We start from the raw sequence: 45,784 nt of genomic DNA on the forward strand, positions 1-45,784 counted from the left end.
ACATGCCTAGGCGTGAGCTTTTTTGTATCTGCAACATGAGTAACTCGAATATAAAGCCGCTAAGTCAGTGTTTTTCAGCGTCACTTACCCACCCTAAATAAATCCCCTGCTTACCTGTGATTAAAGACTAAAGTTTGCCGACTCTATGCCGTTAAAGGTGTATCAAATGAGAGGTATCATGCAAGTACATAATTTAGATAAAGCAGGAATCATCAACGAACTGAAGTTCGGCATCGGGATCAGCCAAGCGGTTGAGCAAGGTCGCCGTGCAGATTTCGCGTTGCTGTTATCTATGTTTTCTAATGATGTTCGAGACTGTACGCCCATCGACAGCATTGAAGTTACAGAGACAACGGAAGTTCGCCTACGTAAACAGTTTGGGGTAGCCGAACCACAACAACTGCGCTCAAACCAATCGTCTTATGAAATTTCAGCACAGCAATCTAACCACTTTCACCAATCAAGCTTGGTGAGCGCTAAACTCTGTCATTACTTAAAACCTGAAGCACTGGCGTTTATGCCTGAGGACACTGGTGACTTACCTGAAGAGGTTTATCAAAACCTTTCTGGTCATGATCGTCGTAAGCTATCCAACAAAAACCATCCCGACCTTCCATCAGCGACACTTTATAATGAGTTATCTACTGCTCAGCGCAAATATCAAATTCAGGCTCAGGTATAGCTTCAGTCTCACTTTATTTCTGTATCTCTATCTGCTTTGCTTAATTCGCGCCATTCGAATGATTCACGAGAATTATGTGAACCACCAACCTTAGGCGCACTTCCATCAACACATGTCGATTACTGCTTGAAGTTACTACAAAATGTGACGCGACACTAAGTTCAAAAAAAGTTATCAATTAACATACCTTAGTTTGAACCAATTCACACCAACTGTATAAAATTCAACCCATATTTACCCAACATGGACGATTTGCTTAGGTACTGGGATGGAAATAAAAAGCTCAATCATATTGGTAACATCTGCTGGCTCGCGCCTAGGAGGGACGATAGCGAACCACTTTGTAAACCTTGGAGCCACCGTCATCCTCTGTGATAACGACACGCAAGCCCTTCAAGCAGCCTATTCACAATGCGCACGATTCTCTGATTCTGTTTACCATTACCCGCTTGAGAGCAATGACAGCCAAGCGATTCTAAACGTATTCAATTTCATCCAAACCACCTTCAATACCACACCCGACGTATTAGTGAATAATTGGGTGAGTTCCCCAATGCCCAGTCTAATCGGCGACCAGCCGGTTGGTAGCTTTATCAACGACCTATCCAATATGGCATCTACCCTATTCGCCTTCGGTCAAATCAGTGCTGAAAGGTTACGAGCAGAAGACAAAGAAGGAGTGATAGTGAATGTCATATCGCACGATGACTTTCATGACGTGTCAGGCTTAGAGAGTGCCAGCTCTATGATTACCGGTTTTACCCACAGTTGGGCCAAAGAGTTAACCCCATTTAACATCCGTGTTGGGGGGGTCGTTCCTGCTATTCACAATGCCGATGGAAAGTTAAACCGTTGCCATTGGGCCCAGCTTCAAGACGAACTCACCAGAACTGCCGAGTACATCATATCTAATGATTACTTTAGCGGTCGCGTGGTTGCGGCCGAAGTTTAAATCCCTAAACAGTCACTAACAGTTAAAACAAAGATCAAATAAAAGCCCCAGTCTCTCGACTGGGGCTTTGAGTTTCCCGATAGTAGGTTTCGAGCTAGCGAAAACTTATCTCATAACTCACGTCTTACTTATGCGTTAGCTTTTTCTTTCTTAGCTTTTGGTGCTGCTTCTTTCGCTACTTGGTCTGCTTTCTTTTTGATAACAGTTGTACCTTCGAAAGTTTCACCTTCAACAAATACTTTACCGTAGTAAGACGCTAGTAGCACTTCTTTCAGCTCAGTGATTAGAGGGTAACGTGGGTTAGCACCTGTACACTGGTCATCGAACGCTTCCACAGCTAGCTCTTCTAGCTTAGCGATGAAGTCTGCTTCAGATACACCAGCCGCTTGGATAGACGTTGGGATATCTAGGTTCAGTTTCAACTCTTCTAGCCATGCTAGTAGACGTTCAATCTTCTGAGCAGTACGGTCACCTTCTTGGCTTAGGCCTAAGTGGTCAGCAACCTCAGCGTAACGACGACGTGCTTGTGGACGGTCGTATTGAGAGAATGCAGTCTGCTTAGTCGGGTTGTCATTCGCGTTGTAACGTACCACGTTAGAGATTAGTAGTGCGTTCGCCAGACCGTGTGGTAGGTGAAACTCAGCACCAATCTTGTGCGCCATAGAGTGACAAACACCTAGGAATGCGTTCGCGAATGCTACACCAGCGATAGTTGCTGCGTTGTGTACTTTCTCACGAGCGATTGGGTCGTTTGCACCGTTCGCGTAGCTTGATGGTAGGTACTCTTTAAGCATCTTAAGTGCTTGTAGAGCTTGACCATCAGAGTATTCATTAGCAAGAACAGATACGTAAGCTTCTAGAGCGTGAGTTACTGCATCGTAACCACCGAATGCTGTTAGAGACTTAGGCATGTTCATTACTAGGTTAGCATCAACGATGGCCATGTTTGGCGTGATTTCGTAGTCAGCTAGGGGGTACTTAGCACCAGTCTTGTCGTCAGTAACAACCGCGAATGGGGTAACTTCTGACCCCGTGCCTGAAGTTGTAGTGATACATACAAGCTCGGCTTTCTTACCCATTTTAGGGAACTTGTAGATACGTTTACGGATATCCATAAAGCGCATTGCTAGTTCTTCGAAGTGAGTTTCTGGGTGCTCGTACATAACCCACATTATCTTCGCAGCATCCATTGGTGAACCACCACCTAGAGCTAGGATTACGTCAGGTTGGAAGCTCTTCATTGCTTCAGCGCCTTTCTCAACAACAGATAGTGTTGGATCCGCTTCTACGTCGAAGAAAGTTTGAACTTCAATGCCTTGTGCTTTAAGCAGGCTAACTACATCATCAGCGTAACCGTTGTTGAATAGGAAACGGTCAGTTACTAGGAATGCGCGTTTCTTACCTTCTAGGTCGCTCATTGCGATTGGAAGGCTACCTCGACGGAAGTAGATAGACTTAGGTAGTTTGTGCCACAACATGTTTTCAGCTCGCTTCGCTACAGTTTTCTTGTTGATAAGGTGCTTAGGACCTACGTTCTCAGAGATAGAGTTACCCCCCCATGAACCACAACCTAGAGTTAGAGAAGGTGCAACGTTGAAGTTGTACAGGTCACCGATACCACCGTGAGTAGTCGGGATGTTAATTAGGATACGAGCAGTCTTCATCTTATCACCGAAGTAACGGATACGGTCTGCGTTTGTATCTTGGTTAGTGTAGAGACCAGATGTGTGGCCGATACCACCGATTTCAACCATAGTTTCTGCTTGAGCAACAGCGTCTTCGAAGTCGTCTGCACGAAATAGACCTAGAGTTGGAGATAGTTTCTCGTGAGCGAACTCATCATCGTAAGAAACTTTACCAAGACCTTCACCAACAAGTACTTTTGTATCAGCAGGAACTTTAACACCGGCCATTTCAGCGATTGCTGGAGCAGGTTGACCTACGATTTTCGCGTTTAGGTTGCCGTCGATGAGGAGTACTTTACGTACTTTGTCAGCGTCAGCTTTAGATAGAACGTGCGCTTTGTGAGAAGCGAAACGCTCTTTAACTTCTTCATATACATTGCTAACAACGATTGCAGCTTGCTCAGAAGCACATACAACGCCATTATCGAATGTTTTAGACATTAGGATAGATGCTACAGCACGTTTGATGTCAGCTGTTTCATCGATAACTATCGGCACGTTACCAGCACCAACACCGATTGCAGGCTTACCAGAAGAGTACGCTGCTTTAACCATACCTGGACCACCAGTTGCAAGGATAAGTGCGATACCGTCATGCTTCATAAGCGCGTTAGAAAGCTCTACAGATGGTTGGTCGATCCAACCGATGATGTCTTTTGGAGCACCCGCTGCTACCGCTGCGTCTAGAACCAGTTTAGCTGCGTCGTTAGTAGAGTTCTTTGCACGTGGGTGTGGCGAGAAGATGATGCCGTTACGTGTTTTAAGAGAGATTAGAGATTTGAAGATTGCTGTAGAAGTTGGGTTCGTTGTTGGAACGATACCACAGATGATACCTACAGGCTCAGCGATAGTCATTGTGCCTAGGTTGTCATCTTCTTCTAGGACGCCACATGTTTTTTCGTCTTTGTATTTGTTGTAGATAAATTCAGAAGCAAAATGGTTCTTGATAACTTTATCTTCAACAATACCCATTCCAGATTCAGCAACTGCTTGTTGTGCTAATGGGATACGAGCGTGGTTCGCTGCAAGAGAAGCTGCGCGGAAGATTGCATCAACTTTCTCTTGAGAGAATGTAGCAAACTCTTCTTGTGCTGCTTTAACGCGAGCTACTAGAGCATCAAGTTCCGCTAAGTTATTTACAGGCATGGTGGATCTCCTAAAATAATAAATATTAAAAACTTTTTATTAAATTCGCTGTTTGCCCTAAACTCTTTAAAACAGCGTTCTTAGTAAATTGCTTTCAGGGCTGAGTATATTATTTCAGTGTGTGAAAAAAATTGACCCAGATCAGTTACTCCAAAAGAATTACCCACCCTGTGGTAAGGCAATCGAAAAGAAACCATAAAATTATGATTTATATGAATTTAAATCACACTTTGCTACAGGACAAAAAACAAGAAATCATATAATTATTTTTTACTTTGTATCATAAACTGTAAAAAATTTTCATTTTCAACCAATTCACTTATATGTATACGGCTAAAAATGTGCCACTGAGAGTATATACATACCGTTGCAACGAGCTAGAAGCTGTCATAATTTTTATTAAAAGCGTGCGTGATATAACATTCCGTTCAAATTAAGTTGCAACTATAAACACAAGAAAACCCCTTGTAACAATAATATTACAGATACGACACTCAATTAGTTTTTCTAAAAAATAGCCCCCTGTTCAGGTTAGTTTTTTTCATTCGCTCTCATTGAATTTGTCCCTTACATTACGCACTCTGACCGAGGTCAGATCAGACCCACTATCCTACTTTACGTTACTTGGAGATCGCTCCCATGCAAGGTTTAGAACTCGCAATCTTTATGCAATTCTTCCTTGGGCTTGTTGCAGCCGTAAACCCAATCGGCATCATGCCTGTGTTTGTTTCTCTTACTGCTCATATGCCGCCAGAAGATAGAAACAGGACCGCCTTTCAGGCCAATATTGCCGTTGCTGTTATCTTGATTGTGTCGCTAGTTGCGGGTCAGTTGCTCCTCGACATGTTTAGCATTTCATTAGACTCATTCCGTGTTGCGGGTGGACTGCTGTTACTGAGCATCGCGTTTTCGATGATGAGCGGTAAGTTAGGTGAAGATAAGCAGAATAAGCAGGAAAAGTCTGAGTACATCAGTAAAGAACAAATAGGTGTTGTTCCTTTAGCTATGCCTTTGATGGCTGGCCCAGGTGCGATCAGTTCGACCATTGTCTATGGATCACGTTACCCAGCGGCAATCGATACTATCGGTATTGGTATCAGCATTATTGCGTTCGCTACTTGCTCTTGGCTTCTGTTCCGTTCAGCGCCTGTTATCGTGCGCTTTTTAGGTCAAACTGGGATTAACGTTATCACCCGTATTATGGGCTTGATTCTTGGTGCACTTGGCATCGAGTTCATTGCGAACGGCTTGCGTAACCTATTCCCAGGATTAGCATAACCACAAACAGCATATAATCGCTTAACTGCGGCTATTTAATGTGGAACACATCTGAGGCGAGTAAAGCAATTTGGCTTTCACTCGCCTCGTTATTATGAAGCTTGTATAATGACGGTTAACGCATTCAATAGAAGACGAACTTCCCCTTATGTCACGCAAGCCACTCAAGCATCACTTGTACGTTATCATTTTTGGTACCCATACACCTGCCGGACGTGCGTTTGATATTTCACTGATCATTGCAATCTTGGCTTCGCTTCTGGTTCTTATTCTTGAGTCCATTCCAAATGTGATGACAGAGTGGTCTCAAGAACTTCGTTACATCGAGTACACTTTCACCGCCCTATTCACTATCGAGTATCTATTCAGGCTCTATTGTTCTCCAAAACCGAAATCTTACGCCACCAGCTTTTATGGCATTATTGATCTGTTAGCGATCCTACCTACTTACCTCGCGATCTTCTTCCCAGGCGCTTCGTTTATGGGCGTTGTGAGATTGCTGCGTGTCATGCGTATCTTCCGAATTCTGAAGTTAGTTCGCTATCTACAAGATTCAAATATTCTGTTGCGTTCGCTATTGATGGCAAGACGAAAGATTCTGATCTTCTTTAGCACAGTCGGCATCTTGGTCGTTATCTTTGGCGCTTTGATATTCGTGATCGAAGGGCCAAGAAACGGATTCACCAGTATTCCTCACAGTATCTACTGGGCAATTGTCACCATCACCACCGTTGGCTACGGGGATATGGTGCCGCAAACAGCGATTGGTAAAGCTATCGCATCCCTCACTATGTTACTGGGTTACTCTATCCTTGCTGTACCTACAGGGATAATTACCGCTGAGCTAAGTAGTGAAATGAACTCTCACAAGGAGTTAGTCAAATGTCCGAACTGCAACCGTTCAGGACACGACCCTGACGCCATCTATTGTAAGCACTGTGCCAGTGAATTAGCCGACCCTGACAAACGTGTTGTGACTGAAGAGAGATAAAAGCAGGTACGGAATTCGAGTAACGGGATACGAAGGGATTTAAGAGCAGGTTCGAGAGCCGGATAACGAGATATCTAGGGACTAGAAAGGGTGACATTTATCGTCACCCTTTTTTTTGGTTCACTGAGCTAAAACAAGACTCCCTGCTACGCTCCTTCGCCGCTATCGGGAATGACACAATTTAAGTTAGGAGAAAAACGTCATCCTCAAGAGTGAGGAACGAATTGGGGATCTCTTCCTTGTCCCATTCCAACGAGAAGAGTTAAGTGAAGTTGCGAGTGAAATTAATCAACCCTCTGTGATCAAAAAAACCGATGTATTAACACCGGCTTTTGTCTCTCACGAAGCTAAGCATTCACAATGAGTGGCACCTGCTTTCACTTTTGAATAGAAAGAGCTTTCAATTACGCCTTCTCAGCTAGGATGATACGTAAAGTACGACGTAAAGGTTCTGCTGCACCCCATAGCAGTTGGTCACCAACCGTGAAGGCATTTAGGAAGTCGTTACCCATAGACATCTTACGTAGACGGCCTACTGGTACTGACATAGTGCCTGTTACTTTAGCTGGAGTCAGTTCTTGCGCCGTAATGTCACGGTCGTTAGGAATAACTTTAACCCAATCGTTGTGAGTTGCGATGATCTCTTCAATCTCATCCATTGGGACGTCTTGCTTAAGTTTGATCGTTAGTGCTTGAGCGTGACAACGCATTGCGCCGATACGTACACAAGTACCATCAATTGGAATAGGCTGACCATCTAGGCCAAGAATCTTGTTCGCTTCAACGCCCGCTTTCCACTCTTCTTTGCTCTGACCGTTTTCACGCTTCACATCGATCCAAGGAATCAATGAACCCGCTAGCGGAGCACCAAATTGGTCTGTTGGGAATGACGATGAACGAATGGTATCAGCAACTTTCTTATCAATATCAAGAATCGAACTTGCAGGCTTTGCTAACTCAGAGCTCACGCTATCGTTAATCACACCCATTTGCGAGATAAGCTCACGCATGTTCTTAGCACCCGCGCCAGAAGCCGCTTGGTAAGTCATGGCACTCATCCACTCAACCATGCCCTTCTCGTATAGGCCGCCCAGTGCCATAAGCATTAAGCTCACAGTACAGTTACCACCAACAAAAGTATTAGTACCGCGATGAATGCCCTGCTGGATTTGAGCCAAGTTAACAGGATCAAGAGTGATGATTGAATCAGCGTCCATACGTAGAGTTGAAGCGGCGTCAATCCAGTAACCTTTCCAACCCGCTTGACGTAGCGCTGGGTAAACTTTTGATGTGTAATCGCCACCTTGACAAGTAATAACTGCATCAAGCTGCTTTAAGCTATCAATATCAAAAGCGTCTTGAAGCAGACCCGAATCTTTACCACCTAGAACAGGGGCAGGAATACCAATCTGAGATGTACTGTAATAAACAGGCTCAATCAGGTCGAAGTCTTTCTCTTCAACCATACGTTGCATCAGTACAGAACCCACCATACCGCGCCAACCAACTAGACCTACTCTCATCTCTCACTCTCCATGTATAAATTAAAAATTGCTCTCACCCATCTATAAGTTGTTCAGAAACAGAACTCAAGCGCTTTTTGTCAAAAAGTGTAACTTTTTCGTTTCTTTAAGTGAACGCGATGAATCTCAAAGTTATCTCAATACAGAGATTCGGCCCACCCTATTGATAGAAACATCAACCCCTTTAAATTCAACCATTTATCGCGCTTAGTCTAACAATCAAACCCCTGATCACAAACAGTAATTCCCTCTATTAAACCATGGTTAATCAGAATCCTATTTTACAAACTGGAAACAATGCTCGACAGAATTAAACATGTAACAATCATGAATTTAACAAACATTTAGATTATGAAACCATAATACACCCAATATACAGTCAAATATCACAACTTAAGCGTATTTTTTCGATATAATAATCTAATTACTGTAGTGTCCATTTCGTACCCCACAATATAATGAAGCACTATAAATGCTCGAAATCACAAGAGGCTTTTATGAAGCAGAGTAAAACTCGCCTACCGAACCTGATGCAGGTATTCATCGCGTTAGGACTATTTCTATCCCTTGCTTTTTCCTTTACAGCAAAGCTTGACCTCCCAATCCAACTTGCCTTGTATATTGGTTGGTTCATTATCATGGTGCTTGGTCTTCGTCTTGGGCACCAATACAAAGACTTAGAAAAAGCAGCACTCAAAGGAATATCTAACGGTTTAGGCGCAGTTTTAATACTTTTGGCCGTTGGCGCTCTTGTTGGTACTTGGATCTCTGGCGGGATCGTACCGACCATCATTTACTATGGTCTAAAAGCTATCCACCCTTCTATCTTCCTTTTGGCGACCATGATCATCTGTTCTCTAACAGCGTTGGCTACTGGTACTTCTTGGGGTGCTGCTGGTACAGCGGGTATTGCGATGATGGGTATTGGCCAAGGTCTAGGTGTTCCTGCACCAATTACGGCAGGTGCAGTACTTTCAGGTTGCTACTTCGGTGACAAAATGTCTCCACTTTCTGATTCCGTAATTTTGGCTTCTTCTATGTCTAACGTAGAAGTGGTTGAACACATCAAAGGCATGCTGCCTGTAGCATTAATCAGCTACGTTATTACTGGCATCATGTTTACCGCGTTTGGCTTCCACTACGCCGGTAACGTTGACATGAGCCAGGTAGAATCTGTGATCAAAGCGATGGAAGTTCAATTCTACATCACGCCATACTCATTTGTTCCAGTACTGATAGTATTAGGTCTACTGGCTTTCCGTATGCCTTCATTCCCGGTAATCAGCTTTGGTTCTCTGCTAGGTATTATTTGGGCAGTGATGATTCAAGAAATCGACTTCCTAACAGCATTCAACACTGCATGGGCACCATTCTCTATCTCATCTGGCGTGGACTTCATTGACTCAATCCTAAACCGCGGTGGCATGTCTTCAATGCTGGGTTCGGTTGCGGTTATCGTATTTGGTTTAGGCTTTGGTGGCTTGCTAGATAAAGTCGGCGTGCTAGAGACAATTGCGAAGGTATTCGAACGCCGCGTAAACAGCGCAGGTTCGCTAGCAACAAGCACAATCGGTACGGCTTTCATGGGTAACGTATTTGGCTCTGCGATGTACGTATCACTAATCCTTACGCCAAAAATCTGTGCTAAGAACTACGACCGTCTAGGTTACAAGCGTAAGAACTTATCTCGTAACGCTGAGTTCGGCGGTACGTTGACATCAGGTATGGTGCCTTGGAGTGACAACGGTATCTACATGGCAAGTATCCTAGGCGTTGCAACGCTGTCGTACGCACCATTCATGTGGCTAAGCTTCATCTGTATCATCGTGACTATCGTAACGTCTTACATGGGTTGGTTCGTTGATAAATGTGAACCAACAGCACCAGCTATTGAAACGGAAGAAGCGGCAGAGCTGACAAAGCAACAAGCCTAGTAGTCCATCGTTCAAAAACGTTAGAACGTAAAATAAACCGTTAATTATATAAATGCAAAAAGAGCGCCTTGGAGCGCTCTTTTTTATTGGGTTACTTATTTGCGGTTCGTTTACCCAACCAATAACCGATACCTAACGGTGCGAAGAACGCCACCAAGATAAACAGAATAAAGTAGATAATCACACCTTTGATTAGCTCCATCAGCTTATCAATCGCGAGCACAACCACTTCTTGCGAAACGCGGTCTAAATCTTGAGTGAACAATTCTCTTTCAGATGTGACGATACCGGCGATCTCGATACGTTCTTTCTCGATCATCTGAACTAACGCTTCTCTTTCACGCGTCACCATCTTTTCTAACGCCACACGCTCATCACTCAGCATAGCCAGTTTTTGGTCTGTTTTGTCGCTAAGATCATTAAGCAGCGGTCGCATCTCTGCCGACATAATAGAAGCCAATGTTTGCATGTATTCAGGATTGTTCTCAATGAAGTCCTGCATGCTTGCTGACGTTTGGCGAAGGCTTTCTAGTGTCATCGACAAATCTTCACCTGTCAGTGAGCTATTCATCGCTACTAATTCTGCTTTCCAAGACATCAGCTTTGGCGTTTGATCAGCCATCAGGCTTAAACGATCTGATGCATCGCTCATCGCTTCTGGCATGGTACCTAGACTCTGAACAATCTGTGATTCATCTTTTCCAAGGTAAGTTAACCATTCTCGATAAGCAGGCGTGCTTCTGAACGTTAGATCGTTAAATGGGTTGCTCGCAACAAACTCAGCAACGAATGTTTTGCTCTTTTTAAAGTCACTTGAGCTCAGAACGCCCTTTGCGAGCTTTTTTGCTTCTTGATCGAGAAAGCGTGCAGTGTTATCCGCATGATCCGTCGTGAACAGATCCGCTCCTCCACCTTCGGCATAGAATTGATTCATTTGCGCAGTAAACACCCAAGTATCAATGAGCGCAGACATCGGAGAGGTTTGGTAAGCCGCTTGCTGTAAGCCCTGCTCAGCATGAATCTTCCAAAGCAAAACATAAGATTGATGTAAGGTGTCATCAGCGGGATAAGATTGCGCGATTAAATCAGCCGAGTCTTCGACTTGTGTAAAAAACAGCTTAGCGTATTCACGCGTCATAAGCCGAGCATTCAGCTCTTGTTGAGTGAGAGGCGTAGTCTGACTATCTAACTTTACTTCCAAAAGAGAACAACCACTTAGTACAATACTAAGCACCAACACCATCCAACTTCGACTCGAAACTCGTAACATATAAACCTCTGACAAAGACTAAGGGCGCGGATTGTATGAACACTTAGTCAGAGTATTGTCAAAATTCCCGCAAAAGTTAACGCTGATTATCTAAATATTCGACAGCGGAATCCACAGAGGCTTTTATCGCCTGCTCTAGTTCATTCAAGTCGTGTTCGCTGATCGCTCGAGATTGTTTCATTGTCATCTCAATACTTGCGGCAATAATGGCTAATCTCGACGCTTTAATGCTGCCTGCTACGCCTTTTAAGCTATGTACAACACGTGCGGCTGAGGTTTCATCTTTAGTCAATAGCGCTTTAAACTTCTCATAGTCGTCTGCATGGTCTTGGACAAACACTCCAAGCAACAATTCAACCGACTCTGCATCGCCATCGAGTGTTTCGAGCATCTCTTCAATATCAATCGCAGGTTTCGAATCCGTCACACTGGTAACGTGTCGCTCAGCTGTTGGTGCCTCAATCGTATTTGGTTGACTTTCAATGTTCATATTCTGTTGCTGTAGATAGTCTGATGGCTCATCCACTACCATTTCTGGTATCCCCTGTTCAGTTGCCAAAAGAGATGAATCACCGCTGCTTTCTGAAAGCAGCTCCGCATCCTTATCAGAGAATTGAACAACCTTTTCTTCGCTAGATTCAGGAGAGGTATTTTGGTCAGCTGCAAATTGCGGAGAGGCTTTTCTCACGCTCGCGCTCCAAACAACCAGAGCCACCATAGCAGCCAAACTCAGACCTAACATTGCGACCAACAAATTAAACTGGCGCTCATGATATTCTGACTCTAACTTAATGATCTGCTTGTTCACCGAGTTCTGCTTAATCTTATCGACTAAAAAGTTCAGTTGTGCGTAATCTACGAGCAATGCGGAAGCATCAGCCAGTAATTGTTGAATCGCGTCTTGCTCTGGCGTTTTCAACTTGTAAGATTTCTCGAGAATAGAATCAAAAGCTCGGTAGGTCGCCGACGAGCTTTGGCTGTCTGAGTACATCGCCTCAAACACCACTACACCAAATTCATTTAGCAACGGTTTTAACTTGGGAGATAACTGCTTGTCTGCACGTAACAACTTGATGTTATCGATAATCTCTTGAACCTGACTTTCGATTGGAATGAACTCGTCAAACTTGGCCAAGAACTGGTCTGCTACATAAAGCAGTTGGTTTACGTCAGGGCGGAAACATGCGTTTTGGAAATCGGATTCGATCTGAAGTCGGATTGAATAAACTAATTGAGCGTTAAGAGCTAGCTCATTAATACGTGAGACGCGAAGTGGTTCCGAGAAATAGAGTGACTGTCTTAATTCGTTAACGCGAATACCCAGCTCCTCGATTTGAGCAAGAGAGTTTGTGTAGGAACGGCTCAGGCTGAGAAGTACCAATGAAGGAAGTAGCCACAGAACCAAAATCACAACTAAGAAAGTGACTGGTTTATTAAAGCGAGTGGGCTTTGCTACTGATTGTTCCATCTATATTCCTTGTGCGTGTTAACTTAAAGCCATTATTGCTATGGCGAAGACACAAAGCACAAAAACAAGCGACAGCATCCTACTGCCGCTTACCTATTCACTTCGGACTATGACTTATTACGAGTCAGTTGGTCACGTAAGTTTGGCGGTGTGCCTTTAATCGTTAGTGTATCTGTCTCCGGATCATAGAAAATACGCTCGCCTAGAAGCAGACTATCAAAACTAACATTCAAACCGCCACCAGCACCAACAAATTTTGTTAGTTTACGCATAGTTGCGCGATCTGCAGGGAAGCTGTCTTCTAACTCGTAGCCTTGCTCACTAGTGTAGTCAAAGAAGCTGGTACCATCTGAGCTTGCTGGTAATTCGCCAGACAGTTCACGCACTTGAACCTCATCACCCGCTTTTAACTGCTCGTTACAGTAATCAGCAACCTGCTTTTTGTAGCTGATCGCTTCCTCTTTCTCTAATTTAGAATCAGAAACAAAATCTTCTACCGCTTGCATCAGCACCTGATTTTGCAGTTTTGCATCCAGACCTACTTCCGCTTGAAGAAAATCTAAGAAGAAGTCAGCCACTTTACGACCAACACGTCCTTTGATGTACGTCAGGTAACGATTTGACTCTTCGTCTGTCTCATAAGTAGAAAGATCTAAGCGAGCTGCGATGTCCATTTTAGAGATATCTAAGTAGTCAGTCGCACTGATATCTAGCCCTTCTGTTACCTTCAAGCTCTGGTTTGAAGGCAATAGACCAATGAAAAGGTAGTCAGTTGCAAGTGACTGATATTCAGCCATTACCAAGATGCCTTCATCAGCAAATGGGTATTTTGAAAGCTCGTCTTTTAGACGTTGCGCACTCTTTTGAGAAAAATCGTAAAAGTTTGTCTCACCAGCACGAAGTTGATGCAACCACTGTTGGAATTCGCTGTCAGATTTGAAAGAACCAAACCCTTTGCCTGCTTTTGAGTTAAAAACACGATGGAGTTCAGCAACTAGGCTTTCAGAAGATGCATCGTTTTCTAGAGATTCAGCACGATAGTTAACTATCAGTTCTTCCTGATCGTTCTTGCTCAGCTGGTGTAAAATTACGTTGGAAAGGTGAAGGCTCATAGTGAAAATATTACCGTTCGGGTTTCAGTTGTCGTGCATAGTAGGTTATCATAAGCCGCTTTTACTATCATTATTAGAGTCCTTATGCCGATTATATCTAAATACACAGATGAACAAGTTGAAAAAATCTTAGCTGAAGTAGGTGCTGTACTATCTAAGCACAAAGCTTCACCAGAACTTTCACTGATGATCGCTGGAAATATCGCAACCAATGTCTTAAATCAGAACGTTGCTGCTTCACAACGCAAAGGAATTGCTGAAAAATTTGCCGAGGCTTTAATTTCTTCTCTTGAAGATAAAAAGTCTCACTAAATTTGATTGACGGATAAAAGAATTATAAATGGTAGACAGCGCAAACTCATATAGCGATCGTGTATCTCGACTGGTTGGTTGGGGTCACTGGTTTGCATTTTTCAATATCATTGCTGCGATGTTGATTGGTACTCGTTATATCACTCAATCTGCTTGGCCAGAAACCCTGCTGGGTCAATTCTACTTGGCTGCTTCATGGGTTGGTCACTTCGGCTTTTTGGTATTTGCGCTCTATCTATTAGTGCTGTTCCCGCTCACATTTATTCTTCCGTCGAGGAAGTTATTACGTTTGGTTGCCGTTTGCTTTGCGACCATAGGTTTAACTGTCCTGTTGATTGATACTCAAACATATCAAAATATAAACCTCCACCTGACGCCTGTCGTGTGGGAGGTTTTATTCAGTGAAGAGGAATCTGCATTTACATCTGATTTGCAGCACCTCTTCATTGTTATGCCGCTTATTTTCTTATTGCAGCTTGGTCTATCTGAATGGGTTTGGCGTAAGCAGCGTAAGCTTTCTCATAAACACATCGGCCGTCCAATTACCGCCGTCTTCTTCTTGAGTTTCATCAGTAGCCACCTAACTTACATGTGGGCTGATGCGTACTTCTATAACCCAATTACTAGCCAAAAAGCGAACTTCCCACTGTCTTACCCAATGACAGCGAAAAGCTTTATGGAGAAACATGGCCTGTTAGACCGCGAAGAATATCTAGAGCGTTTAGAAGCAAACAAAGGTAATGTAAACCTTGTTAGCTACCCGCTAGAAGAAATTCAGTACAACCGCCGCAGTGATGATTTGAACATCCTGATGGTGAGTGTGAATAACCTGCGCGCAGATGCTCTTAACGAAACATCAATGCCAAGCAGTTACGCATTTGCACAACAGTCGATCAATTTCACCAACCATTACAGTTCTAGCAACGACATGTTTGGTATTTTCGGCTTGTTCTACGGCCTTCCTAGCAGCTACGCAAGCAGCATTGAAGCTCAAGGTGCGAGTTCAGTTCTGCTGGATGTATTAGATAACCACAGTTACAAGTTTGCTGCATTCAGCGGCGACAACTTTGACGATGCACTGTACTCGGACATCATCTTCCGAGGCCGTAAAATCATGTCAGAGCAAGCGACGTTTAATGACCAAAATGCAATTCAAGCCTGGTCAAACTGGGTGGAATCACCGCAAGCTAAGCGTCCTTGGTTCAACTTTATTGAGCTGACAACATTGGACAACTTTGCAAGCTCAGAAGCAGAGTCAGAGTCGGCGTTAACAACAGCAGAACGTTTTGCTGCCGATTACCAAAAATCAGCTCAAGCAGCGGACGCACAGTTAGCAACAATCTACACTGAATTGGAACGCTTAGACCTTATCGATAATACGGTAGTTATCATTACCTCTAATCACGGTACTGAGTTTAATGAAACCAAGACTAACAGCTGGGGTGCAAATTCTAACTACAGCCGTTATCAGCTGCAGGTTCCTCTGTTTATCAGCTGGCCAGGTAAATCAGCGTCTGAGTACACTCACCGCTCTAGCCACTTAGATATTTCGGTAACACTAATGCAAGAGCTATTGGGTGTATCTTCAAACCCAACTGACTTTAGCAGCGGCCGCAGTCTGTTTGATGAGCGTAAGAGAAAGTGGGTTCTTGCGGGTGATTCTCGTGAGTTAGCACTTGTGACAGATAAGCAAACTACGGTGTTAGATAAGTTTGGTAACTACAAGCTGTACGACCAAGATTACCAAAGACTAAAAAATGTAAGCCCTCGCTTACCAGTTCTAATGCAGGGTCTCACTGAATTACAGCGATTCTACGCAAAGAATGATTAAATGTTCACAAAACAAAAAAGGGAAGCCAGTGGCTTCCCTTTTTATTGCCGTTAATGCCTAGAAAACAAGCAACAGAACAAATTTATGTAAATTAGGGGTTTACAAGATCCTCATGCCCTTATATTATTCAAGCCGCTGGAGGGATGGCTGAGTGGTCGAAAGCACCGGTCTTGAAAACCGGCAACCGTTAATAGCGGTTCTAGGGTTCAAATCCCTATCCCTCCACCACATTTATGAAGCCCGAGCTAATGAAATACATTAGCTCGGGCTTTTTTACATACGTTAGTTTTTGAAAAGCGTTTGCTATCACTAACGAACGCTTCTCATTTTAACTTGGCAGCAGACTTCACGAGTCAACTCATCTATCAGCTTATTGGCCAAGCTCCGCTTTTGTCGCCGAGTCCAATGGGGATTCAGCTGTAATAGCTACTAAAAATGCTTTGAGAGCCTCGGCTTCTTGATAGCTTAAATTTAAAGGTCTAATTTTCTCTGATAGTTTTGGGTAATTTGGATCATACTTGCTCCAACCAAAAGGCGCGTTACTTGCCATTCCTTCAGAGTACATTGAAATAACACCCTCAATAGTATGCACTAAACCATTATGAAACCACGGACCATGATTCATGACATCACGCAGTGATGGGGTTTTAAATAACCCAACATCGTGGCTATTATGGCTTACATCGTACTTACCTAAATCTTCATAAAAAGCTTTGTAATAGGTTAAACCAACATTTTCGAATTTATGATTGGTAAATTCAGGTCCCATATGACAATTAACACAGCGCCCATTTCGACGATAAATATCTAGCCCCCACAATGCTTGGTCAGACAATGCATCGGTTTTACCTAACTCAGCCTCTTTTACAAATCGATCAAATTGGCTCGGCTTGCTAATTATCGTTCGCTGAAAAGTTGCTAATGCCATGCTTAGCTGTTCTTGAGTAATTGTCCCAAGACCAAAAACCTCATCAAATAGGGTCGGGTAATTAGGATGATCATTTAATCTTTTGACCAAATTCGGCAATGATTCAGCCATTTCTAATGGATCTTGAATCGGCATCAACGCTTGCTGCTCTAATGTCTCTGCACGCCCATCCCAGAATAATTGTGGTAAAAATGCGCTGTTAACTATAGTCGGCGCATTGCGCTTTCCACGTTGGCGATCATGACCAATAGAAACTTCTCTACCATCACCCCATCCTTTGTTCGGTTCATGGCAATTTGCGCAGGCAACATCCTGAGCCTGAGAAAGAAACGGGTCAAAAAATAGTTTTTTCCCTAATGCCACTTTCTTTTCATCAAAAGGATTATGATTCGGAAAAACAACTTGAGGCATAGTGCCGAGTTCTTGATAACTGCCCATATCATCAACGAAAGGAGCCGGCCAATAATTAGGGTGAGCCGCATAAGCTTGTCTTAAGCGAGTAATATCAGGTTTTGTGTGATTTCTAACTGAACGCGGATCCTCTAATGCACGCGGCTCGAACTCACTCGCAATCAGGAGTAGTTTCGCAGTTTGTGTCGCTTCTTTCTGAGCGGTTAATGGTGTTGGCTGGAGCGTTGCCGCCATTGGTAATTTTAACGTGCCGAGTCCTATCTCCGTCGATGTAGCAACCCAGTAGTCTCCAGCAACTGGGGAATTTAATGATTTTGAATACAGCATTTTGTATGCTCCACCACTCACTTGCTGATGCATTAATAATGAAAGTTCATCAGCTGTAGGCAAGCGCCAATCACTACGACCACATTGCTTCGAACGATTAATCACTTTTAATGCCGCTTCTATCGAACAGTCGGTTTGACCACAGTTGCTCACACTGGTATCACTCACATAATCACGCAAAGTGCTTGTCATATCACTGCTATTTGGTACTAGCCAATATACATACGAGAAACGATTATCCCGTAAATACAAGTTATCACGAACTAAACCTCGCATGTCATCCAAACAACGCCATGGTGAATCTTGATAATCATCTTGCTGACGATTGCGCGCGAGGGGTTGACCTGTATTATCTAATCGAATGAAACTGGTTTCTTCTGCTTGCGGTTTTAGTTGTTGATTAGGCAGCGATGGATCACGATAACTACCACTGACCAACATAACTGAAGCTGGCTTACGCTTATTCTGGCCCAACGATTTCTTTCGATTAGCACCAAAACTATAGCGATAAGCAATATTATCGGCTTGTTGGGCGCTGACATCATTTTGAAGCCAGTAATTCTCGAAGCTAACATGTGGAAAGAAGAATGGATCAATAGCCGCTTGGTTACGATCCAATTCAAAATCTTGTTCACTGGTTAGGTTCTGCATTTCATAAGAATATGGTAGGCGCCAGTCAGTTTGACCGCACAATTGCTGTTGGTTGGCATAATCGATAAGATTGCTGGTTGTACATTCTTTACCACTCAAAGCATCTGAGAGCGAACAATCTGCTGCAAACCCAGGTAACGTTGCTTCCCAATCTTGCCACGAGAATGTCTCAGTATTCGGTTGAATTGCCGTTAGCCAAGTGACCCCTTCATGCGTTTCTTCGTCTGAAACGCATTGCCATACCTTTGCAGCTGTTTCATCGTTAACGGCTACAAAAGCAAATCGGGGAGTTGGCTTGTTTATACGAACCATCCAATCCAGGCTTTGCGCTGATGAACTATTTAAACGTTCGAGTTTAAACTGATCCGCCCCGACTAAAGCTGATGGCGCTCGATAAACAACAAGCCCACCATCAACGCTCACATCTCCCAACGTTGCAGGTTGAATAACACGCAAGGTTTCATCTGCACTCAAAACATACTGATAAGAAAAAGTATCTCCTTGTGTTACTTGCTGCTTAGAATACTTTTTGTCTTTATCCGGCGGCGTTGGATCTATAACGGATGTGTCAGGCTTAGGTGTCTCTGGCTTTGGCTCTGTTGGTAATGCCGTATTACCCGGTGAACTGTCTGAGCCGTTACAGCCAGAAACGAATATAAGTGCTGCAAGCGCACCACTTATTACTTTATTAAAATTAATCATTATTTTTTTGCGATGTAGAAATGAGACGAACACGGAATGTACTTTCTGGGTTACTTCCAGAATTGCTCTCTGACCATTCGGTTTGAAAGGCAACAGCAACATTTATCATTCCGTCATAAGCACTTTCTGTAGACGTCCAGTAGTAGCTGTCAGCCTCTACCACGGTGTCATTAAAGATACTCTTCGTATAACCAGCACGGTAAGAAATGCCTTCTATATCATATGCAAAGCTATCAATCAGCAATGATTTAAGCTCAGATTCAGACGGCAGCCGCCAATCATTACGACCGCATAATGTTTGTGTATTAACGGTTTTAGTATAGGCTTGTACCTGCTCTAAGGTCATTAATGGTGCTTCTTTGTCAATACGTTGCCACAAGATATTGGTATTTGGTACTACAGTCTTAAAGAAGCTATCGCTAGTACAAGCCCACTGTTCTAAATCTTGATCACGTAAAGCTTGGCCTGCTTTGCCGTTTTTAATAAAACGTTTTTTCCAATTTTTATCTTCATCGCCCGCTTTATTAATTTCAGACTTTAACTGTGCTGTTATTTCACCTGTCGAATTATCAGATTCATCAGGTATAACCGCCCCACTCACTAACATTGCAAATCGCGGTTCATTAGTAGAACGAGGTGGCATTTTTACGTGTGCGAAGTCACTGCCCATCCACATTACTAACGCGTCACCCACGGTTTTATTCGAACCTTGCCAATCACCATCAAGGCCGTCATGGCCGTTTAAATACACAGTGAAGTGATTGGTCCAATAAGCTTCATCATAGTTAGCATCCAAGTAAGGGAAGAAGAAACGATCAATCGGCGATTGACGCTTCTCATCATTCAACATCTCAGTGGTTAATACTGTTTTCCATTCATTTCGCGTTGGCATTCGCCAATCTGTTTTGCCGCATAACTTTTGTTCATTGGCTATTTCCACTAAATTATCGGTGTTACAATTTTTATCAAGCGCACAACTTGCTGGCATATAGTCACGGTGATTTAGTGTTCTATCACCCCAGTAATAGGTTGAGTCAAATGCAAAGTCACCGTTCGCTTGCAAGACCTGCCAAGTGAGATCTGAACTTGTATCGGTGACACATGACCAATCACTTTCATCACGAGTCAACACTTGCAGATCAGCGGCTAACACATCGCCCGCTGCATCTAATTTTTTAAAGCGAGGAACAATTGTATCCTTATCTTTTTGATATAACGGCAGTGCATATCCTAGGACTTGATACTGTTTATTACCCACTTGATAATTTATTTTAAAATTATAATTATGCTCAGAAGCCAAACGAGAATGTATTACCGAGCCTTTTGAGCTACTCGAACTAACATTACGCTCTCCTGCTGAATCTATCATCGCTTTTGCTTGCTGAGCTGACTTATTTAACTCGCTACTGCTACTCAGCTCAAACACCATTTTACCAGATACCTGTTCAACATAAGCTCGCCCAAAATTAGTTTTTATATCCGTGACATTCGCCGCAGTTAATGCTGATATCCCCGGAGCATCGAAGGTTACACGGTCAATCGCGATTGATTTAACTTGGTCAACAGTAAGTTCTGTTATCTGCGCTTTATCACTTGAATTCAGCGGATTGGGCTCTGCGGGTTTATTAGGTTGGGAAGGAGTTGAAGGCTGTTGGGTAGCAGATGAGCTGTGAAAATCATGATTACATCCCGACATCAAGATCGCAGCAATAAGTGCTAACAATTGGATAATTTTCATACTAAAGTTCTATCGTGTTTTTTAGAGTGGCGCAGAATATACTCAAGAAAACACAATTGCAAATGAAAATAAATATCATTAACGATCGTATTCATGCGGTAAATCATATCCACGCACAGCCTTAGTCAATAAGAAACCAACAGCTCTCGACGATTTTTTGTCTAAACTGGTGTTTAAACTAAAAAGATATAATTTGATCTACTATCACCATAATCATCTAAGCCCTTCTCCTAAATCTAGATATAAATCAAGTAATTCTAGGTAAACATACTTTTTATTATGTTAGCGACGATAAATCATCAGCAAAGCGCACAATAAATGGCCATTCAATACAAAAATATCGAAAAGCGTTCATAAATAAAGCAGTCAGTTAATAAGAGTATTTACAAGCCAAGGCCACCCTTATATTATACGCGGCATCGGAGGGATGGCTGAGTGGTCGAAAGCACCGGTCTTGAAAACCGGCAACCGTTAATAGCGGTTCTAGGGTTCAAATCCCTATCCCTCCACCACATTAAAGAAAGCCGCTGAAAAATCAGCGGCTTTTTTGTATCTGAAGAAAACTTAGCTTAGTAGGTCAACTATTCACTGCTAGTGCTGCTTTCAAAAGCTGTATGTGAATCGGTACCAAATCTTGGTGCTGAGTACGATAGCCTCCCCCAACAACACACGCCATTGGGATAGACTCTGATTTTGCTAGGTGAATCATGAAGCAATCTCGTTCAAAGATCCCTTGCGTCGATACATTCAAGTAACCCAACTCGTCATCTTGGTGGATATCGACACCGGCATCATAAATGATCAAATCAGGTTGGTGATGCGCAATCGCCAGCTTAGTCACTTGCTCAAAACAACGCAGAAACTCTTCATCTTCCGTTTCGCGGCTTAATGGCACATCCAGATCCGATAATGGCTTTCTTGCTGGGAAGTTTTTGTCGCAGTGGAATGACAAAGTAATTATCTCATCACTCTCTTGGCAGAGTGTCGCCGTACCATCGCCATGGTGTACGTCACTGTCTACGATCAGCACCTTATCAACCTGCTCAAAGGTAAGTGCATGCTTTGCTGCCAACACCAAATCATTCAACAAACAAAATCCGCTGCCGAAATCATGGTGCGCGTGGTGATAGCCTCCGCTCAAGTGGATCGCCAAACCACTTTCAATGGCCATATCCGCAGCTAGGCAGGTGCCACCACTTGAATAGAGCGTCCTTTCAATCAACTGTTCGCTCCAAGGAAACCCGATGCGTCTCATCTTCGCCGCTGGCAAACTCCCAGCAACAAGCAAATCGACATAGTCACTGTCGTGGACCTGTTTGACTTGTTCAACCGATACCGGCTTTGGTTCGAACACTTCAAACATGTTCTTCCAGAGTGGATCGCCATCCATTAGCGCCTCAACCGCGCTATGTAACAACTGGTATTTGTTAATTGGGTAACGATGGCCTTCTGGTAAAGGCAGCTGCGAATAAATTGGGTGGTAAATTAAAGGAATCATAATCGAGTTAATAGCTTATCTTTCTCAAAATCATAACAGCCTCAGCTCTGGCAACAACCCCAATTGCTGATAACAATTATCATTTCCCTTAAATATATTCAGAGAAAGCAATGAAGAACCTAATACTAACCCTTGAGGTGATCTATGGCTCGGCGACAGCAGTAATGTTTTTTTGTTGGGATGCTAATGGCCAGTTGGTGGGCCGTTGATTTTCTGGATTTTAGCCATCAAACTTAACTAATTGAACTGAAAAGGGAATCACCATGAGCGTTATTTTTATCACTGGAGCAAACCGAGGCATTGGTTTAAGCCTTGCTCAGCAATACCTTAAGGACAACCACACCGTTTACGCTACCTATCGTGATACCTCATCGGCACATGAGTTACTGGCACTCACAGAACATCACAGCAACTTAACCTGCATTCAACTGGACATCACTGATTACCAAGCCACCAGCAGACTACCTGCTCAGATACAGCACATTGATATTCTGATAAACAACGCTGGCTATTACGGTCCTAAAGGTCACGAACTGGGTAACACCAACGTAGAAGAGTGGCGACGCGTTTTTGAGGTCAACACTATTGCGCCATTAAAGCTAGTTGAAACACTTCTCCCTATGCTAGAAGCCAGTGACGTGAAAAAGATAGCTTGCTTGTCTTCTCGAGTTGGCAGCATGGCAGAAAACACTTCTGGCGGTGGCTACATCTATCGCTCTTCTAAAGCGGCTATCAACTCGGTTGTAAAAAGTTTAAGCAACGATCTAACTAGTAACGGCTTCACTGTACTGGCACTGCACCCAGGTTGGGTACAGACAGAAATGGGTGGTCCTAATGCTCTTATTGATACAGACACTTCAGCGTCTGGTCTTATTAAAGTCATCGAATCTGCCAACACTGAAGTAAGTGGTCACTTCTTCAATTTCGACGGCAGTACAATAGACTGGTAGGTAACCCATGAATCTTCACCTTCTTACAAACTTCGTACGACACTCACCACTGCTATTAATATCTACGGTGCTCGGAGGGTGCTTTGGGGAAGGTCCTGGAGACTTATTCGATGACTATCAAACCAAGGTAGCCAGAGTACAAGATGCTGAAGAACTCAAGCAAGAATGGGAGTTTGAGGGGTTGCCAAGAAAGCGCGAGCTATCGTTAAACGTCCCCTCAGTTTCTATTGGGCTCATCGACAGCTATCAGCTTCGCCAATGTGGACTTTTCAACCTGATTGCTGAGCGTAACTCAGTGCTCGGAAAAGTCGCGGACGAATTCCGCAATTACGATTATCAAGTTGCTCTACTCGAAGGCGTAGGCAAGTGCTTATCCAGTGATGAGCTAGACCCAGAAATCATCGAACTCTTGAAAGGGATCGAGCAACAGAAGCTCGCACAGTTTCCACTCCATCAATGGAACCTGATCTATGCCAGTGATGCTATGCAGTCACAGATGCGTGGAAGCCAGTGGTTGCGGCATGATATTGGTCAACAAGTAAGGCAGACGAGCGACGCCTTGGAGCATCTCAACCTATCGTTAAATACACCACTTGTTTCGGGTAAGACCACAGAGGTCCAAGAGGTGTTGGAGAAGAGCTCTACCCTTGGGGATCTATACTACTCGCTTGCGCGCGCGTCGGTTGAACTCGATATCATCACCGAGCAACTCACTACTTTTGATGCCAATATCATCTGCGGAAAACAACGCGACACCACTAAGTTCCGTTACCTCAACAATGTCTTTGAGCAACAATATATTGGTAAAGTACAGCCGTACATTGCACAACTGGATGGCTACTATCAACAGCTCGCTCCGCAGCTGGCAATGTTTGACGCTAAACCAGAATTGCACAGCTACTACTTCCCCATCCAAGATACGCACCAAGCCTTTCGCGCATCAACTCGTCGCCATGTTGATTACTGGCAACAGTTATTTGAGCGTTGTGGACGTAAAGTCGGACGCTAAGTGGAACACTTGCAAACGCTAGCTTCTAGAACCTTTTTTAGCTGAGGTGCCTTTCTTAGCATAGGAACCTTTCTTGGCATAAGACTTCTTCGTTCCACCACCTTTACGGCGTTTAAAAGCGGGTCTCTCAACTTTGGGGAGATGACGGAGCGATTCAGGTACTTCCCCCGTTTTCACTCGCCCCATTAAGCCATCAATCTTACTTTCCAGCGCTTGCATGAAAGGTTGATACGCTTGGTTTCGCTCGGCCATGCCTTGCAACTGGTGTTCCCAATGTGCTGTCATGTCTGGAAAGGTCGAATCCTCAGGTAAGGCATGAATCAAGCCTCTACCTGCAGGGCTACTCTGAATACTCTTACCTTGGCGCGTTAGCAGCTGCCTTTTGAATAGCGTATCCAAAATGCCCGCACGAGTAGCCTCTGTTCCAAGACCATCAGTCTCTTTCAAAATAGCTTTCAGATCCTTGTTCGCGACAAAGCGGGCAATACCTGTCATCGCTTGAAGCAATGTCGCTTCTGTGAAATGCTTTGGTGGTTCGGTTTTCTTATCACCAATGACACCTTCACGGCAGGTCAACACCATTCCTTTATCTAGCGGTGGAACTGTATCAGTACCATCACCTTTATCTTCAGTGTCAGTTTTACCCATCAACACTTTCCAACCTAGGTTGATAAGCTGACGCCCTTTCGCAATGAACATACCGCCAGCGATATCAAACACTAACTTAGCATCCGCAAACACAGCCGGTGGATAGAACTGCATCAGATACTGGCGAGCAATTTGCTGATAGATTTTCATCTCATTCGCAGACAATCCATTCACCGATGATTTCTTCGGTGTTGGGATTATTGCGTGGTGAGCATCAACCTTACTGTCGTTCCATGCTTTTGATTTCAGTGAGAGATCTGCGCCTTGAGCACCACTTTGTAGCTCTTTCGCATTATTGGCGATGGCGTCTACAATCGACTCTCGCTGAGAGTAGTGCTCTTTAGGAAGATAGCGGCTATCGGAACGTGGGTAAGTGATAAGCTTGTGCTTCTCATATAAAGACTGACAAGTGTCCAACACCTGCTGAGCGCTCATACCAAAACGTTTGGAGGCATCAATCTGCAACGCAGACAGAGAGTAAGGAAGTGGCGCTGCTTGTTTGCTTTGCTTCTGCTCAGACTCTGTGACGGTTGCAGGTTGGTTTGCGATTCGCTGAGCGACGTTTTCAACCAACTTTCGATTGAGTACACGGCCTTCTTCGTCTTGCCACGGCTTACAGGCTTCACTTGGTTTCCAGCGAGCACGAATATCAAAGATCTGTGCGTTATTTTGGTAAGGAATCAAGGCATGCAAATTGAAGTAATCTTTTGGAATGAAGTTTTCGATCTCTTCATCACGTCTCACCACTAAACCAAGTACTGGTGTCTGCACACGCCCTACCGACAATACGCCTTGATAACCTGCTTTTTGACCAAGCAAGGTATAAGCGCGAGTCATATTCATACCATACAGCCAATCGGCTCTTGAGCGTGCCAATGCTGAAACAGAAAGAGGGATAAAATCACGATTGCTACGCATTTGAGAGAGTGCACGTTTTACAGCAGGTAAGTTTAAGTCGCTGATAAGCAACCTTTCCATCGATTCTTTCTTGACTTTAGAGACTTTGCAGTAATCGATCACTTCATCAACCAGCAGCTGGCCTTCTCTATCTGGGTCTCCGGCGTGAACAATTTGAGTGGCATCCTTCAATAACTTTCGGATCACCGTGAGCTGTTTGCTTGAAGTCTTCCGTGGTCTCAACTGCCATTGCTCTGGCACGATAGGAAGATCGGCCAAGTTCCATTTCTTGTAACGCTCGTCATAAGCGTCTGGCTCAACCTGCTCCAATAAGTGTCCAATACACCAAGTCACCACGTCACCGTTACCACATTTGATGAACCCTTGGTCTTTCTTCTGTGGATTAGGCAGTGCAGCAGCGATCGCGCGGCCGAGGCTTGGTTTTTCAGCAATAATAAGACGAGACATGTTTTTCCGGATGCTACAAACAATTAGGGCCACATTATCTAATGTGGCCCCTAGAAATCAAGAAAAACTGGTTGTTTATACAGTTAGCATTCCACTATTCAGCTTCAGCGTTCTTTATAAGAACTCAACAAACTTAGAGAAGTCACGCTCTGGCACGTTCATTGGCGTACAGCCCGGAGTACCTAGGTATAGGAAACCAACGATCTCGTCGTCGCCTTCTAGGCCAAATGCTTGATGTACTTCTGGGTGGAACATCCATTTACCTGAGCGCCAAAAGCCTTGAAACCCTTGAGCAACAGCTGCCATTTGCATCGCTTGCGCCGCGCAGCCTGCAGAAAGATGTTGTTCAATCGCTGGTACTTTCTCATGTTCGGTGACTTTAGCAATCACGGTTATCACCATAGGAGCACGGAACGGCGCCTTTTTCACTTTCTCGATCACCGCTTCTTCGCTGTCTTCCGCTTCAGCAGCTCGAACCAAGATATCAGATAGCTTCTGTAGCCCTGAACCTTGCGCGATAACAAAGCGCCATGGTGTTAGTGCACCGTGGTCAGGGGCACGCAAGCCCGCTTTGATGATGTTTTCTAACACGACACCTTCAGGTGCTGGATCAGAGAGTTTTGCGATAGAGCGTCGGTTAAGCAGTAGATCCAAAGCATCCATTTGAAGTCCTTACTATTTCTTTATTATTTGTATACTTGAACTTTAGCACAGAATACAAACGATAATAAATCTCAACGACTCCTCATTTGTCCTAAATTGGAAACAAGAAAGGCTCCTAAATCTATGACTTAGGAGCCTTGCTCAAACACCTATCTAGGCAGATTAGATAAGCATTTCTGCCAACAAGATTACGGCTTGATAGCTTTATCTATAACTTAATCGCTAGCTCAACACCTTGACGGATTGCGCGCACAGCATCTAGCTCACCAGCATAATCAGCACCACCAATCACGTGCAGTTTGCCACCGAACTCTTGCCACATATCTTCAAATGGTCTCACCGATACTTGACCAGCACACACGATAACCGAATCGGCATCGAGTACCTGCTCTTTTTTACCAACGCTGATGTGCAGACCTTGGTCATCAATTTTGTTGTAGCTCACGCCACCTAGCAGATTCACACCACGTTTTTCTAGTGTGCGTTTATGAATCCAACCTGTAGTCTTGCCAGGGCCTTTACCAACACGACCCGCTTTACGCTGCATCACCCAAACCGTTTTATCACTGAATGAATCCGGGTAAGGATACAGGCCACCTGGGTGTTCCATATTCTTATCAATGCCCCACTCATGCAGCCAATCGTCTAGACTGTGTGACGTTGGCTCGGTGAGCATGGTTGCCACATCGACCCCGATACCACCAGCACCAACAATCGCGACTTTTTCGCCTACTGGTGTCTTTTCGCGAATCAAGGTTTGATAATCGACCACATTCTCGTGCTCAATGCCTTCAATATTCAGTTTTCTCGGCTCTACACCTGCCGCCATCACCACTTCATCATACTTGAGCAGCATTTCAAACGTGGCTTCAGTATCCAGCTTTAAATTCACACCCGATGCATCGATTTGGTTAGCAAAATAACGAATCGTTTCTCGAAATTCTTCCTTGCCTGGGATTTGCATTGCCAGTCTAAACTGACCACCGATGCGATCGTTCTTCTCTAGCAAATCTACCTTGTGGCCGCGCTGTGCCAATGTTGTCGCACAAGCCAAGCCCGCAGGGCCAGCACCCACTACCGCAATCGTCTTGGTAGCCGGCGCGGGTTGAACAACAATTTCAGTCTCATAACAAGCTCGTGGGTTAACCAAACAGCTCGCGCGTTTCCCTTTGAACACGTTATCAAGACAGGCTTGGTTACAACCGATACAGGTGTTGATGAACTGAGCTTGGTCTTGTGCGGCTTTGTTAACGAAATCTGGGTCAGCCAAGAAAGGGCGAGCCATAGAAACCATGTCGGCCTGACCGGAACTGATAATGCGTTCTGCCTCTTCTGGTGTATTGATACGGTTACAAGTAATCACAGGAATAGAGACGTGTGGCTTCACTTTCTCAGTAACCCAAGAGAAAGCGCCACGTGGTACTTGTGTCGCGATAGTCGGAATGCGTGCTTCGTGCCAACCGATACCAGTATTGATAATAGTAACACCAGCCTCTTCAAGCTTTTGAGCCAGCAACACAACATCTTCAAAGGTGCTACCTTGCTCAACCAAATCGAGCATCGACAATCGGAAGATAATGATGAAATCCTTGCCCACAGCTTCGCGAATCGATTTCACGATCTCTAGCGGGAAACGCATACGCTTCTCATAAGAACCGCCCCACTCGTCGTAACGCATGTTGGTACGCTTACAGATGAATTGGTTAATCAAGTAGCCTTCAGAGCCCATGATTTCAATGCCATCGTAGCCAGCCACTTGAGCAAGTTCGGCACTGTTGGCAAAGGCATTGATGGTCTTTTTGATTTGGCGAGGGCTCATTTCACTTGGCGCAAACTTTGCGATTGGTGCTTTTATACCCGAAGCACTTTGCGCGAATGGGTGCATTGCATATCGACCAGCGTGAAGTAACTGCAAGGCAATTTTCCCGCCGTGTTTATGTACAGCTTCGGTAACAACTTGGTGCGCTTTGGCGTGCTTAACTTTGCTGAATTCAGCACTAAATGGAGATAATCTGCCACGTAAGTTCGGAGAAAAGCCGCCTGTAACAATTAGGCCAACGCCTCCTTTTGCTCGCTCTTCGTAAAACGCGGCGAGTTTATGCAGGCCTTCTTTATGCTCTTCTAAACCTGTGTGCATTGATCCCATCAATACACGGTTACGTAGCTGAGTAAATCCAAGATCAAGTGGTTCAAGTAAATGTGGGTACATGGCAGACATCACTTCTGTTATTTATCCTTGTGGTCTGACCACAGTATAGCTCAATTACCAAAAGTTCAAACGACCGTTTACATTTTTGTAACACCGATCATAATGCTGAAGGTATTAATCGTTCAGAAGCCAAGGGGCTGTTAACCTTTCGAGATTGGTTTTCAGCATCTTGTGGGAAATTTATACAAGGAAGAGGCTTTGATGTGTAGCTGGCCTATATGAAAAGCCGATAACACAGTAGAAATGAACCACAAAAGCTGCCCGAAGGGTTCGTCTAAAATCATTTTATGCTTTGTTGAAGAATATTTGCTTATAATGACTAAACTACAACCTCTTCGCCGCGCCTAAAACGATTTTATATCGAACAAAACTTAACCACCAAAGGTCAACAGCCCCTTATCTGTCTACAATTAACGAGAATATAAATCGATTAACACTTGTTGGTATAGTTTGAGCTAGGGAATTATCGTAGGATACTAAGCAGTTCATATTATTGAGATTAATGGTACTGCTACTTGTTAAAGCAACGTAATCTCACTGCGGAGACAGAATGAAAAAAATATTCAAATTTATAGGTATGTTCTTCAAAGGAATTTGGAAGCTGATTACGTTTGTGCGTGTTGCGCTTGTTAACTTAATCTTCTTACTTAGTATCGCCGTTATCTACTTTGTGTACTTCCACTCAGACACAACGCCACCAGCCGTGCCACAACAATCTGCTTTAGTGCTAAACCTGTCGGGCCCGATTGTTGAACAAAGCCGCTATATTAATCCGATGGATTCCGTTACCGGTTCGCTGCTGGACAAAGAGCTGCCAAAAGAAAATATTCTATTTGATATCGTTGAAACCATTCGCTATGCCAAAGACGATGACAATGTAACAGGTATTGTTTTGGCACTTAAAGAGCTGCCAGAGACCAACCTAACTAAACTGCGCTACATCGCTAAAGCCTTAAATGAGTTTAAAGCTTCAGGAAAGCCAATTTATGCGGTGGGTGACTTCTACAACCAAAGCCAATACTACCTAGCCAGCTACGCAACTAAGGTATACATGTCACCTGATGGTGGTGTACTTCTTAAAGGTTACAGCGCCTACTCGCTATACTACAAAACCTTATTAAAGAAGCTCGATGTGAACACACATGTGTTCCGCGTGGGCACTTACAAATCAGCGATTGAGCCATTCATTCGTGACGACATGTCTGACGCAGCCAAAGAGTCGGCATCACGTTGGTTAGGTCAACTTTGGAGTGCTTACGTTGATGATGTGAGCAATAATCGCCAAATTGATGCGAAGACACTTAATCCAAGCATGGACACTTTCTTGAAAGAGCTTGAATCTGTCGATGGCGATATCGCGAAACTGGCGAAAAAGCTTGGTTTGGTGGATGAGCTAGCCACTCGCCAGCAAGTTCGACTAGAGCTTGCAGATGTGTTCGGCAGTGATGGTCAAGACAGTTACAAGGCACTTGGCTACTACGAGTACCGTACAACCATGCTTCCGGACATGAGCAGTGAATCACACGATGTAGCTGTGATTGTTGCTAGCGGCGCGATTATGGATGGCAAACAGCCACGTGGCACCGTGGGTGGCGATACAACAGCGGCCCTACTTCGTCAAGCTCGTAACGATGACAAAGTTAAAGCTGTTGTTCTTAGAGTGGATAGCCCTGGCGGCAGCGCCTTTGCTTCAGAAGTTATTCGCAATGAAATAGAAGCGATTAAGCAAGCCGGTAAGCCAGTAGTTGTTTCAATGTCTAGCCTTGCCGCTTCTGGTGGCTACTGGATCTCCATGGGCGCAGACAAGATCCTTGCTCAACCAACGACGTTAACTGGCTCGATTGGTATCTTCAGTGTCATCACTACCTTCGAAAAAGGCTTAAATGATATTGGTGTTTACACTGATGGCGTTGGCACATCACCGTTCTCAGGTCTGGGTATCACAACTGGATTAACGCAAGGCGCGAAAGATGCGTTCCAGATGAGTATCGAACATGGCTACCGCCGATTCATCGGTCTAGTTGGAGAAAACCGTGGAATAGATATTGATGCGGTCGATAAGATTGCTCAAGGTCGCGTATGGACAGGCCAAGACGCTATGCAAAACGGTTTAGTTGATGAAATTGGCGACTTCGATGACGCGATTGCAGCCGCCGCTTCACTTGCAGAACTCGAAAGCTACAACATCTACTGGGTAGAAGAGCCACTTTCAGCCACTGAGCAGTTTATTCAAGAATTTATGAACCAAGTTCAGATGTCGATTGGCCTTGATATTCAGTCAATGATACCAAGCAGTTTGCAGCCTATTAGCCAGCAGTTAGCTCAAGATAGCCAACTATTAAGCAACTTTAACGACCCACAAGGCCGTTACGCTTTTTGCTTAAACTGCCAAGTTCAATAATTTAAGCTCAACGCTGTATTATCAAGGGGCGCCTCTGTGTGAGGCGCCTCTTTTTATTACATAATAATTCGCTATAATCGCCCACCTGTTCCCTACATCACACTAAAGTAATAATCGCCATGGAAAGAAAACACATCTATATCGCGTACACCGGCGGCACAATCGGCATGCAAAAATCGCATGATCACGGCTATGTCCCAGTTGCTGGATTCATGGATAAACAGCTTGCTGGTATGCCTGAATTCCATCGCCCAGAGATGCCTGAGTACACCATCCACGAATACTCGCCATTGATGGACTCTTCAGACATGACGCCACTTGATTGGCAAACTATCGCTGATGACATCCGCGCGAACTACGACAAATACGATGGTTTCGTTATCCTGCACGGTACTGACACCATGGCCTACACCGCTTCTGCGTTGTCTTTCATGCTAGAAAACCTTGGCAAACCAGTGATTGTGACAGGCTCTCAGATCCCGCTTGCTGAGCTACGTTCTGACGGCCAAGCAAACCTACTGAATGCACTGCACATCGCGGCGAATTACCCAATCAACGAAGTGACCCTGTTCTTCAATAACAAATTAATGCGTGGTAACCGCAGTACCAAATCACACGCAGATGGCTTCAATGCGTTTACCTCTCCAAACCTTAATCCGTTGTTGGAAGCTGGTATCAATATCCAGCTAAGCAACAATGTTGTGGTTAACGAGCAACCTGAAGGTGAGTTCAAGGTTCATAACATCACACCGCAACCCATCGGTGTAATCACCATGTACCCAGGAATCTCTCACGAAGTGATCCGTAACACATTGCTGCAACCTGTTAACGCGATGATCCTGCTGACTTTTGGTGTTGGTAATGCACCACAAAACCCAGAGCTGCTTCAGCACCTGAAAGACGCGTCAGAGCGTGGGGTTATCGTGGTGAACCTAACTCAATGTTTAGCAGGTAAAGTGAACATGGGTGGCTATGCGACAGGCTGTGCTTTAGCAGAAGCTGGAGTTGTTAGTGGTTATGATATGACTCCTGAAGCCGCACTAGCGAAACTTCATTACCTATTAAGCCAAAGCCTAAGCTACGAAGAAGTGAAAACTCAGATGCAGGAAGTACTGCGTGGTGAGATGAGCTTGTAAGCTCGTTAAGGTTCATCTTGAGGAGCTGCTATTCTATGAAAAGAGCAGCAGTTTAACGTGAGCTAAATCGTTTTATTATTTATAAATAAACGACTTAACGTGAAAGGGTGGCACTGCGCCACCCCTTTGTTGTAATTTAAATCCTAATGATTTGGGTTAACTCTCACAATGTCTTCTTGATCTGACTTAAACTGTTTTTTGAGTTCAGATTTAGACTTAAAGCTAATTTCGCCACCAGCAGCAATTGTCATGTGTTGAGCTTCGGAGTTATGTTTAGATTGGTATAACATAACCGCTTGCATACACGAATCACGCTGCTCTTTAGAAAGCACTGTTCCTTCTGGCCATTTACCCGTTTCAACTGCGTAGGTTAAACGTTCGTAGACCTCGGGTGTCATTGCGCTAAGAAGTTGTTCTGCATCCATGGTAAAGCCTTAGTTTTAACAATTTTCACCAGAAAATAACCCGTAACAGAATTGAGTCAAGAACCTGACCAATAATAAGTGCATTTGATCACAAGTGAAGGAATATGAAAATTATGAAATGGTTGGCAATTGGCCTATTACCTTTCACTCTGGTTGGGTGTCTTGAAGGAAACAAAAATACCGACCAGCTGTGCCAAAGCAATCCTGGATTGCGATGCGAACAGCTAAACATGAACGACGGACAGTGCCGCGTGGTGCGTACCGACCTTATCTGGCATCGCTTTGAAGTTCAAAAACACCCAAGCGAAAGCAATAAGATCAAAGAGTTCGAATTAGTCACAGCCTATAAAAAATGTCTTGAGCTTGCCGCACAGATAGAAACGATCGATCAATCTACACTTCAAGAACGTCGTTTTACTTCTTTAATGCACAGCATCGAAGAGTCTGAACGTATTGTCAGTGAACTGTCTCAATCAGACACGCCAGAAACACTCTACTTCTTGTGGTCACAAACCGGAGATACCAACGCTAGACGCAGTTTCTTAAAACTGGAAGGGACGGAAGCGTTAAATACAGCAGAGATGCAATATGCCCTAGCAACGTTCTACACTACTCGAGACCATGTTAAGACATTAAAACTGCTTAATAACGCATTGACCATATCGAGTAACTCGAACGTCAACACTGAAATTTTTAAGTCGATGGCTAGTATTAACCACAGCTTAGGTAATATGGAAGAAGCGTATGTATGGGCAATGGTCGCTAAATACTTTAACGTACCTATCGCCTCTGAATCTGAGCTTTCCGTTTTCTATCGTTTTGAAAAGCCAAAATATAAACAGCTAAATCAAGACGCAGACAAAATCGTTGAAGCGATAGAGGATGGCACTTACACGCCTTCCATCGTACCTAGCTACTGATAGAGCGATCGCAATTTTCTAACGCAAACGTCATTTGATTCTCTCTTAAAGTAAAAACAGCGACCATGGTGGTCGCTGTTTTTATTTGTACTAAAGTTACCTCTCAAATCTTGAGTTACTCATAACTGTTTATCGATAAATGCGATCTGTAAGGATTAAACATTAGTGACAGGTTATTTCGTACTTTCGTCATTTTTGTTGAAAATTAACGACACAGAATTAACACAAAAACGTTCGCCAGTTGTCTTAGGACCATCAGGAAAAACGTGACCTAGGTGGCTATCACAAGCACTACAACGAATCTCTACACGCTTCATTCCGTGACTTAGATCTTCTATATAGCGTACTGCTTCGTCGTTGATTGGTGCATCAAAACTCGGCCATCCACATCCCGAGTCATATTTATTATCCGACAGAAATAAAGGGGTTTGACAACATGTGCAGCTATAAACACCCGTCTTATGGTTGTGTAACAACTTTCCGCTAAAAGGGGCTTCAGTACCACGTAAACGACACACTTCAAACTCATCGTCTGTTAGGCGCTCACGCCAGTATTCATCAGGCTTTTTCATATTTTTTTCCTTTTGAATCACGTTAATATCTCTCCACATTATCACTTATTATATTTACTTTTTTCTATAAAGGCTTGCATATGAGTCGTTTTGTAGCACATACTTTCTCACAAGAAAACATTCTACATATACACTCATAAGTGAATCGTCATTTAGAGGTATTTTACCCAACTGGAAGGGTACAGAACCACTAGCAATGGTCAACTTTCAACCACTTACACTCGATTGTTAAGAAAAGCGTCGCTTTTTTTTGACATTAAACAAGTTAAGTCGGATTATCTATTGCAGATTTAGACTGGATTCTGTAATTTTACTACCAGTTATCTTTAATCAGAAATTAAGTTGTGGAGCAACTACAATGACTATCAAAGTAGGTATTAATGGTTTTGGCCGTATCGGTCGTTTTGTATTCCGTGCATCTGTTGAGCGTGCTGACATCGAAGTAGTGGGTATTAACGACCTTATCGACGTAGAGTACATGGCATACATGCTTAAGTACGATTCAACTCACGGTCGTTTCAACGGTACTGTTGAAGTTAAAGACGGTAACCTAATCGTTAACGGTAAAACAGTTCGCGTAACTGCTGAGCGTAACCCAACTGACCTTAAATGGGACGAAATCGGTGTTGACGTTGTAGCTGAAGCAACTGGTATCTTCCTAACTGACGAAACTGCTCGTCAGCACATCACTGCTGGTGCGAAGAAAGTTGTTCTAACTGGTCCTTCTAAAGACGCAACTCCAATGTTCGTTATGGGCGTTAACCAAGACACTTACGCTGGTCAAGACATCGTTTCTAACGCTTCTTGTACTACTAACTGTCTTGCTCCTATCGCTAAAGTTCTTAACGACAAGTGGGGCATCGAGTCTGGTCTAATGACTACAGTTCACGCTACTACAGCAACTCAAAAAACTGTAGATGGTCCTTCTGCTAAAGACTGGCGCGGTGGCCGTGGTGCTTCTCAAAACATCATCCCATCTTCAACTGGTGCTGCTAAAGCTGTAGGCGTTGTTCTTCCAGAACTAAACGGCCTTCTAACTGGTATGGCTTTCCGTGTACCAACTGCTAACGTTTCTGTAGTTGACCTAACTGTTAACCTAAAAGAAGCTGCATCTTACGAAGCAATCTGTGCTGCAATGAAAGAAGCTTCTGAAGGCGAAATGGCAGGCGTTCTAGGTTACACTGAAGACCAAGTTGTTTCTCAAGACTTCATCGGCGAAGTTAACACTTCAGTATTCGATGCTAAAGCTGGTGTTGCTCTAACTGACAAATTCGTTAAAGTTGTATCTTGGTACGACAACGAAATCGGTTACTCAAACAAAGTTCTAGACCTAATCGCTCACATCTCTAAGTAATTACTACTTAGATAGCGTTTAGCTAGACTGTCTTTGAGAAAAGACTGAAAATAAAAGGCGGCTCTAAAGTCGCCTTTTTTGTACCCGTTGTTTATGAAGCACTTCTGCACCGATGAAGATGATGCTTAACAAATAGCACGTTTCTCTGGGAAGAGATTCAATTCAAATGCGAGAACTACCTAACTCTTTACCTGAGTTTGAGCATCTCGAATTTGAATTCAATTTCCCTTAAGAAGGATTATGTAATGGATTTATCAACTCTTCCTACACTGGCTGTGCTTTCTGACAACGTGACAATTGTTGAACACCAAGGTGTAAAACTGGTTCGTGTTCGCCACGACAAAGCAAATGCTGCCATTTCATTGTTCGGTGGCCATGTTGTTTCATTCCAACCACAAGGCCAAGAAGACCTGATTTGGATGAGCCAACAAGCAAAGTTTGACGGCAAAACAGCGCTGCGTGGTGGTATTCCAGTATGTTGGCCTTGGTTTGGTCGCATTGCTGCACCAGCACACGGTTTTGCTCGTTCAAGCGAATGGCAATTAGTTGAACACCGTGAAAGTGAAGCGGGTGTGATTGTCAGCTTAAGCCTGAAACCTAGCGAAGAGACTTTAGCAGTATGGCCTCATCAGTTCGACGCTCGATTAAATGTTGAGATTGGCGATGAGCTTAAAGTGACTTTGGATGTGAAGAATACCGATGAGCAGCCATGGACTTTCTCTGGCGCACTGCACACTTACCTAAACATTGCAGACATCCATAACACAACAACCACGGGTATGGGCGCTGAGTACATGGACAGCCTGCAAGGTAGCAAGATCTGCCAAGGCGGTGCTGAGCTTGTGCTAACCGACACCATTGACCGAGTGTATACTCAACCAGAAGCTCAAATCTTGGTTACGGACAAAAAACTTGAGCGTACTCTATCAGTTGAAAACCAAGGCCATAACTCTGCGGTTTTGTGGAATCCGTGGGCAGAAGGTGCTGCTGGGATGGGTGACATGCAAGACGATGGTTACCTAACCATGCTATGTGTTGAATCAACACTGCACGCGCCAAGTTTAGAAGCAGGCAAAATACTTCAGCCTGGCGAGAGCCACCAGCTGATTACAACGATTTCTGCTCAGTAACCTATTCAGGAAACTGTTCAGTCATCAGTTCACTACGCAAGATACATTAAAGGCCGGTTCACTCCGGCCTTGTAATGCTCTCAATCGGCTAACGATCAAACTTAACTCTCAGAATATCGAACTAACGTATCTCTATAGAGTGACAGCAGCGCTTTATCGTGTACTTTAATGCCGACCTTCTGCGCCCGGAATGAACTCCACTCATCATTCATGTAACTGCGCTGGTCGCTTTTCTGTATGGTCATGCCCTCTGCAGGTCCATCAGTGACCACTCTAACCGCACCACTTCGACACTCAAACAAAGAAGGTTGGATGACATAAGCAATGGCTGACGGATCATGAACGTGACAGCCTTCCATTCCCACTTTTTCAGAGTAGAACTTCAAATAGTAACGGCTTACATTCCAGATGAACTGCCCGACCTCTCCAGCATCATCTCTTAAATCATCCAAATATTGAGCAGTAAAGAAGCTCTCCTCTGTTACATCAAGCCCGATAACCGTCACAGGCCATGATGCCGTGAAGACCTTGTCTGCAGCATGAGGATCATCATGTATATTCGCTTCAGCAAACGGCGTCACATTACCTCTGTGGTCATTTTCGCCAAAGGCACCGCCCATAATGACCACTTCCTTAACCAAATCGACAATGTCAGGATCAGCTTCCAACGCCAGAGCAAGATTAGTGAGAGGCCCAACAGCCACGAGTGTAATCTCTCCCGGCTCAGCACGAACACTATCAATAATGAACTGATAAGCGGGCTTCTCAATCTCTGAAACATCTAACGCGCTTGGCACTTTCACATCACCAAAGCCCGCTTCGCCATGTACGACTACGGTAGCGCCAACTGGGTCTCTGACTAAAGGCTTATCTGTGCCCTTTGCCACCAGCGCATTCATACCAAACTTTTGCTTTAGATAAAGCGCATTCTGAGTGCCGTTGTCTATCGTCGCATTGCCATAGACCGTCGTAATCCCGACCAGCTCAATCTCTGGATGAGCTTCAGCAAATAAAATGGCCATTGCGTCATCGATGCCTGGATCTGTGTCGAGGATAATTTTTTCTTCATATCAGTTTTTTATTCACGTTATTGAAGAGTGAACCATACCCAGAAAAACGGCAGACAAACGTGACCGAAATCGAAGCAATGATTTTTAATGTTGTCAGCCCCAACACGCCGTATCTCCAAAGCCACTATGGTGGCTTTTTTATTTAGCCTGACGGAGTCCTTTTTGATAGAATCTGCCACCCTACTTTATGCTCTGAGATCGTCATGCACTACCAATGCCCTCTGTGTCACCAACCTTTATCTCAAAACGATCGTACGTTTAAGTGTGAAAAGAACCATCAGTTCGATTTAGCAAAAGAAGGCTACGTCAACTTGATGCCTGCACATCATAAACGTTCAAAAGATCCAGGTGACAACAAAGAGATGATGCAAGCACGTCGTCGTTTCCTAGAAGGCAACCATTACAATCCTATGCGCCAAGCAGTTGTCGGATTATGCTCTAGCTACCTGCCAGACACAGATCCTAGACTGTTGGATATTGGCTGTGGCGAGGGATATTACACCAATGAAATCGCGTTGAATCTTCAAGATAAGAGCGGTGCAATTTTTGGCCTAGACATTTCTAAGATTGCTATCAAATACGCGGCTAAACGCTACCCAGCAGTCGACTTCTCTGTTGCCTCTAGCCATCGCCTACCCTTTGCTGAAAACAGCTTAGACGGCATTCTACGCATTTATGCACCATGTAAGGCAGAAGAGCTCCAACGCACAATTAAAGACAATGGTGTCGTGATTACAGTAACACCAGCAAGCCGACATCTGTATCAGTTGCGTGACGCCATTTATGATGGTGTGCGTTTACACGATGAAGATCCTGAATTAATCGAAGGTTTTAATCTTGAGCACCAAGAGCATCTAAACTATACGATGGAACTATCGGGGTCTGATGCATTCGACCTGCTACAGATGACGCCGTTTGCTTGGAAAGCGACTGAAGAGTTTAAACAACAACTCACCAACGCAGAGCAATTCAACTGTGAAGCTGACTTTATTTTAAGAGTGTATCGCAAACAGATTTAATTGATATTGATTATCGTTTGCGTTGAAATCTCATCTTGCCTCCTTTAGTATGCGTGTTCTTCAAGGAGGCATTTCATGCAACGTATTATTCTTATCGGATTAGCCACTCTTCTCACAGCTTGTGCTAATCAACCTTCAGAAAACAGTTCTCAAAAAGTGGTTCAACCGGAAAGCGTTTCCACCTACTACGATTACCAGTTTGCCTCACCACAAGGAGAAGCACTCTCTCTCAACGCTTTACCTCAAGGAGTGCTAGACGCTGACGTCATTCTTATTGGCGAATGGCACACTCACTCCGCCATCCACCGCTTTCAAACTGATTTCTTAAAAGCGCGTCAAAATGCAGACTCAAACATTGCCCTATCAATGGAGCAATTTACTCGAGATCACCAAGACACGCTTAACCAATATCTAAACGGTGAAATTGGCGAACAAGTACTTATCTCCAAGGCTGCAGCTTGGCCAAATTACGAAAGCGATTACCGCGCATTAGTAGAGTTCGCAAAAGCGAATGACTTAGATGTTATCGCGGCAAATGCGCCCAAACCCTTTGTTCAGTGTATTGGTCGTAAAGGATTACCTTACCTAGAGCAGCTTTCTTCAGAACAGCGAGATTGGGTTGCGACTGAGGTTAATATTGGCGATAGCCCTTACAAAGAAAAGTTCATGGCATCGATGCATCACGGTACGCCAGAGCAAACAGAAAAGCAGTTTGCCGCTCAAGTAACTTGGGATGAAACCATGGCGGAATCGATTGTCGATTACCTAGCAACGAACCCTGACAAACAAGTGATTCATGTCGCTGGTAAGTTCCATACTGAAGGTGGGTTAGGCACAGCCGCTTCTATCTCGCGTCGTAATCCTGACCTGAAAGTTGCCATCATCACACCGGTCGAAGCCTTATCTTCGGATTCAAGTGATTACCAACTACAAGTATTGTCTCCACCCGTGCGTTTTGTTCAGAAAGAGAACCGTATGAAGGCATACAAACACCTGTCTAAACGCACCTCAAAACTACAATGTGACTAAGCTCGCTTAGCTTCTTAGGTTAAACATGGGTATCGGCATAGGAATTGCTTATTTACCAAGCAGTTTTAATTAAGCAGAAGAAAATGTCATGTGCGAATAAAAAAACATCACTATCGATGATTAATTGCACAAGTTTTTCACACCTCTGCCGATACTATATTTAAGGATAGGTAAGGAGAGCTATATGACGCCAGTAGGAACGAGTAACACTCAGCTGTATTCACCTTCGCAGATGAACGCTAAGAGTTCAGCTAGCGAAGCTGAAAAGCCTGCGCCGTTGAAGGTTGAGCAAAACACGGTTAAGCTTTCTGAAGAGGGCAAAGCGCTCTTATCTGCCCTTAAAGAAATCGATAAAGAAGCGAAGAAAGTTGAAGCAGAAAACGCGACCGTTACCGATAAAGTTGAATCATTTGCTCACGGCGCTCTAGGTATGGATCACCCAGACAAGATCGAAGAAGAGAGTGACGGTTCTTATTCAGCGGGGCAATACCTGTCCGCAGCGGCAACGGTCGGCGGTATTCTGCTAGCTCTAATATAGCCTGACCTGCTTAGTTCTTTGAACGTATTTCATTCAAAATAAAAGCGATTTGTCGTAACGACAATAGACCCGATTAGGTCAAAAAAACGAGTTCATTCCATAATTCCGCTCTCATTTAAATGGAATAATACTCGTGAGAAACACTTTTGAGCTTATCGATAAGCCAACCTTCTTTGGTGCGATTGCACTACTCCTTACGATAGTTTTCCCGCTCATTCTGTTCCCAGTTCAAGGTGCAGATTGGATTGCGATTGCGAAAACATTTATGACTGACCAACTTGGTTTTCTATACCTTGCGCTCGGCCTCGCGGCTTGTGCATTTATGGTGTATGTGGTGTTCAGTGATATGGGACAAATTAAACTTGGCGAAGCTGGTGAAGAGCCTGAGTTTAAAAACGCTTCATGGGCTGCAATGCTGTTTTGTGGTGGTATCGGTGCAAGTATCTTGTACTGGGGCTGTATTGAGTGGGCTTACTACTACCAATCCCCTCCTTTCCAACTAGAACCTGGCAGTGAAGAAGCAGTACGCTGGGTAGCGACCTACGGTCTGTTCCACTGGGGGCCTATCGCATGGTCTATCTACCTAATCCCGACTATACCTATCGCTTACTTCTTCTACATACGTAAACAACCTGTTCTAAAGATCTCAAGTGCATTAATGCCTGTTCTTGGTGAACACCGTAGTCAAGGCGTACCAGGAAAGGTCGTTGATATCCTATTCATTTTCGGCCTATTAGGCGGCGCTGCAACAACCTTAGGTTTAGCAGCTCCTCTAATCACTGAAGGCTTGAATCACCTGTTTGGCTTGCCGAAAAACAACCTGACACAAGTGACTGTTCTTTTAATGTGTACTGCTATTTTTGCTTACTCGTCTTACGCGGGTTTAGAAAAAGGCATTAAGATCCTAAGTAACATCAACTTCTGGGGTGCAATGGGTCTATTGGCATTCGTACTGCTTGCCGGCCCGACGATCTTCATGCTGGAAACAGGCTTAGACTCGATTGGTCGTCTACTGTCTAACTTCTTCGTGATGGCGACATGGGCTGAACCATTTGGTGGCTACGGCACATTCGAAAACACGCACTTCCCACAAGACTGGACGATTTTCTACTGGGCATGGTGGCTAGTATTTGCACCAAGCATGGGTCTATTTGTAGCACGTATCTCTCGCGGCAGAACCATCAAACAAATGGTGTCAGGTTCTATCTTCTTTGGTTCTCTGGGCTGTTTCCTATTCTTCATGATATTGGGTAACTACGGTCTATCTCTGCAGCTTTCTGGCGAGCTAGATGTTGTGGCTGTGCTTAACGATGAAGGCGCAACCAAAGCGATCTTCTCGATGCTAACGCAGTTACCGATGAGCACAATCGTTATCGCAGTGTTTACACTACTGTGTATCATTTTCACTGCGACTACCTTTGACTCTATCTCATACATCCTTGCTTCTGTTGTTCAGAACAACGTGACAGAAGAACCAATGCGTTGGAACCGTATGTTCTGGGCATTCACACTGTCGTTCTTATCAACGATTCTGATGTTCCTGGGTGGCTTGAGTAAGTTACAAACTGCAGCGATTGTTGGGGGCCTACCGCTACTGGCTATCTCTGTGATGCTGATGATTTCAGCAGTGCGAGCAACTAGCCTCGATTTACGTCACCAAGATGCGTACATCGAACCAACCATCAATATAGAGGAGCTGCCGGACATGGATCCATGGTCAGCTGAAGGCATGGCACTGGCTCAGTTTGAGAAAGAGAGAGACGCAGCGCAAGAAGCCGCAGAGCTTGAGCGTGTTGCTTATACAGAGCTAGCAGCAGTGAAAAAAGAAATTCGCGCTTATGTGCTAGAACAAGGTTCACAAATGGAAACTCACGAGTTACCAGAGAACCTGCAGCAAGCACTTGAGCAGGCCGAGAGTAATCTTAGTGCCGCACAAGCGAAAAAGGTCGAGTTATCTGAGCAGGCTCAGAATGCTCGAATCGCGTTCAACCAAGTGGTTGCAGACTTACCGTTTGCTTGACTTTAGCCATGACGCTGCCCACGAGTTTAGGCCCTCCTAAATAATCCAAAGGCTCACTGAAATGTGAGCCTTTTTTATTTCTATTCCAAAGATTTGAGTTATTGCTCAATTTCACATTTATAAAATAAATATAAAACAGATTTGACATATTCGAGTGTTTTAATGACCCCGCTTATATAAAAAGGGATAAATAATGAAGCAATTTATGATACCTGTTATTGCCGCAGTGGCTACGTCAACAATTTCATTCAATGTAGTTTCAGCAGAGATCAAAAATGTCATTCTAATGATTGGCGATGGTATGGGACCTCAACAAGTTGGCTTATTAGAGACTTATGCAAACCAAGCACCTAACTCAATCTATAAAGGTCAAAAGACCGCCCTTTATCAGCTTTCTCAAGAAGGCGTTATTGGTTCATCTCTTACCCACCCAGAAGATGCGATTGTGGTCGACTCTGCTTGTTCCGCAACCATGCTTGCTACAGGTATCTACACAGGTTCAGAAGTTATTGGTATTGATTCCCAAGGCAATCACGTAGAAACCGTGCTGGAGAAAGCAAAAAAAGCGGGTAAAGCAACCGGGCTGGTTTCCGATACGCGCTTAACTCATGCTACACCTGCCGCATTCGCCGCGCATCAGCCACACCGCTCTCTAGAAAACTATATCGCTAGCGATATGCTGGAAACAGGTGTCGATGTGATGCTTTCTGGCGGGCTACGTCACTGGATCCCTAAGTCAACCAATGACAAAGGCGAAACCTACAAACAACTTGAGCAACTGACCCAAGGTGACGTTTACCTCAAGTCAAAACGTAAAGATGACCGAAACCTTCTTGCTGAAGCCCAGAAAAACGGCTATCAGTTAGCGTTTAACCGAGACATGCTCGAAAAGGCTAACGGCGACAAACTACTTGGTCTATTCGCATACTCTGGCATGGACGATGGCATCGTATATAGCAATAAAAAGCAGAGTGGCGAACGCACACAACCGAGCTTAAAAGAGATGACGCAAAAAGCGCTTAACGTCTTATCAAAAGATGAAGATGGCTTTTTCCTAATGGTTGAAGGCGGTCAGATAGATTGGGCTGGGCACAGTAATGATGCGGGTACTATGCTGCACGAACTGCTTAAGTTTGATGAATCAATTCAAACGGTATACGAATGGGCAAAAGATCGTGAAGACACCATCGTAATCGTGACTGCAGACCATGAAACTGGCTCTTTCGGCTTTAGCTATTCATCAAGTAAGCTACCAAAGCCACAAAAACGACCAGGAGAAGCCTTTAGCGATCGTGATTATGCGCCAAACTTTAACTTCGGTACCTTCGATATTCTTGATGGTTTATACAATCAGAAACAAAGCTACTACGGCATGATCAGTGAGTATCAAAAACTCGACAAAGCAGAGCAAACGCCTGAGAAATTCGCTGAGCTCGTGAACCAAAATAGTGAATTTCCAATCACCGCAGAACAAGCGAAAAAGGTTCTAGCAAGTAAGCCAAACCCATATCGACTGGCGCAACACAAATATTTGTCGGCAGAAGAAGTGCCTGCTATCAACGATTTCGATGCCTTCTTCCCTTATAACGATCGCGGCAACCTACTTGCTCGAGAACAAGCAACAAGTCAAAACATCGTTTGGGGTACAGGCACACACACCCATACACCTGTGAATGTGTTTGCTTGGGGACCAGCAGAAAAGATATTACCCGTATCAAAAATCATGCATCACTCAGAGCTTGGTGAGTACATCAAGCAACAAGTAAATTAGCCTGAGATTTTTTGCTAACTTCACTTAACGCCCTGAGGGGCGTTTTTTTGTTCTAAGAGTTAAAGCGCTTAAGAGTTTAAGAGTTTAAGCTAAGTAAGTTTCGAATTTAGGTGACGCCAAATAGCAAAACAGCCGCTGTTGAGCGACTGTTTTTCAATCATTAACGATTTGGGTGATTCAAAATGTGGTCTTCCCAATCCACAACATCAATCTCGTATACGACTTTGTTGCGAACGCTTTCACCCGCAGCGTGCATTTCAGACTTAGAACCTGTGATTAATGGGTGCCACTCTGGGATCGGCTTAGATTCGGATAGAAGACGGTAAGCACAAGTATCCGGTAGCCAATGGAACTCGTCGATCTTGTCACGAGTCAGCTTCAAACACTCTTCACCTGAAGTGAAACGGTTTGGGTAGTCCTTACAAGAACACGTTTTGTCGTTCAGCCAGCTACACGCTACATTGGTGTAGTAAACTTCATCGCTATCTTCATCCATAAGCTTATGTAGGCAACACTTACCACAACCATCGCACAGAGATTCCCACTCTTGCTCAGACATCTGCTCTAGTGTTTTTTCTTGCCAAAATGGATTCGTCATAGGATTACTTCTTACTCTTTTTACTGGGGTGCGTGTTATACCGCTAGCCCATAAAAAGTTCAAGGATAATAATTGTTCATTCTTTGATCCAATCATTAGCTGTCACTGCCATTATTTTTTGCTACTATCGCGCACCCTGTTATTGAGTGAGTTTAATTTGATGGAATGTCGCCTAGGTTGTGGAGCATGCTGTATTGCTCCGAGTATTACATCTGCTATTCCTGGAATGCCGAATGGTAAGCCTGCGGGTGTACGCTGCATTCAGTTAAACGATCAGAATCTTTGCAAGCTGTTTGGTCAAGACTCTCGTCCTAAAGTATGTCATCAATTCAAAGCTTGCCCTGTTATTTGCGGAAAAACCGATCAAGAAGCACTCGACAACTTAATCGAACTTGAGGCAATCACTTAGTCATCCCTCTTCCATTTTCTGACATCTATATGCCCAAGATTTCACAATTTTGCGAAACCTAAACTATCTTGTTGATACTGTTACAGATTAATAAGGTTCGTTATGAACA

The 45,784-nt window shown here is 44.1% G+C and carries 35 protein-coding genes and 2 tRNA genes; 22 read left to right on the forward strand and 15 right to left on the reverse strand.

What is annotated here, in order from left to right; translation table 11 throughout:
• The first annotated feature begins 166 nt into the window (after window positions 1-166).
• Together ACTRWI_RS13055 and ACTRWI_RS13060 are read left to right on the forward strand one after the other, a co-directional pair.
• Window positions 167-682: a VC2046/SO_2500 family protein gene (locus ACTRWI_RS13055; protein WP_499131974.1), complete on the forward strand. Its 516-nt coding sequence runs from the start codon at window positions 167-169 to the stop codon at window positions 680-682.
• A gap of 268 nt (window positions 683-950) precedes the next feature.
• Window positions 951-1,634 (forward strand): SDR family oxidoreductase, encoded by a 684-nt coding sequence (locus ACTRWI_RS13060; RefSeq protein ID WP_499131976.1) that lies wholly within the window; start codon window positions 951-953, stop codon window positions 1,632-1,634.
• Between the two features lie 128 nt (window positions 1,635-1,762).
• Here the strand turns inward: ACTRWI_RS13060 and adhE are convergent, their stop codons facing one another.
• The gene (gene adhE, locus ACTRWI_RS13065) at window positions 1,763-4,465 is read right to left on the reverse strand and encodes a bifunctional acetaldehyde-CoA/alcohol dehydrogenase (RefSeq protein ID WP_499131977.1); all 2,703 of its coding nucleotides are present in this window, start codon (window positions 4,463-4,465) and stop codon (window positions 1,763-1,765) included.
• A gap of 639 nt (window positions 4,466-5,104) precedes the next feature.
• Here adhE and ACTRWI_RS13070 point away from each other — a divergent pair.
• Window positions 5,105-5,743, forward strand: coding sequence for a YchE family NAAT transporter (locus ACTRWI_RS13070; protein WP_499131978.1), 639 nt, complete (start codon window positions 5,105-5,107; stop codon window positions 5,741-5,743).
• A gap of 148 nt (window positions 5,744-5,891) precedes the next feature.
• Window positions 5,892-6,734 carry an ion transporter gene (locus tag ACTRWI_RS13075; RefSeq protein ID WP_499131980.1) on the forward strand — a complete coding sequence of 281 codons (843 nt, stop codon included), beginning with the start codon at window positions 5,892-5,894 and terminating at the stop codon, window positions 6,732-6,734.
• Between the two features lie 404 nt (window positions 6,735-7,138).
• On the opposite strand, the gene asd is transcribed toward ACTRWI_RS13075, so the two are convergent.
• Window positions 7,139-8,257: an aspartate-semialdehyde dehydrogenase gene (gene asd, locus ACTRWI_RS13080; protein ID WP_499131981.1), complete on the reverse strand. Its 1,119-nt coding sequence runs from the start codon at window positions 8,255-8,257 to the stop codon at window positions 7,139-7,141.
• Between the two features lie 497 nt (window positions 8,258-8,754).
• Between asd and nhaC the strand changes: the two genes are divergently transcribed.
• Entirely contained in the window at window positions 8,755-10,191 is a 1,437-nt protein-coding gene (nhaC, locus tag ACTRWI_RS13085; protein ID WP_499131982.1) for a Na+/H+ antiporter NhaC, read from the forward strand.
• Between the two features lie 91 nt (window positions 10,192-10,282).
• Here the strand turns inward: nhaC and ACTRWI_RS13090 are convergent, their stop codons facing one another.
• The 3 genes from ACTRWI_RS13090 to yejK form a co-directional block, all read right to left on the reverse strand.
• Window positions 10,283-11,461, reverse strand: a complete 1,179-nt coding sequence (locus tag ACTRWI_RS13090) for a chemotaxis protein (RefSeq protein WP_499131983.1) — start codon at window positions 11,459-11,461, stop codon at window positions 10,283-10,285.
• A gap of 76 nt (window positions 11,462-11,537) precedes the next feature.
• Window positions 11,538-12,929, reverse strand: a complete 1,392-nt coding sequence (locus ACTRWI_RS13095; RefSeq protein ID WP_499131985.1) for an Hpt domain-containing protein — start codon at window positions 12,927-12,929, stop codon at window positions 11,538-11,540.
• A gap of 107 nt (window positions 12,930-13,036) precedes the next feature.
• Entirely contained in the window at window positions 13,037-14,041 is a 1,005-nt protein-coding gene (gene yejK, locus ACTRWI_RS13100) for a nucleoid-associated protein YejK (protein WP_499131987.1), read from the reverse strand.
• 84 nt (window positions 14,042-14,125) lie between these two features.
• On the opposite strand from yejK, the gene ACTRWI_RS13105 reads away from it, so the two are divergent.
• The 3 genes from ACTRWI_RS13105 (at window position 14,126) to ACTRWI_RS13115 (ending at window position 16,412) form a co-directional block, all read left to right on the forward strand.
• Window positions 14,126-14,353 carry a YejL family protein gene (locus ACTRWI_RS13105; protein WP_004740674.1) on the forward strand — a complete coding sequence of 76 codons (228 nt, stop codon included), beginning with the start codon at window positions 14,126-14,128 and terminating at the stop codon, window positions 14,351-14,353.
• Window positions 14,354-14,381: 28 nt separating this feature from the next.
• Window positions 14,382-16,184 (forward strand): DUF3413 domain-containing protein, encoded by a 1,803-nt coding sequence (locus tag ACTRWI_RS13110; protein WP_499131989.1) that lies wholly within the window; start codon window positions 14,382-14,384, stop codon window positions 16,182-16,184.
• A gap of 137 nt (window positions 16,185-16,321) precedes the next feature.
• Window positions 16,322-16,412: transfer RNA gene (locus ACTRWI_RS13115), tRNA-Ser, on the forward strand.
• 142 nt (window positions 16,413-16,554) lie between these two features.
• Here ACTRWI_RS13115 and ACTRWI_RS13120 read toward each other — a convergent pair.
• Both ACTRWI_RS13120 and ACTRWI_RS13125 read right to left on the reverse strand, forming a co-directional pair.
• Window positions 16,555-19,305 carry a cytochrome c peroxidase gene (locus tag ACTRWI_RS13120; protein ID WP_499131990.1) on the reverse strand — a complete coding sequence of 917 codons (2,751 nt, stop codon included), beginning with the start codon at window positions 19,303-19,305 and terminating at the stop codon, window positions 16,555-16,557.
• Complete coding sequence (locus ACTRWI_RS13125) at window positions 19,196-20,941, reverse strand: Lcl domain-containing protein (RefSeq protein WP_499131991.1); 1,746 nt, start codon at window positions 20,939-20,941, stop codon at window positions 19,196-19,198. Before ACTRWI_RS13125 ends, ACTRWI_RS13120 begins: the two co-directional genes overlap by 110 nt.
• A 421-nt stretch (window positions 20,942-21,362) precedes the next feature.
• Between ACTRWI_RS13125 and ACTRWI_RS13130 the strand changes: the two genes are divergently transcribed.
• Window positions 21,363-21,453, forward strand: a tRNA-Ser gene (locus ACTRWI_RS13130).
• A 65-nt stretch (window positions 21,454-21,518) separates the two neighbouring features.
• Here the strand turns inward: ACTRWI_RS13130 and ACTRWI_RS13135 are convergent.
• Complete coding sequence (locus ACTRWI_RS13135) at window positions 21,519-22,439, reverse strand: histone deacetylase family protein (RefSeq protein WP_499131992.1); 921 nt, start codon at window positions 22,437-22,439, stop codon at window positions 21,519-21,521.
• A 263-nt stretch (window positions 22,440-22,702) separates the two neighbouring features.
• Here ACTRWI_RS13135 and ACTRWI_RS13140 point away from each other — a divergent pair, with 263 nt between their 5' ends.
• Together ACTRWI_RS13140 and ACTRWI_RS13145 are read left to right on the forward strand one after the other, a co-directional pair.
• Entirely contained in the window at window positions 22,703-23,389 is a 687-nt protein-coding gene (locus ACTRWI_RS13140; protein WP_499131993.1) for an SDR family oxidoreductase, read from the forward strand.
• A 7-nt stretch (window positions 23,390-23,396) separates the two neighbouring features.
• Entirely contained in the window at window positions 23,397-24,398 is a 1,002-nt protein-coding gene (locus ACTRWI_RS13145) for a DUF3080 domain-containing protein (protein WP_499131994.1), read from the forward strand.
• 18 nt (window positions 24,399-24,416) lie between these two features.
• On the opposite strand, the gene ACTRWI_RS13150 is transcribed toward ACTRWI_RS13145, so the two are convergent.
• From ACTRWI_RS13150 to ACTRWI_RS13160, 3 genes are all read right to left on the reverse strand, one after another.
• Entirely contained in the window at window positions 24,417-26,411 is a 1,995-nt protein-coding gene (locus ACTRWI_RS13150; protein ID WP_499131995.1) for a DNA topoisomerase III, read from the reverse strand.
• Window positions 26,412-26,525: 114 nt separating this feature from the next.
• On the reverse strand, window positions 26,526-27,074 hold the full coding sequence (locus ACTRWI_RS13155) for an NAD(P)H nitroreductase (protein WP_499131996.1): 549 nt from the start codon (window positions 27,072-27,074) through the stop codon (window positions 26,526-26,528).
• A 208-nt stretch (window positions 27,075-27,282) separates the two neighbouring features.
• Entirely contained in the window at window positions 27,283-29,292 is a 2,010-nt protein-coding gene (locus ACTRWI_RS13160; protein WP_499131997.1) for an FAD-dependent oxidoreductase, read from the reverse strand.
• A 541-nt stretch (window positions 29,293-29,833) separates the two neighbouring features.
• On the opposite strand from ACTRWI_RS13160, the gene sppA reads away from it, so the two are divergent.
• Both sppA and ansA read left to right on the forward strand, forming a co-directional pair.
• Entirely contained in the window at window positions 29,834-31,684 is a 1,851-nt protein-coding gene (gene sppA, locus ACTRWI_RS13165) for a signal peptide peptidase SppA (protein ID WP_499131999.1), read from the forward strand.
• A 119-nt stretch (window positions 31,685-31,803) separates the two neighbouring features.
• Window positions 31,804-32,820, forward strand: coding sequence for an asparaginase (gene ansA, locus ACTRWI_RS13170; RefSeq protein ID WP_499132001.1), 1,017 nt, complete (start codon window positions 31,804-31,806; stop codon window positions 32,818-32,820).
• Window positions 32,821-32,963: 143 nt separating this feature from the next.
• Here the strand turns inward: ansA and ACTRWI_RS13175 are convergent, their stop codons facing one another.
• Complete coding sequence (locus ACTRWI_RS13175; protein ID WP_081230086.1) at window positions 32,964-33,245, reverse strand: YeaC family protein; 282 nt, start codon at window positions 33,243-33,245, stop codon at window positions 32,964-32,966.
• Between the two features lie 104 nt (window positions 33,246-33,349).
• Here ACTRWI_RS13175 and ACTRWI_RS13180 point away from each other — a divergent pair, with 104 nt between their 5' ends.
• The gene (locus ACTRWI_RS13180; RefSeq protein WP_499132003.1) at window positions 33,350-34,165 is read left to right on the forward strand and encodes a DUF2989 domain-containing protein; all 816 of its coding nucleotides are present in this window, start codon (window positions 33,350-33,352) and stop codon (window positions 34,163-34,165) included.
• Window positions 34,166-34,338: 173 nt separating this feature from the next.
• On the opposite strand, the gene msrB is transcribed toward ACTRWI_RS13180, so the two are convergent.
• Complete coding sequence (msrB, locus tag ACTRWI_RS13185) at window positions 34,339-34,737, reverse strand: peptide-methionine (R)-S-oxide reductase MsrB (protein ID WP_499132005.1); 399 nt, start codon at window positions 34,735-34,737, stop codon at window positions 34,339-34,341.
• Between the two features lie 358 nt (window positions 34,738-35,095).
• Here msrB and gap point away from each other — a divergent pair, with 358 nt between their 5' ends.
• Together gap and ACTRWI_RS13195 are read left to right on the forward strand one after the other, a co-directional pair.
• A complete protein-coding gene (gene gap / locus ACTRWI_RS13190) occupies window positions 35,096-36,091 on the forward strand; it encodes a type I glyceraldehyde-3-phosphate dehydrogenase (protein WP_004740660.1) in 996 nt (331 codons plus the stop codon).
• Window positions 36,092-36,336: 245 nt separating this feature from the next.
• Window positions 36,337-37,221, forward strand: a complete 885-nt coding sequence (locus ACTRWI_RS13195; RefSeq protein WP_499132006.1) for a D-hexose-6-phosphate mutarotase — start codon at window positions 36,337-36,339, stop codon at window positions 37,219-37,221.
• 101 nt (window positions 37,222-37,322) lie between these two features.
• Here the strand turns inward: ACTRWI_RS13195 and ACTRWI_RS13200 are convergent, their stop codons facing one another.
• Complete coding sequence (locus ACTRWI_RS13200) at window positions 37,323-38,279, reverse strand: nucleoside hydrolase (RefSeq protein ID WP_499132017.1); 957 nt, start codon at window positions 38,277-38,279, stop codon at window positions 37,323-37,325.
• Between the two features lie 215 nt (window positions 38,280-38,494).
• Between ACTRWI_RS13200 and rlmA the strand changes: the two genes are divergently transcribed.
• From rlmA to ACTRWI_RS13225, 5 genes are all read left to right on the forward strand, one after another.
• A complete protein-coding gene (gene rlmA / locus ACTRWI_RS13205) occupies window positions 38,495-39,310 on the forward strand; it encodes a 23S rRNA (guanine(745)-N(1))-methyltransferase (protein ID WP_499132008.1) in 816 nt (271 codons plus the stop codon).
• A gap of 75 nt (window positions 39,311-39,385) precedes the next feature.
• On the forward strand, window positions 39,386-40,339 hold the full coding sequence (locus tag ACTRWI_RS13210; protein WP_499132010.1) for a ChaN family lipoprotein: 954 nt from the start codon (window positions 39,386-39,388) through the stop codon (window positions 40,337-40,339).
• 184 nt (window positions 40,340-40,523) lie between these two features.
• Window positions 40,524-40,877 (forward strand): hypothetical protein, encoded by a 354-nt coding sequence (locus ACTRWI_RS13215; RefSeq protein ID WP_499132011.1) that lies wholly within the window; start codon window positions 40,524-40,526, stop codon window positions 40,875-40,877.
• A gap of 133 nt (window positions 40,878-41,010) precedes the next feature.
• Complete coding sequence (locus tag ACTRWI_RS13220; RefSeq protein ID WP_499132013.1) at window positions 41,011-42,897, forward strand: BCCT family transporter; 1,887 nt, start codon at window positions 41,011-41,013, stop codon at window positions 42,895-42,897.
• Window positions 42,898-43,090: 193 nt separating this feature from the next.
• Window positions 43,091-44,668, forward strand: coding sequence for an alkaline phosphatase (locus ACTRWI_RS13225; protein ID WP_499132015.1), 1,578 nt, complete (start codon window positions 43,091-43,093; stop codon window positions 44,666-44,668).
• Between the two features lie 160 nt (window positions 44,669-44,828).
• Here ACTRWI_RS13225 and ACTRWI_RS13230 read toward each other — a convergent pair whose 3' ends face one another.
• Window positions 44,829-45,266, reverse strand: coding sequence for a YcgN family cysteine cluster protein (locus ACTRWI_RS13230; RefSeq protein ID WP_102425118.1), 438 nt, complete (start codon window positions 45,264-45,266; stop codon window positions 44,829-44,831).
• Window positions 45,267-45,426: 160 nt separating this feature from the next.
• Between ACTRWI_RS13230 and ACTRWI_RS13235 the strand changes: the two genes are divergently transcribed.
• On the forward strand, window positions 45,427-45,675 hold the full coding sequence (locus ACTRWI_RS13235) for a YkgJ family cysteine cluster protein (RefSeq protein WP_105025357.1): 249 nt from the start codon (window positions 45,427-45,429) through the stop codon (window positions 45,673-45,675).
• Window positions 45,676-45,784 lie beyond the last annotated feature (109 nt).

This window comes from Pseudoalteromonas sp. G5_S1_14_S5 (assembly GCF_054968605.1).

Coding starts and splice junctions, on each gene's coding strand:
- ACTRWI_RS13055 (WP_499131974.1), top strand. CDS start 167: ATGAGAGGTATCATGCAAGTACATAATTTAGATAAAGCAGGAATCATC.
- ACTRWI_RS13060 (WP_499131976.1), top strand. CDS start 951: ATGGAAATAAAAAGCTCAATCATATTGGTAACATCTGCTGGCTCGCGC.
- adhE (WP_499131977.1), bottom strand. CDS start 4,465: ATGCCTGTAAATAACTTAGCGGAACTTGATGCTCTAGTAGCTCGCGTT.
- ACTRWI_RS13070 (WP_499131978.1), top strand. CDS start 5,105: ATGCAAGGTTTAGAACTCGCAATCTTTATGCAATTCTTCCTTGGGCTT.
- ACTRWI_RS13075 (WP_499131980.1), top strand. CDS start 5,892: ATGTCACGCAAGCCACTCAAGCATCACTTGTACGTTATCATTTTTGGT.
- asd (WP_499131981.1), bottom strand. CDS start 8,257: ATGAGAGTAGGTCTAGTTGGTTGGCGCGGTATGGTGGGTTCTGTACTG.
- nhaC (WP_499131982.1), top strand. CDS start 8,755: ATGAAGCAGAGTAAAACTCGCCTACCGAACCTGATGCAGGTATTCATC.
- ACTRWI_RS13090 (WP_499131983.1), bottom strand. CDS start 11,461: ATGTTACGAGTTTCGAGTCGAAGTTGGATGGTGTTGGTGCTTAGTATT.
- ACTRWI_RS13095 (WP_499131985.1), bottom strand. CDS start 12,929: ATGGAACAATCAGTAGCAAAGCCCACTCGCTTTAATAAACCAGTCACT.
- yejK (WP_499131987.1), bottom strand. CDS start 14,041: ATGAGCCTTCACCTTTCCAACGTAATTTTACACCAGCTGAGCAAGAAC.
- ACTRWI_RS13105 (WP_004740674.1), top strand. CDS start 14,126: ATGCCGATTATATCTAAATACACAGATGAACAAGTTGAAAAAATCTTA.
- ACTRWI_RS13110 (WP_499131989.1), top strand. CDS start 14,382: ATGGTAGACAGCGCAAACTCATATAGCGATCGTGTATCTCGACTGGTT.
- ACTRWI_RS13120 (WP_499131990.1), bottom strand. CDS start 19,305: ATGTTGCTGTTGCCTTTCAAACCGAATGGTCAGAGAGCAATTCTGGAA.
- ACTRWI_RS13125 (WP_499131991.1), bottom strand. CDS start 20,941: ATGAAAATTATCCAATTGTTAGCACTTATTGCTGCGATCTTGATGTCG.
- ACTRWI_RS13135 (WP_499131992.1), bottom strand. CDS start 22,439: ATGATTCCTTTAATTTACCACCCAATTTATTCGCAGCTGCCTTTACCA.
- ACTRWI_RS13140 (WP_499131993.1), top strand. CDS start 22,703: ATGAGCGTTATTTTTATCACTGGAGCAAACCGAGGCATTGGTTTAAGC.
- ACTRWI_RS13145 (WP_499131994.1), top strand. CDS start 23,397: ATGAATCTTCACCTTCTTACAAACTTCGTACGACACTCACCACTGCTA.
- ACTRWI_RS13150 (WP_499131995.1), bottom strand. CDS start 26,411: ATGTCTCGTCTTATTATTGCTGAAAAACCAAGCCTCGGCCGCGCGATC.
- ACTRWI_RS13155 (WP_499131996.1), bottom strand. CDS start 27,074: ATGGATGCTTTGGATCTACTGCTTAACCGACGCTCTATCGCAAAACTC.
- ACTRWI_RS13160 (WP_499131997.1), bottom strand. CDS start 29,292: ATGTCTGCCATGTACCCACATTTACTTGAACCACTTGATCTTGGATTT.
- sppA (WP_499131999.1), top strand. CDS start 29,834: ATGAAAAAAATATTCAAATTTATAGGTATGTTCTTCAAAGGAATTTGG.
- ansA (WP_499132001.1), top strand. CDS start 31,804: ATGGAAAGAAAACACATCTATATCGCGTACACCGGCGGCACAATCGGC.
- ACTRWI_RS13175 (WP_081230086.1), bottom strand. CDS start 33,245: ATGGATGCAGAACAACTTCTTAGCGCAATGACACCCGAGGTCTACGAA.
- ACTRWI_RS13180 (WP_499132003.1), top strand. CDS start 33,350: ATGAAAATTATGAAATGGTTGGCAATTGGCCTATTACCTTTCACTCTG.
- msrB (WP_499132005.1), bottom strand. CDS start 34,737: ATGAAAAAGCCTGATGAATACTGGCGTGAGCGCCTAACAGACGATGAG.
- gap (WP_004740660.1), top strand. CDS start 35,096: ATGACTATCAAAGTAGGTATTAATGGTTTTGGCCGTATCGGTCGTTTT.
- ACTRWI_RS13195 (WP_499132006.1), top strand. CDS start 36,337: ATGGATTTATCAACTCTTCCTACACTGGCTGTGCTTTCTGACAACGTG.
- rlmA (WP_499132008.1), top strand. CDS start 38,495: ATGCACTACCAATGCCCTCTGTGTCACCAACCTTTATCTCAAAACGAT.
- ACTRWI_RS13210 (WP_499132010.1), top strand. CDS start 39,386: ATGCAACGTATTATTCTTATCGGATTAGCCACTCTTCTCACAGCTTGT.
- ACTRWI_RS13215 (WP_499132011.1), top strand. CDS start 40,524: ATGACGCCAGTAGGAACGAGTAACACTCAGCTGTATTCACCTTCGCAG.
- ACTRWI_RS13225 (WP_499132015.1), top strand. CDS start 43,091: ATGAAGCAATTTATGATACCTGTTATTGCCGCAGTGGCTACGTCAACA.
- ACTRWI_RS13230 (WP_102425118.1), bottom strand. CDS start 45,266: ATGACGAATCCATTTTGGCAAGAAAAAACACTAGAGCAGATGTCTGAG.
- ACTRWI_RS13235 (WP_105025357.1), top strand. CDS start 45,427: ATGGAATGTCGCCTAGGTTGTGGAGCATGCTGTATTGCTCCGAGTATT.